This is a genomic window from Pseudomonas sp. GW456-12-1-14-TSB6, assembly GCF_059424205.1.
Map to the genome: position 1 here is coordinate 1 of NZ_JBWKZE010000001.1, position 57,671 is coordinate 57,671.

General features: G+C 60.1%; 43 protein-coding genes, 3 tRNA genes, 1 pseudogene and 1 riboswitch. Of the genes and pseudogenes, 28 read left to right on the forward strand and 19 right to left on the reverse strand.

The features are described from left to right. The first annotated feature begins 251 nt into the window (after positions 1 to 251). A riboswitch (cobalamin riboswitch) is annotated at positions 252 to 461 on the forward strand. Between the two features lie 99 nt (positions 462 to 560). The 6 genes from cobW (at position 561) to AC07Y2_RS00030 (ending at position 10,671) form a co-directional block, all read left to right on the forward strand. Continuing rightward, positions 561 to 1,634 (forward strand): cobalamin biosynthesis protein CobW, encoded by a 1,074-nt coding sequence (gene cobW, locus AC07Y2_RS00005; RefSeq protein ID WP_064597024.1) that lies wholly within the window; start codon positions 561 to 563, stop codon positions 1,632 to 1,634. 3 nt (positions 1,635 to 1,637) lie between these two features. Then, positions 1,638 to 5,405 (forward strand): cobaltochelatase subunit CobN, encoded by a 3,768-nt coding sequence (gene cobN, locus AC07Y2_RS00010; RefSeq protein ID WP_103385154.1) that lies wholly within the window; start codon positions 1,638 to 1,640, stop codon positions 5,403 to 5,405. Positions 5,406 to 5,413: 8 nt separating this feature from the next. After that, a complete protein-coding gene (locus tag AC07Y2_RS00015; protein WP_103385155.1) occupies positions 5,414 to 6,427 on the forward strand; it encodes a magnesium chelatase ATPase subunit I in 1,014 nt (337 codons plus the stop codon). Positions 6,428 to 6,528: 101 nt separating this feature from the next. After that, positions 6,529 to 7,092, forward strand: coding sequence for a vWA domain-containing protein (locus AC07Y2_RS00020; protein ID WP_080770625.1), 564 nt, complete (start codon positions 6,529 to 6,531; stop codon positions 7,090 to 7,092). A gap of 40 nt (positions 7,093 to 7,132) precedes the next feature. Then, positions 7,133 to 8,779 (forward strand): phospholipase D-like domain-containing protein, encoded by a 1,647-nt coding sequence (locus AC07Y2_RS00025; RefSeq protein ID WP_103385156.1) that lies wholly within the window; start codon positions 7,133 to 7,135, stop codon positions 8,777 to 8,779. Between the two features lie 335 nt (positions 8,780 to 9,114). Beyond that, entirely contained in the window at positions 9,115 to 10,671 is a 1,557-nt protein-coding gene (locus AC07Y2_RS00030; RefSeq protein WP_103385157.1) for a TerC family protein, read from the forward strand. A 5-nt stretch (positions 10,672 to 10,676) separates the two neighbouring features. On the opposite strand, the gene AC07Y2_RS00035 is transcribed toward AC07Y2_RS00030, so the two are convergent. The 6 genes from AC07Y2_RS00035 to AC07Y2_RS00060 form a co-directional block, all read right to left on the reverse strand. Continuing rightward, entirely contained in the window at positions 10,677 to 11,753 is a 1,077-nt protein-coding gene (locus tag AC07Y2_RS00035) for a GGDEF domain-containing protein (protein ID WP_103385158.1), read from the reverse strand. Beyond that, entirely contained in the window at positions 11,737 to 12,615 is an 879-nt protein-coding gene (locus AC07Y2_RS00040; protein ID WP_074690354.1) for a DUF4434 family protein, read from the reverse strand. The genes AC07Y2_RS00035 and AC07Y2_RS00040 overlap by 17 nt, the downstream gene beginning before the upstream one ends. Beyond that, positions 12,615 to 15,773, reverse strand: a complete 3,159-nt coding sequence (locus tag AC07Y2_RS00045; protein ID WP_103385159.1) for an NfrA family protein — start codon at positions 15,771 to 15,773, stop codon at positions 12,615 to 12,617. The genes AC07Y2_RS00040 and AC07Y2_RS00045 overlap by 1 nt, the downstream gene beginning before the upstream one ends. Continuing rightward, positions 15,770 to 17,944 (reverse strand): cyclic di-3',5'-guanylate-activated glycosyltransferase NfrB, encoded by a 2,175-nt coding sequence (gene nfrB, locus AC07Y2_RS00050; protein ID WP_103385160.1) that lies wholly within the window; start codon positions 17,942 to 17,944, stop codon positions 15,770 to 15,772. The genes AC07Y2_RS00045 and nfrB overlap by 4 nt, the downstream gene beginning before the upstream one ends. Further along, the gene (gene wecB, locus AC07Y2_RS00055) at positions 17,941 to 19,095 is read right to left on the reverse strand and encodes a non-hydrolyzing UDP-N-acetylglucosamine 2-epimerase (protein WP_039768803.1); all 1,155 of its coding nucleotides are present in this window, start codon (positions 19,093 to 19,095) and stop codon (positions 17,941 to 17,943) included. The genes nfrB and wecB overlap by 4 nt, the downstream gene beginning before the upstream one ends. A 175-nt stretch (positions 19,096 to 19,270) precedes the next feature. After that, positions 19,271 to 19,702: a thioredoxin family protein gene (locus AC07Y2_RS00060; RefSeq protein ID WP_074690362.1), complete on the reverse strand. Its 432-nt coding sequence runs from the start codon at positions 19,700 to 19,702 to the stop codon at positions 19,271 to 19,273. Between the two features lie 202 nt (positions 19,703 to 19,904). Here AC07Y2_RS00060 and AC07Y2_RS00065 point away from each other — a divergent pair, with 202 nt between their 5' ends. From AC07Y2_RS00065 to AC07Y2_RS00105, 9 genes are all read left to right on the forward strand, one after another. Further along, a complete protein-coding gene (locus AC07Y2_RS00065; protein ID WP_172829487.1) occupies positions 19,905 to 20,051 on the forward strand; it encodes a hypothetical protein in 147 nt (48 codons plus the stop codon). A 273-nt stretch (positions 20,052 to 20,324) separates the two neighbouring features. Next, complete coding sequence (locus AC07Y2_RS00070; protein WP_039768800.1) at positions 20,325 to 21,173, forward strand: transporter substrate-binding protein; 849 nt, start codon at positions 20,325 to 20,327, stop codon at positions 21,171 to 21,173. Between the two features lie 51 nt (positions 21,174 to 21,224). After that, on the forward strand, positions 21,225 to 21,887 hold the full coding sequence (locus tag AC07Y2_RS00075; RefSeq protein ID WP_103385161.1) for an amino acid ABC transporter permease: 663 nt from the start codon (positions 21,225 to 21,227) through the stop codon (positions 21,885 to 21,887). A gap of 9 nt (positions 21,888 to 21,896) precedes the next feature. After that, complete coding sequence (locus tag AC07Y2_RS00080; RefSeq protein ID WP_011334481.1) at positions 21,897 to 22,559, forward strand: amino acid ABC transporter permease; 663 nt, start codon at positions 21,897 to 21,899, stop codon at positions 22,557 to 22,559. Continuing rightward, positions 22,556 to 23,353: an amino acid ABC transporter ATP-binding protein gene (locus tag AC07Y2_RS00085; RefSeq protein ID WP_039768796.1), complete on the forward strand. Its 798-nt coding sequence runs from the start codon at positions 22,556 to 22,558 to the stop codon at positions 23,351 to 23,353. Before AC07Y2_RS00080 ends, AC07Y2_RS00085 begins: the two co-directional genes overlap by 4 nt. 31 nt (positions 23,354 to 23,384) lie before the next feature. Continuing rightward, positions 23,385 to 23,774 carry a RidA family protein gene (locus tag AC07Y2_RS00090; protein ID WP_039768794.1) on the forward strand — a complete coding sequence of 130 codons (390 nt, stop codon included), beginning with the start codon at positions 23,385 to 23,387 and terminating at the stop codon, positions 23,772 to 23,774. 156 nt (positions 23,775 to 23,930) lie between these two features. Next, positions 23,931 to 24,695: an IclR family transcriptional regulator gene (locus tag AC07Y2_RS00095; protein WP_039768792.1), complete on the forward strand. Its 765-nt coding sequence runs from the start codon at positions 23,931 to 23,933 to the stop codon at positions 24,693 to 24,695. 39 nt (positions 24,696 to 24,734) lie between these two features. Continuing rightward, the gene (locus AC07Y2_RS00100; RefSeq protein ID WP_103385162.1) at positions 24,735 to 25,955 is read left to right on the forward strand and encodes an amino acid deaminase; all 1,221 of its coding nucleotides are present in this window, start codon (positions 24,735 to 24,737) and stop codon (positions 25,953 to 25,955) included. After that, positions 25,955 to 26,890, forward strand: coding sequence for a sugar kinase (locus AC07Y2_RS00105; RefSeq protein WP_039768790.1), 936 nt, complete (start codon positions 25,955 to 25,957; stop codon positions 26,888 to 26,890). The genes AC07Y2_RS00100 and AC07Y2_RS00105 overlap by 1 nt, the downstream gene beginning before the upstream one ends. A 49-nt stretch (positions 26,891 to 26,939) precedes the next feature. Here AC07Y2_RS00105 and AC07Y2_RS00110 read toward each other — a convergent pair whose 3' ends face one another. After that, the gene (locus AC07Y2_RS00110) at positions 26,940 to 27,215 is read right to left on the reverse strand and encodes a peptidylprolyl isomerase (RefSeq protein WP_103385163.1); all 276 of its coding nucleotides are present in this window, start codon (positions 27,213 to 27,215) and stop codon (positions 26,940 to 26,942) included. A 50-nt stretch (positions 27,216 to 27,265) separates the two neighbouring features. Further along, complete coding sequence (locus AC07Y2_RS00115; protein ID WP_103385164.1) at positions 27,266 to 29,803, reverse strand: PAS domain-containing hybrid sensor histidine kinase/response regulator; 2,538 nt, start codon at positions 29,801 to 29,803, stop codon at positions 27,266 to 27,268. Positions 29,804 to 29,930: 127 nt separating this feature from the next. Between AC07Y2_RS00115 and AC07Y2_RS00120 the strand changes: the two genes are divergently transcribed. Further along, entirely contained in the window at positions 29,931 to 31,040 is a 1,110-nt protein-coding gene (locus tag AC07Y2_RS00120; RefSeq protein ID WP_039768786.1) for a PilT/PilU family type 4a pilus ATPase, read from the forward strand. A gap of 133 nt (positions 31,041 to 31,173) precedes the next feature. Further along, positions 31,174 to 34,941 carry a hypothetical protein gene (locus AC07Y2_RS00125; protein ID WP_052266558.1) on the forward strand — a complete coding sequence of 1,256 codons (3,768 nt, stop codon included), beginning with the start codon at positions 31,174 to 31,176 and terminating at the stop codon, positions 34,939 to 34,941. Positions 34,942 to 34,979: 38 nt separating this feature from the next. Here AC07Y2_RS00125 and AC07Y2_RS00130 read toward each other — a convergent pair whose 3' ends face one another. The 10 genes from AC07Y2_RS00130 to AC07Y2_RS00175 form a co-directional block, all read right to left on the reverse strand. Continuing rightward, the gene (locus AC07Y2_RS00130; protein ID WP_103385165.1) at positions 34,980 to 36,935 is read right to left on the reverse strand and encodes an acetoacetate--CoA ligase; all 1,956 of its coding nucleotides are present in this window, start codon (positions 36,933 to 36,935) and stop codon (positions 34,980 to 34,982) included. Between the two features lie 63 nt (positions 36,936 to 36,998). Further along, positions 36,999 to 37,772, reverse strand: coding sequence for a 3-hydroxybutyrate dehydrogenase (gene hbdH, locus AC07Y2_RS00135; RefSeq protein ID WP_007952053.1), 774 nt, complete (start codon positions 37,770 to 37,772; stop codon positions 36,999 to 37,001). Positions 37,773 to 37,779: 7 nt separating this feature from the next. Further along, the gene (locus AC07Y2_RS00140; protein ID WP_103385166.1) at positions 37,780 to 39,171 is read right to left on the reverse strand and encodes a GntP family permease; all 1,392 of its coding nucleotides are present in this window, start codon (positions 39,169 to 39,171) and stop codon (positions 37,780 to 37,782) included. A 274-nt stretch (positions 39,172 to 39,445) separates the two neighbouring features. Continuing rightward, the gene (locus AC07Y2_RS00145) at positions 39,446 to 40,861 is read right to left on the reverse strand and encodes a sigma-54 interaction domain-containing protein (RefSeq protein WP_103385167.1); all 1,416 of its coding nucleotides are present in this window, start codon (positions 40,859 to 40,861) and stop codon (positions 39,446 to 39,448) included. Between the two features lie 40 nt (positions 40,862 to 40,901). Continuing rightward, on the reverse strand, positions 40,902 to 42,476 hold the full coding sequence (locus tag AC07Y2_RS00150) for an ABC transporter ATP-binding protein (protein ID WP_007952057.1): 1,575 nt from the start codon (positions 42,474 to 42,476) through the stop codon (positions 40,902 to 40,904). A gap of 13 nt (positions 42,477 to 42,489) precedes the next feature. Beyond that, the gene (locus tag AC07Y2_RS00155) at positions 42,490 to 43,512 is read right to left on the reverse strand and encodes an ABC transporter permease (RefSeq protein WP_007952058.1); all 1,023 of its coding nucleotides are present in this window, start codon (positions 43,510 to 43,512) and stop codon (positions 42,490 to 42,492) included. Beyond that, complete coding sequence (locus AC07Y2_RS00160; RefSeq protein ID WP_007952064.1) at positions 43,512 to 44,573, reverse strand: microcin C ABC transporter permease YejB; 1,062 nt, start codon at positions 44,571 to 44,573, stop codon at positions 43,512 to 43,514. Before AC07Y2_RS00160 ends, AC07Y2_RS00155 begins: the two co-directional genes overlap by 1 nt. Continuing rightward, positions 44,573 to 46,441: an extracellular solute-binding protein gene (locus AC07Y2_RS00165; protein WP_103385168.1), complete on the reverse strand. Its 1,869-nt coding sequence runs from the start codon at positions 46,439 to 46,441 to the stop codon at positions 44,573 to 44,575. The genes AC07Y2_RS00160 and AC07Y2_RS00165 overlap by 1 nt, the downstream gene beginning before the upstream one ends. 134 nt (positions 46,442 to 46,575) lie before the next feature. Next, complete coding sequence (locus AC07Y2_RS00170; RefSeq protein ID WP_007952068.1) at positions 46,576 to 46,857, reverse strand: peptidylprolyl isomerase; 282 nt, start codon at positions 46,855 to 46,857, stop codon at positions 46,576 to 46,578. Between the two features lie 96 nt (positions 46,858 to 46,953). After that, positions 46,954 to 47,823 carry an esterase/lipase family protein gene (locus tag AC07Y2_RS00175; protein ID WP_039768776.1) on the reverse strand — a complete coding sequence of 290 codons (870 nt, stop codon included), beginning with the start codon at positions 47,821 to 47,823 and terminating at the stop codon, positions 46,954 to 46,956. A gap of 340 nt (positions 47,824 to 48,163) precedes the next feature. Between AC07Y2_RS00175 and AC07Y2_RS00180 the strand changes: the two genes are divergently transcribed. Then, complete coding sequence (locus AC07Y2_RS00180; RefSeq protein ID WP_256586939.1) at positions 48,164 to 49,276, forward strand: hypothetical protein; 1,113 nt, start codon at positions 48,164 to 48,166, stop codon at positions 49,274 to 49,276. A 61-nt stretch (positions 49,277 to 49,337) separates the two neighbouring features. Here the strand turns inward: AC07Y2_RS00180 and AC07Y2_RS00185 are convergent, their stop codons facing one another. Then, positions 49,338 to 50,414 (reverse strand): 3-deoxy-7-phosphoheptulonate synthase, encoded by a 1,077-nt coding sequence (locus AC07Y2_RS00185; RefSeq protein ID WP_039768775.1) that lies wholly within the window; start codon positions 50,412 to 50,414, stop codon positions 49,338 to 49,340. A gap of 615 nt (positions 50,415 to 51,029) precedes the next feature. On the opposite strand from AC07Y2_RS00185, the gene AC07Y2_RS00190 reads away from it, so the two are divergent. From AC07Y2_RS00190 to AC07Y2_RS00235, 10 genes and pseudogenes are all read left to right on the forward strand, one after another. Beyond that, positions 51,030 to 51,473, forward strand: a complete 444-nt coding sequence (locus AC07Y2_RS00190) for a GNAT family N-acetyltransferase (protein ID WP_103385169.1) — start codon at positions 51,030 to 51,032, stop codon at positions 51,471 to 51,473. A 127-nt stretch (positions 51,474 to 51,600) separates the two neighbouring features. After that, complete coding sequence (gene gacA / locus AC07Y2_RS00195) at positions 51,601 to 52,242, forward strand: response regulator transcription factor GacA (RefSeq protein WP_032829778.1); 642 nt, start codon at positions 51,601 to 51,603, stop codon at positions 52,240 to 52,242. A gap of 2 nt (positions 52,243 to 52,244) precedes the next feature. Further along, positions 52,245 to 54,068 (forward strand): excinuclease ABC subunit UvrC, encoded by a 1,824-nt coding sequence (gene uvrC, locus AC07Y2_RS00200; protein ID WP_039768773.1) that lies wholly within the window; start codon positions 52,245 to 52,247, stop codon positions 54,066 to 54,068. 32 nt (positions 54,069 to 54,100) lie between these two features. Then, complete coding sequence (gene pgsA, locus AC07Y2_RS00205) at positions 54,101 to 54,661, forward strand: CDP-diacylglycerol--glycerol-3-phosphate 3-phosphatidyltransferase (RefSeq protein WP_064596971.1); 561 nt, start codon at positions 54,101 to 54,103, stop codon at positions 54,659 to 54,661. Positions 54,662 to 54,721: 60 nt separating this feature from the next. Further along, positions 54,722 to 54,797, forward strand: a tRNA-Gly gene (locus AC07Y2_RS00210). Between the two features lie 46 nt (positions 54,798 to 54,843). Further along, positions 54,844 to 54,917, forward strand: a tRNA-Cys gene (locus tag AC07Y2_RS00215). Positions 54,918 to 55,112: 195 nt separating this feature from the next. Continuing rightward, positions 55,113 to 55,199, forward strand: a tRNA-Leu gene (locus tag AC07Y2_RS00220). An 82-nt stretch (positions 55,200 to 55,281) separates the two neighbouring features. Further along, positions 55,282 to 55,812: pseudogene (locus tag AC07Y2_RS00225) on the forward strand (hypothetical protein); the annotation flags it as partial. A gap of 21 nt (positions 55,813 to 55,833) precedes the next feature. Beyond that, positions 55,834 to 57,195, forward strand: a complete 1,362-nt coding sequence (locus AC07Y2_RS00230; RefSeq protein WP_256586940.1) for a hypothetical protein — start codon at positions 55,834 to 55,836, stop codon at positions 57,193 to 57,195. Positions 57,196 to 57,216: 21 nt separating this feature from the next. Beyond that, on the forward strand, positions 57,217 to 57,579 hold the full coding sequence (locus tag AC07Y2_RS00235) for a hypothetical protein (protein WP_103385170.1): 363 nt from the start codon (positions 57,217 to 57,219) through the stop codon (positions 57,577 to 57,579). The last annotated feature ends 92 nt before the right edge of the window (positions 57,580 to 57,671 follow it).

Genomic DNA, 57,671 nt, shown 5'->3' on the forward strand with positions numbered 1-57,671 from the left:
AGCCGCATGCATCGAGAGGAGGTGCAGCGAAGCAAACCGTAGGCGATGCCCCCGGATCAATCCCGGAGCGAAGGAACCCCGAGCCTCAGCGAGGGGCCGTACGTCAGGGTTAGAGACCTTTTGGTTACTTTTGGGGCGTTTGCCAAAAGTGACCCGCCGTAAGGGCGGAACCCTAAGAAGCCGTTACCGCAGCAACGGATATACACCCAAATCCGAAAAGCACCGCCCATTGACCCACAACCAACCCATGCGTAGCCTTGCGCTTTCGAGGTTCTTCGGCCCACGCCGAAGCTAAGAAGGGAACGCGGTCCAAGCCGCGGCTGCCCCCGCAACTGTGAACGGTGCTGTTCGCTGCCACGCCACTGCCAACTCCATCCAGAGCCAGCGGGAAGGCGCAGCGAATACCGGGCCAAGGCCCGAACACCGTCAGCCAGGAGACCTGCCTCGTCACAGATTCTCACTTTCAACCGGGCGGGGTGATCCGGTGGCGAACTCTCCAGGCACGCACTCGCGTTGCCGGTCTCGTCCCGTATGCCCGCCACCTTGCCAAAGGGCATCCGATGAAAACACTGGCCAAACTCCCCGTCACCATCGTCACTGGCTTCCTCGGCTCGGGCAAAACCACCTTGCTGCGGCACATGCTCGACAACGCCCAGGGCCGCCGCATCGCGGTGATCGTCAACGAGTTCGGCGAGCTGGGCATCGACGGTGAAATCCTCAAGCAATGCACCATCGGCTGCACCGAAGAAGAAGCCACCGGCCGCGTCTACGAACTGGCCAACGGTTGCCTGTGCTGCACGGTGCAGGAAGAGTTCTTCCCGGTGATGCGCGAACTGGTGGCCCGTCGCGGCGACCTCGACCACATCCTGATCGAAACCTCGGGCCTGGCCCTGCCAAAGCCGCTGGTGCAAGCCTTCCAGTGGCCGGAAATCCGCAGCGCCTGCACCGTTGACGCGGTGATCACCGTGGTCGACAGCCCGGCCGTGGCCGCTGGCACCTTCGCCGCGTTCCCGGATCAGGTCGACGCCCAGCGCAAACTCGATCCGAACCTGGACCACGAATCGCCGCTGCACGAGCTGTTCGCCGACCAACTGGCCAGCGCCGACCTGGTGATTCTCAACAAGGCCGACCAGACCAGCCCTGAAGACCTCGCGCGCGTCCGTCTGGAAGTCGCTGAAGAACTGCCGCCGGCCGTGAAAATCATCGAAGCCAGCAATGGTCGTCTGCCGCTGGACGTGCTGATCGGCCTCGGTGCCGGATCCGAAGAACACATCGACAGCCGGCACAGCCATCACGATCACCACCACGGTGAAGGCGATGACGATCATGATGACCACGATCACGACGCCTTCGATTCGATTTCCATCGAGCTGCCGCAAGCCGACGAAAGCCTGCTGCTCGACGCATTGACGCAACTGGTGGTTCAGCACGGCATCCTGCGAGTCAAAGGCTTCGCGGCGATCCCGAACAAGCCGATGCGCTTGCTGATCCAGGGCGTGGGCACTCGTTTCGACAAGCACTTCGACCGTCAGTGGGGCGCCGATGAGGCGCGCGTGACGCGTCTGGTGTTGATCGGTCAGGAACTGGATGCCGCTCAACTCGAAGCGCAACTGCGCGCCGCGCTCAGCGTTTAAGCCATGCACCTGCTCAGGACCCAGCCCGGCGGTTTCGTGTCGGATGACAACATTGCCGACCTTGGACAAACCCCCGCCGAGCTGGTGATCCTGTGCAGCGGCGATTCCAGCCTGGCGCTGCTCGCCGAGGCCGCGCAGCAACTGCCCGAGGATTACCCGAGCGTGCGGCTGGCCAACCCGATGCAGGTGCAGAACCATGCGTCGGTCGACCTGTACGTCGATGAGGTGCTGCGTCACGCCAAGGTCATTCTGATTTCGCTGCACGGCGGCATCGCTTATTGGCGTTATGGCGTCGAGCGGCTGGTCGAGTTGTCCGAACGTGGCGTGCAGTTGATTCTGGTGCCGGGCGATGACCGTCCCGACCCGGAACTCAGCGACTTGAGCACCGTGGGCGCCGAGGATCGCGACCGGCTCTGGCAGTTTCTGCGTCAGGGCGGCATGGACAATGCGCTGGACTTTTTCCGTTGCCTGGCCAATCGCTGGCTGGCGCGGGATTACGTGTGGGGCGAGCCGCAAACGCTGCCGCGCACGGCGATATATCATCCGAACAAAAACACCGCCGCACTGAGTGACTGGCAAGCCGATTGGCTGCCCGGTCAACCGGTGTCGGCGGTGTTGTTTTATCGCTCGCATTTGCAAGCGGCGAACACGGCGTTTATCGACGTGTTCTGCCAACGGCTTCAGGCGGCCGGACTCAATCCGCTGCCGATTGCCGTGGCCAGTTTGAAAGAGCCTGGCTGCCTGTCGGTGGTCGAGGACTGGCTGGATGAAGTCGAGGCCTCGGTGATTCTGAACACCACTGGTTTCGCCCAGTCCAGCCCGGAAGCGCCGCATCTGCGGCCGTTCCGTCGCAACATTCCGGTGATCCAGGCGATTTGCGCCCAAGACAACGAGCCTGGCTGGCGCGAGAGCGAGCAGGGCCTCGGCCCCCGGGATCTGGCGATGCACATCGCCTTGCCGGAACTGGACGGCCGGATTATCAGTCGGCCGATCAGCTTCAAGGATCTGGCCTGGCGCAGCGAGCGCAGTCAGTCCGACGTGGTGTGTTATCGGGCCCAACCCGAGCGCATGGATTTCGTCGCCGAACTGGCGCGACGCTGGGTCGATCTGGCGCGGGTGCCGAACGCTGAAAAGCGCATCGCGCTGATCCTCGCCAACTACCCGACCCGGGACGGACGCATCGGCAACGGCGTCGGCCTCGACACGCCGGCTGCCGCGCTGAATATCCTGCGGGCGCTACAGGCCGAAGGTTATCCGCTGCCCGCCGAACTGCCGGACAGCGGCACCGAACTGATCCGGCAATTGCTGGGTGGCGTCAGCAATGACCTCGACACCCTCGATCAGCGCCCATGCCAGCAAAGCCTGGCGATGAATGATTACCTGACGATGTTCAATGCGCTGCCAGAAGCCAATCGCGCGGCAGTGCTGGAGCGCTGGGGTTCGCCGCAAAACGATCCGATGTGCCGGGACGGGCGGATGATGATCGCTGGCTTGCGTTTCGGCCTGACTTTCGTCGGCATTCAACCGGCGCGGGGTTATCAGGTCGATCCGAGCGCGGTGTATCACGACCCGGATCTGGTGCCGCCGCATGCGTACCTCGCGTTCTATTTCTGGCTGCGCCAGACCTACGGCGCCCACGGCGTGATCCACGTCGGCAAGCACGGCAACCTCGAATGGCTGCCCGGCAAAGGCGTGGGTCTGTCGGAGAACTGCTGGCCGGACGCGCTGCTCGGGCCACTGCCGAACATCTATCCGTTTATCGTCAACGATCCGGGCGAGGGCGCCCAGGCCAAACGTCGCACTCAGGCGGTGATCATCGACCACCTGATGCCGCCGCTGACTCGCGCCGAAACCTATGGTCCGCTGCGTAATCTGGAGCTGTTGGCAGACGAGTATTACGAAGCTCAGTTGCTCGATCCGCGCCGCGCCCGGGAATTGCAGCGCGATATTCTGCAACTGGTGCGTGACACGCAGATCGACCGCGAGCTGCAACTCGACGAAGCCCTCGACAGCGATGCCGATGCGGCGATCTGGCTGCCGCGTCTGGATACTTATCTGTGTGATTTGAAGGAGTCGCAGATCCGCGATGGTCTGCACATCTTTGGAGAGTCGCCGAGTGGTCGGCTGCGCATCGACACGTTGCTGGCGTTGCTGCGGATTCCGCGTGGCGATGGCAAAGGCGCGCAATCGAGTTTGTTGCGGGCGTTGGCGAAAGCGTTTCAGTTGGGGTTCGATCCGCTGGATTGTGCACTGGCTGATTCCTGGACCGGCCCGCGCCCAATGGAATTGCAATCGCTGAGCGATGAAGTCTGGCGTACGGCGGGGGATACTCGCGAACGTCTGGAGCTGTTCGCCACCCAACTGATCTCCCAGTCACTGCCATCCCCCTGTGGGAGCGAGCCGCGCTGGGTTGAAGTCGGTGCAATCCTCGACAACCTCCGCGAAGTGATCGCCCCACGCCTCGACGCCTGCGGCCCGGCCGAAATGCGTGGCCTGCTTGATGCCCTGAGCGGCCGCTTCGTCCCGGCCGGCCCGAGCGGCGCGCCAAGTCGCGGTCGCCTCGATGTGCTGCCCACCGGGCGCAATTTTTACTCCGTGGACGTGCGCAACCTGCCGACCACCACCGCCTGGCGAATCGGCTTCCAGTCCGCGACCATGATTCTCGAGCGACACCTGCAGGATCACGGCGATCACCTGCGCCAGCTCGGCCTGTCGGTGTGGGGCACCGCGACCATGCGTACCGGCGGTGACGACATCGCCCAGGCCATGGCGCTGATGGGCGTGCGCCCGGTATGGGCCACCGGCAGTCAGCGCGTCGATGATTTCGAGATTCTGCCGCTGAGCCTGCTCGACCGGCCTCGGGTCGATGTCACGCTGCGGGTCTCCGGATTTTTCCGCGATGCGTTCGCCAACCTGATCCGCCTGTTCGACGCCGCCGTGCAAGCCGTGGCCGAACTGGACGAGCCGGACGACCTCAACCCGTTGGCCGCCAAGGTGCGTGCCGAACGTGAGGCGTTGCGTCAGTCCGGGCTGGACGAAGAGGCTGCCCGACGTCAGGCTGGCTGGCGGATCTTCGGTGCCAAGCCCGGTGCCTATGGCGCGGGCGTGCAGGGCGCCATCGATGGTCGCCTGTGGCAAACCCGCGAAGATCTGGCCGAGGTCTACCTGAACTGGGGCGCCTATGCTTACGGTGGTTCCGACGAAGGCACTGCCGCCCGCGAGCAATTCGTCCAGCGCCTGAGCCAGGTGCAGGCCGTGCTGCAAAACCAGGACAACCGCGAGCATGACCTGCTCGATTCCAACGACTATTACCAGTTCCAGGGCGGCATGCTCGCCGCCGTGGAAAGCCTGCGCGGCGAAGCGGCGGCCAGTTATCACGGCGATCACAGTCAGCCGGACCTGCCGAAGATCCGCACCTTGAAGGAAGAACTGAACCGAGTTATCCGCTCGAGGGCGGCGAATCCGAAATGGATCGACGGGGTCAAGCGCCACGGCTATAAAGGCGCGTTCGAACTGGCGGCGACGGTCGACAACCTGTTCGCCTTCGACGCCACCACGCAACTGATCGACGACCATCAGTACGCCTTGCTGGCCGATGCGTATCTGCTGGACCCGGCGACCCGCGAGTTCGTGCGCGAGCATAATCCCCACGCCCTGCGCGACATGACCGAACGCATGCTCGAAGCGCAGCAGCGCGGGATGTGGCAGGAACCGGGCGCCTACAAAGAAGCTCTGGAAAACCTGCTGCTGGACATAGAAGAAGAGAGCTGAGACTGAACATGACCGACATTTCGCATTTCCCGCTCTCCGCCGTGGTTGGCGCCGATGATCTGAAACTGGCGCTGTACCTGACGGCCATCGACCCGAAGATCGGCGGCGTGCTGATCGAAGGCCCGCGCGGCATGGCCAAGTCGACGCTCGCCCGGGGTCTGGCGGATCTGCTGGCCAGCGGTCAGTTCGTCACCTTGCCGTTGGGCGCCACCGAAGAGCGACTGGTCGGCACGCTGGATCTGGACGCGGCGTTGAACGACGGTCGCGCGCAGTTTTCTCCCGGCGTTCTGGCGAAGGCTGACGGCGGCGTGTTGTACGTCGATGAAGTGAATCTGCTGCCGGATCATCTGGTGGACTTGCTGCTCGATGTGGCTGCCAGCGGCACTAACCTGATCGAGCGCGATGGCATTTCCCATCGGCACTCGGCGAAGTTCGTATTGATCGGCACGATGAACCCGGAAGAGGGTGAATTGCGTCCGCAATTGCTGGATCGCTTTGGTTTGAACGTCGCCCTGAGCGGTCACACGGCGCCGGCCGAGCGTGGTCAGATCATTCGTCGTCGGCTGGATTTCGACAGCGATCCGCAGGCGTTCTGTGCGCAGTGGGAGGCTGAACAGCAAGCTCTGCGTCAGCGCTGCGAGAACGCCCGCAAGGTTTTACCGGGCATCCCGCTGGATGACGCGGCGCTGGCACAGATCACCGAGCGCTGCTTCGCGGCAGGCGTCGACGGTTTGCGCGCCGATCTGGTCTGGCTGCGTGCCGCGCGGGCGCATGCGGCGTGGCGCGGTGCGGACGCCATCGCCGAGCAGGATATCGATGCGGTGGCTGAGTTCGCATTGCGTCATCGTCGTCGCGAACAGTCTTCGACCAGCTCGCAGCCACCGGCGCAATCGCCGTCCGGCACTAACGCCGAGCCGAGCGAGGGGCAGGGCCAGTGGGGAGAAATGCCGGCGCCGGCACTGGCTACCGGCGCACGCCGCGAAGTCCCTACCTGGCCGCCACACCTACAAAAAAAGCGTTAGGCATTCGCCCCCGGTCCGACGCGGGGGCGAATGCCAGACCCCGCGCCGGACGCCTCGATAACGGCCGCCAGGGCAAGCGTCATGCCGCTCGCAGTGGCTCGGTGAACTGGCCCGGAACCTTGCTCAATGGCCGCCCGAAAACCCGGGCGGATCTGCTGTTTCAACTGCGTACCCGCACGCCCCATGAACTGTGGCTGGTGATCGTCGATGCCTCGGCCTCGACCCGTCGTCATCAGGCGCTGAGCGATGCCAAGGGCGTGCTCGCACAACTGTTCGATGACGCTTACCGGCAGCGCGCGCGCCTTGCGTTGCTGACCGCAAGCGGCGCCGCGCCGAAATGGCAGGTGCAAGGGCTGAAGGCCTCCAGCGGCTTGCGCGCGTGGCTCGATGGATTGGGTGCGGGAGGCGGCACGCCATTGTTGGCGGCGTTGACGGAAGCCGGGCATTGGCTGACGGTGCGGCGCAAGCGTTTCCCCGCTGAACAGCAACGGTTGCTGGTGATCACCGATGGCCGTTTGAAAGACTGGCCGCAACTGCCGGCGCTCGCATGTCCGGGCCTGTTGATCGATATCGAGCGCGGGCCGATCCGCCTGAAGCGCGCAAGGCAATTGGCGACCGCACTGGACGCGGATTACCGGCATATCGACGAGTTATTGTCGGTCTGAGGGCTATGCTGCAGTGAGGCCAAATCACAGGGAGTGAATCATGCGCGTGCTGGTCGCCAATCCGCAGGACGATTTTCGCGTCAAGGCCTACGCCGGCACCAACGGCGTGCTGCTCGCCATGGACCTCGCCGAACCCCGGCGCAAAGGCTTGCTGGGGTTTGCCATCGAGAAGCAGCAGGGCGACAAACCGTGGCTGTTCCTGTTCAACAGCCTGACCTTTCCCGGCAGGGCCCATACCTTCGCGCAGTTCCACGCCACGCCGAGCGACAAGGCGCCGTTGCAGAAATTTCGCTGGGCCGATTACGCGGTCAATCCAGGCATGACGATCCACTATCGCGTGCACCTGGCGTATGGCACGCCGGATGCGCCGCAACTCGGCGAAGCGCTGGAGCTGACGATCCGTTCTGATGACGGTCATCCTGCCAGTCAGGGCGTGATCTTCAACCGTGCCGTGGCAGCGAGCCAGGCGTTTCAGCGCAAATTCCCCGATCTCGACGCACAGATCAGTGCCAACAAAAACCTGCCCATCGAAGCCTGGCCCGATGCCGCGCGTCAGTGGCTGGAGAACGGTCTGCTCGGGCGCCTGCAAGGCTTTATCGAACGAGCGGTGGACGCTCAGTGGGCGCTGGACATCGCGATCTACGAATACCAGTTGCAAGCCATCGTCGACACGGTAAACGCGGCGTTCGATCGAGGTGTTCAGGTGCGCGTGCTGTATCACGCCCGGCCCGACGACGAAGACACCACGATCAATGAAGCGAGCCTTGCGAAACTGCCGGCGAGCAGCAAGCGCGGGCGGGTCACCCACAATATTTTCCATAACAAGTTCATCGTCCTCAGCCGCCTCGACAGAGGCGGCGAGCGTCAGCCGCAAGCGGTGCTGTGCGGCAGCACCAACTTCACCGCCAACGGCGTGTACCGCCAGGCCAACGTGGTGCATGTGCTGGACGATTCGGCGGTCGGCACGAGTTACTTGAAAACCTTCGAGCAGATCTGGGCCGAGCCGGCAGACGTCGGCGCCACCCGCGACTGGATTACCCAACACAACCCGATGAACCCGGCGCAACCCCTGTTCGCCGGGTTCTCCCCGCGTACCGGCGGCGCGGATCTGCGGGAGTTCGTCGATATCATCGAGGGGGCGAAAAAAGACCTGCTGTTCGTCACCGCCTTCGCCTTGCCCGACGCGATTCTCAACGCGTTGCTCGGCCAGCCCCACGACGACATCCTGCGTTACGGCCTGCAAAACACGGTCAGCCGCATCACCGGGTTTCACGCCGACCGAACCGCCGAATTCGCCGCCACCGCGTTGCTCAACACCGGGCTGGAAGGCTGGTTGCGGGAGAACATGAAGGGCCAGAAAGGCAACCTGCTGGTGCACACCAAAGCGGTAGTCACCGACTTCACCAGCGACAGCCCGACCCTCATCAGCGGCAGCCACAACCTCAGTACTTCCGCCAGCAACGGGAATGACGAGAACTACCTGATCATTCGCGGCGACACCGATCTGGCGGACCGTTATGGCCTGGAACTGCTGCGGTTCTACGAGCATTACCGTTTTCGCTATTTCGCGAAAAAACTGGCGTTGAAGCAGGTGCAGCCGTTGGCGGCGGATGATAGCTGGACCAACGACTACTACGTCGAGGACGACCTGCGTCAGTTGTCTCGCCTGCGGTTTTCCGGGCGTTAGCCCTTGCGCATCCGTTGGCTGCCGATGCTGACGAGAGCGGCGATAGGCAGGCGGCGTACAGATTTTGAAATGATTTCCAGCTGTAGGAAAAGTCATCAGAGCCTGTACGCTTCAAGGCCTTTTTTCATTCAGGATTTGCATGAACACCCTCTCGGAGCCTCCCAGTTCTTCTAAAAAAACAACGTTCCCCTCGCGCCATTGCGCGGTCTTGACGCACTCGCAACATCCGGTCTACCGACTACCGACTATCGTTGTTGGCGCAGCCTTCGAGCTTTCGCGCCGCACTTTGCCGTGTCCGGCAGCCTGAATTCACTGACGAGAGATAGAGACAGATTATGGAATGGTTAGCGGATCCCACGGCGTGGCTGGGCTTGTTGACACTGATCGTGCTGGAACTGGTACTGGGTATCGACAACCTGGTTTTCATCGCGATCCTGGCGGACAAACTGCCGCCGCATCAGCGCGACCGCGCACGCATCATCGGTTTGAGCCTGGCGCTGATCATGCGTCTTGGCCTGCTGGCGAGTATTTCCTGGCTGGTCACCCTCACGGCACCTTTGTTCGAGGTGTTCGGCAAGAGCTTCTCCGGCCGTGACCTGATCATGCTGTTCGGTGGTGTGTTCCTGTTGTTCAAGGCGACCATGGAATTGCACGAGCGGCTGGAAGGCCATATCGGCGAGCGTTCGACCAACACCGCTTATGCGCTGTTCTGGCCGATCGTGGCGCAGATCGTCGTGCTCGACGCGGTGTTCTCCCTGGACGCGGTGATTACTGCCGTGGGCATGGTCGATGAACTGGCGGTGATGATGATCGCGGTGGTCGTGTCCATTGGTGTGATGATCGTGGCCAGCAAGCCGCTGACCCGCTTCGTCAACGCCCACCCGACGGTGATCATGCTGTGTCTGGGCTTCCTGATGATGATCGGTTTTGCCCTGACCGCTGAAGGCCTGGGTTTCCACATACCGAAAGGTTATCTGTACGCGGCCATTGGTTTCTCGATCCTGATCGAGATCTTCAACCAGATCGCCCGCGCTCGTCGCAAGCGCTCGATGCAGGGCTTGCGCCCGATGCGTGAGCGCACGGCCCATGCGGTGATGCGTCTGTTGGGTGGTCGCAAACTGGCGGAGGAAGAGGTCGGCGAGGAGATTTCCGACTTGCTGGACAACGGTGAAGCGCCGAGCGCGGAGCTGTTCGACCGTCGCGAGCGGGTGATGATCAGCGGCGTGCTGCAACTGGCCGAGCGACCGATCCGCGCCTTGATGACGGTGCGCGCCGATGTCGATCACATTGATCTGGCGGACGACGCCGAGGCTATTCGTACGCGGTTGATGCATTCGTCCTACTCGCGCTTGCCGCTGATTCGCAATGGCGCAGTGGATGAGCCGCTGGGCTTCGTGCACAAGAAGGAACTGCTCAAGGAATATCTGGCCGGCAACGAGCCAAACCTTGAACACCTGGCACGCAAGACCATCAATCTGCTGGACAGCTATTCGATCCTCAATGCACTGGAACAAATGCGTGCAGCCTCGACCCACATTGCCTTTGTGGTGAACGAGTTCGGTGACTTTGTCGGTGTGTTGACCATGACCGACATTCTCGAATCGATTGCCGGCGAACTACCGGACGCCAGTGAGATCGCCGGCCCCGACGTGGTCGAGGAGCAGGGCGGGTTTATCGTCAATGGTGCGCTGAACCTGACCCGCATCCGCGAGCACACCGGTTTTCGCGCCGAGCCGACCGAGGATTATCAGACCTTGGCCGGACTGGTGATGAGCCTGCTGGATCGCCTGCCGATGAAGGGCGATCGACTGGAGCATGAAGGCTGGGGCATGACCGTGATGGCGGTCGAAGAACGTCGTGTGACACGGGTGTTACTTGTGCGTGAGGCCTGACGGGCTCATTGATGAAAAGTGTAGCGGTCCTTGCCGGTATGCTTTGACTCATACAGTGCTTCGTCAGCCTTGATCAGGGCTTGGTTCAGGGTGTCGCCATCTTCGACCCGGGCCAGACCGATGCTGATGGTCACCGGGTGCCGGGTCGGTTGCTCACGCACCACCCGGCACAATTTCCCGGCCAGCGCCTCGACATCCTCGCGGCGCACACCGGCCAGATAGATCGCAAACTCCTCGCCACCCAGTCGGGCATATTCGAAGCGTGACATCACGGTTTTGATGTCCGCCGCGATGCGCTTGAGCACTTCATCGCCGATGTCGTGGCCGTAGACGTCATTCACTTTCTTGAAGTTGTCGATGTCGATCATCGCCAGGTAATGGTCATGCTCACGCGGCACGGCTTGCAGGGTTTTTCCGGCGCGGGTCATGAACGAGCGACGGTTGGGAATTTCGGTGAGGGTGTCGTTGTAGGCCTGATCCAGCAACAGCTTGGACATGATGTAGTTGTAGAGCTTGGCCTCGCGCAGCTTCAGAAACGTATAGATCGTCAAAGCACAGAGAAAAACGCTGTAGGCGATGGTCATCACGCCTTTGAGTTCCAGCAGGTCGATGCCGGTGTTCATGAACGGATTGAGCACCAGCCAGGTGATGGCCTGGGCACCGAAGAACGACCAGCGGCTGAGCGGCAGTACCGAGGCGCTGTACAACGTAGTGGCTGCGGCGAGCACCAGCCAGATGCCATGAAAGGTCGGCGGCAGGCCGTCGATCACCATTCGGATGCCGAGTGTGATGATCACCACGAATGTCAGGTTCAGCCAGTCGAAGTGTCGAGCCTTGCGGGTGAACATCAACACCACAGCAAGAATCGCAAAGGCCGCGATGAACACCATCGAACGCCAGGTGAATCCCTGATTGCCGATGAAGCTGACGATCAGGTCGAAGGCGAGCCAGATGCCGATGCTCGCCAGGTAGATCAACAGGCAGAACGAATGCAGCCGCTCGAATTCATGCTGGATGAACTCGCTCCACAGTTCGGCGGGTGCGGTCTTCTTCAGGACTTCGTCTTCAATGGTTTTGTACATTGCTGCCCGGATGCTTGCGTTGGTTGTCGAGGATGACCGAGCCCCACGGTCGATAGCGCAGGGAAAACACCGCGTTCTGATGACAGCCGGTCGAGGTCGCATCCGGGCTGGCCGGTTCGGCACGGAAGGGCTCGCCCTCGCGGCTGACCTGCCGGAAGGCTTCGCGCACGATCCCCACGGAACAGGGCAGTGCACTGGCGTAACCGTTGCGCACCAGCGGTGACAAACGACCGGTGCCCGCGCCGTCCTGCCACCAGACCTGCGCACCCGCCGCCGTCAATTCGCCCAGCCATTGGCCGTTGACCGCCGGAGCCAGCTTGCCGGCACTGAAGGCGCTGACATGCAGCGGCGCATCCAGCTTCGTGGCGAAATCCTTCAACTGACGCTGAAGCGTGGCCCGTCGATCTGCCGCCAGAAAGTGCAGGTCATCCAGTTCCAGCGGCAGATACCAGCCGCTGACCGGCAGCTTCCAGTCCTGCCGCAGCTTCTGCTGCTGGGCGAGCGACTGGCCCAGTTGCGCCTGCCAGTAGGCGCCGAGGCCGGCGCTGTCCAGTTCATCGATGCGCTTGTAGTAAGCCGGGTCCATCGCCAGGCCGAGCACCAGTTGCAGACCTTGTCGTTGAGCGAGTTTCAAGCTGTTGGCGAGCCAGCCATTGGCGCCGCCGAAGTCCGAGTCGCCATAGGCTGTCCACTGCACGATCACGGTTCGCGTGCCTTGTTTCGCGGTGTCTTGCCAGACCTTCTGCCACTGCGCCTGCGTCAGGCCGGCATCGACATTCAGCGGCTGATAGAACAGCCGCTCATCGGCCTTCGCGACGGTGGCGCTCATCAGCAAACACAAACACAGCATCCATCGAGCCATCAGAAATTCCACTCCACGCCCAGCAGCACACCGTTGCCGCCTTCATACAGATTGCCGCCCAGCGACTGTTGATATTCGGTGCGAATCGTCAGTTTCGAACGGTAGGCGTTGTAGCGATCCTCGTCGTACCACCATTGCCAGCGCAGACCGACACCGGTGCGCAGGTCCTGGCGCCAGTCGTTGCTCGGGTCCTGGCTGGCAAATTCGAGGAAGCCGTAAGGCATGATCGTCTGGGCTCCGCTGAACGGCAGTTTCCATGCATGACCTTGCTGGAACCGCGACAGCCACTGGTGATCGCCGGCCTTGGTCCACCACGCGGCGTCGAGGTACAGGAAACGCTCGTCCCAGTCGTTTTCGTCGACACGCCAGTCGTTGCGGTACTGGCCCTGATCGAGGAATGAGGCGGTGGCGCGCAGCAGGTAATCAGTGGTGGTGTGGCCGTCCTTGCGGTGATCGTTGACCTGATCGAACAGCTTTTCCGGCACCAGCATCTGGCCGAGGCTCAGGCTGTGACTGTCGTCATCGTCGAACTGGCTCTGCTTGTAGATCTCGCCGTAGAAGTTGATGTTCTGTGTGCCCCACGGTTTGTAGCGCAGGCCGACACCGGCGGCGAGGGACTCGGCGTAACTGGAGCGACCTTGTCCGCCCAGCAAGACACGTCCGTACACCGACAGCGTGCTGCCGGCGCGGCTTGGTTCTTCGCCCAGGGCGTGGTCCCATATTGCCAGTTGCACATTCTGCGAATCCGAGCGACGGCGTGAACCTTTGCTGTCGTCCGGTCGCACGAAGTCGTTGGTGGAGATCCCGGCCGGCGACCAGGTGCTGGCAATCGTCCGGCTGTCACGCCGGGACAAGGTTTCATGGGCGCGGCGCTGGCGATAACGGCGGGCCTCCATGCTGCCGTCTTCGTCATCCGCCGCCACCGGGTTCTGCTCCAGATCGATCACCCGGCGCAGTTCCTTGCGTGCGGAGGCGCTGTCTTCCACTTCGTCGTAGCGCCAGGCCAGGGTTTCGCCGAGGCGGTAATCCTCGGGGAAATCCCGGGTCGCCTGTTGCAGATACGGAATCGCCGTGGCGCGCTCTTCGCGGGTTTCGGCACCGGCCAGACGCATGCCGTAGTCGGCGCGATAACGCGGGTTGTTCGGCTCGTGGCGTACCGCTTCGGCCAGCCATGCAGTGCTTTGCGGCAAGTCCCCGGCCTTTTGCGCTGTGACCGATGCGGCGTAGAAGTGGCCGGCATCCGGAGCCTGTTGCAGGGCCTGCCGCTGACGTTGCAGTGCCTGGGCGTGATCACCCCGTGCGTCGGCGATGGCTGCGCCGAGGGCCCACTCATTGGCGCCGCGAGTGGTGCTTTGTTGCCAGTAGGTTTCTGCGGTCTGGCTGTCGCCGACATTCAGTGCGCTGCGACTGGCTGTCAGACGCGCGTTGTCGCTGAGTTCGGCGGTCGGGAAGCTGCGCCAGATGGCCAGCGCACCGGCAGAATCACCGGCCGCTTCCAGGGCATAGGCCAGCGGCAGACGACTGCCGCGATCACCGAGTTTTTCAGCCTGCTGGTAATAGACGACGGCCTCACCCGGGCGATCAGGCATGGCGCAGCGACCGAGCGCGCGGTAATCGCCAGCCGCTTGCGGGTGGATGCCGATGGCATGCTGCACGGCGTCGCACTGGCCGGTCTCCGCGAGTTGCGCGAGCAGTTGGCCGCGCGTGGCACCGTCCACCCGGTTGAGCAGGAGCGCCATGCGCCGCTGTTGCTCGGGTGTTGTGGAGGGCGCTGCGGCATACAAACCGGCCAGACGCTGCAACGCCGTCGCCGGCAAACGCCCGCCATGACGATCGAACGCGGATTCCAGCAACTGTTGGGCATGCGCGCGATCACCCGCATTCACTGCCAGATAGGTGGCCTGATTCAGCGAGGACAGATTGTCGGTTTGCCGGTAATGCAGTTCCCACAGGGTTTGCGCTTCGATCATTCGCCCCATGCGCTGTGTCAGTTCGGCTCGGCGCTTGACGATATCGGGCGTCTGTTGCTGACCGGCCAGCCACGCGTTGACCTCGGCGCTGCGACCTTGCTCCTGCCAGATGTCGAGCACCTGCGTTTGCCGACGGCTGTCCCAAGGCTCCGGCAGACGGGTGCTTTGCAACAGATCCGTGGCTTGCAGGCGCTGGGCGAGTACCAGCCAGGTTTGTGGGTCGTCCGTTGGCGTGCAATTGCGCAGTTGCTTGAGCGCCGCTTCCGGATCCTGCCGCGACAGCCATTCGGCGGTTTCCAGGCAAGGACGTTGCAGATCGTTGCTCAGACGCTGCACGGTGGGCACGTCTTCGGTCTTGCGTGCCAGTTCCCACAGACGCTGTCGTTGCGCCGGATCGGCGAGGTCGCTGGCCGGCAGCGACTGCATCCAGCGCTGGGCCTGTTGCTCGTGACCCATGGCGATGGCGCGATCGACCATCGCCAGGCGAATGTTGCGCGCGGCTTCGGGACTCGGCGCCTGTTGCAGCAGTTGCTGCAGCGGCTTTTCATCGAGGCGTTGCACGTAGGCATTGGCCAGACGTTGCCAGCCTTCGGCGTCCAGTTGTTTGCGTGCGGCCAGCGGTGCCAGTTGGTCGATGGTGCCGCTCCAGTCGCGCAGTTGCTCCGACCAGTTGGCGCGGGCCAGACGCAGGATATTGTCATCGCCCTTGGGCGCCAGTTGCGCCAGCCAGTCGTGGGCCTTGGCCGCGCCGCCGAACTTGGCCAGGCTCAGGCTGTAGGCCTGCCAAAGGCGCACGCGGTCATTCAGGTTGCTGGTGGCCATCCAGCTTTCCACTTGCGTGCTGGTCGGAGGATCCTGTTCGATCCAGGTCAGGCGCAGGTCGAGCAGCGCTTCGCTGTTGTCCGGCAAGGCTTGCAGCGCTTCCTTGTAACGACGCTGCTTGGCCAGGGACTCCACCAGCAGTGCCCGGGCCTCGTCATTTTTCGGGACCTTTTCCAGCAAGTGGCGCATCAGGCGTTCGACTTCTTTCCAGTTACCCTTTTTCGCCTCGCGATAGCTGCGGTCCATGTAGGGATAGCTGCGGAACTGTTCAAAGTCGCTCAGCGGTGCCGCTTGCAGCGGATACGTGGTGCTCAGGCCCAGCAGCAGGCTGCCCATCAGCAAGGTTTGACGATGCACAGGCTTCATGCGACCTCCCGGACAATGCGGTAGGCAGCTTGCTGTTCGCTGGTCTGATCAGCCAGCGCCTGTTCCAGTACTTCCTGGGTAATCATGCCCCGAGAAATCAGGTGTTCACCGAGTGACATCTTCTCGGCATCGAAGTCGATCAGCGCCTGATTGAACAGGGTGGGCGGCACCATGCCGCGCACCTGCAACAGATTGCCGAGCAGCACTTGATGGCGACTGACCCGTTCCAGCAGGGCCTCATCGTCCTGATGGCGCTCAAGCACTTCGAGCATATGACGCACTTCCTCATTCTGGCGGGGGCTGGCGTACCAGTAGCGAATCCCCAATGTGACGCGGCCCTGTGGTGCGAGACGGCTGCGCACCGGGCGTTTCAATTGACGGCTGATGGCGCCCAGCGAGACCTGGCTGACCGGGCCTTCGGAGGCCAGAATCAGGGTGTCGCCTTCTTCGGCCACCGGCAAAATGCCGTAGTGGGAAGCGACCCGGCGCGGTACGGCATTGATCAGGCGTTTGTCGAGCTTGAACGGATTGAGTGGCGCCCATTCCAGATCAAGCTGTTCGGCCAGGGTTTGCACGAGTTGGGTGCTGTTGATGTATTCACGCAAAAGCAGTTCGCGCCCGAGGCGCCGGCGTACCGGGCTGGTGATCGCCGCTTCCAGTTGCTCTTCGGTAAGCAGGCCTTTTTCCACCAGCCGATGGCCAAGTGGAGTGCGCTGGGCCTTGGTCAGCGCCGGGAATTCGTGAGTGGTTTTGTCCCAGGCCACTCGTCGAGAATCGCCCATTTCCATCACCTGACGCAGGGCGCGCAGGTTGGCGAAGAAATTGACGAAGTTGCTCCACATCATGCGCGGCGCTGACAGCAGACCTTCAACCAATCCGTAGTAACGAGTGACAAACCAGCCGCGCTGGAACAGGCGGTTGAGCAGCATCAGGCCGTTGAGCCACAGCAGCACCGAGAGCAGCGAACTGTCGGCGAGAATCGATGGATAACGCCACGAGTCCGGGGAAATGATCGTGACCGCCCACATCGCCAGCAGTACCAGGAACAGCAGGTTCACCAAAAAGCTCAGCAGGTAGGCGATCAGCCCGCGACGGTCGCGCCACAGGAAATAATTGAGCAGACCCTTGCGGCTCCAGCCGAGGTTCTGGGTGCCCTGGAAAACGATGCCGACAATCCACCGCGATTTCTGCCGGATCGCATGTTGAAGGTCGCGAGGAAAGTGCTCGCGCACGCAGATCACCTGGGAGAATTCGCGGTTCATCCCGAACACCCAGGGTTGCTCCAGCGCCAGTTTCGGATCGCTGACCGAATAACGGGCGAAGATGCATTTCATGCCTTTCTGCTTGAGGCGGAAACCGATGTCGTAGTCTTCGGTGAGACTTTGCACATCGAAGGCAATGCCATCGCCGTCTTCCAGCAGGGCGCTGATGGCCTTGCGGCTGAAGCAGGTGCCGACGCCGGCGCTGGGCACTTGACCGGTGAGGGCTTCGCGAACAATGACGTCTTTGCCGTGGTTTTCCGCGAACTCATCGACGTAGTGCCCGGCGGTGAAGCCTTTCCACTCCGGCGCGTAGGGGTAGACCGGAATCTGGATCAGGTCCTTGTTCGGCAACAGGTAGTTGTAGAGGCGCAATTCCATCGGCGAAATCACGTCTTCGGCGTCGTGCAGGATGAACCCGGCGAACTCGATTTTCGCCTCGCTCTCGAAGCGCAGGATTGCGTCGATGATGTTGTTCAGACAGTCGGCCTTGCTGGTCGGGCCGGGGCGGGCGCACACCACTTTGTGCACGTTGGGGTAGTGCTGGCACACCGCGTCGACATCGGTCTGGGTGTCGGCATCGTTGGGGTAGGTGCCGACGAAAATCTGATAGTTCTCGTAGTCGATGGTCGAGGCGGCCAGACGCGCCATTTCGCCGACCACGCCGACTTCGTTCCACGCTGGCACCATGATTGCCAGCGGCTTCTCGGGAATCGAATACAGGCGCTCCTCGTCGGCGCGCTTGAATTTTTCGTAGATCCGCCAGCGCCGGATGAACTTGCGGCTCCAGTACACGAGGTCGATGAACAGGTCATCGAGGCCGAGGATGAACATCAGCAGGGCGAGGGCAATCGCCACATATTTGAGACCGAACAGCACATACGCGAAGAAATCGACCCAACCCAGACTCATACCCCTTTACCCACCGCCGAGTGTGCGCTCAGCCAGGCGTGGAGGCGGGTGGCGATCAGTTCGCTGGCGTGACCGTCGCCATACGGGAAGTGAACGCGGCTCATGCGGGTGTAGGTGTCCGGGTCGTCCAGCAGTAGCCGGGCTTCCTTGATGATGCGCGCCTTGTCGGTGCCCACCAGCAACATCGTGCCGCTCTCGAGCACGGAAGGCCGTTCAGTGACATCGCGCAGTACCAGCAGCGGTTTGCCGATTGCCGGGGCTTCCTCCTGGACGCCGCCGGAGTCGGTCAGGATGAAGTGCGCGCGGCCCATCAGCCAAACGAAGTTCGGATAGTCCTGCGGTGGCACCAGATAGATGTTCGGTTTGTCGGCCAGCATGCCGTACACCACCTCCTGCACCAGCGGATTGAGGTGCACCGGATAGACAAATTGCACGTCCGGGTATTGCCCGGCCAGTTCGGCCAGGGCCTGGCAGATATTGCGGAAACCGTCGCCGAGATTTTCCCGTCGATGGCTGGTCACCAGAATCATCCGGCGCTGGTCATCAATTGCCGCCAGAGGCGAATCGGCGGGCGGATGCCAATCGATGTCCTGCTGGTGCTTGCGCATCCACAGCAAGGCGTCGATCACGGTGTTACCGGTGATTTCAATGTTGTCTTCGGGTACGCCTTCGCGTAGCAGATTGGCAGCGGATTTGGAGGTCGGCGGGAAATGCAGGTCGGTTATCACGCCGGTCAGGCGCCGATTCGCTTCCTCGGGCCAGGGCGCGCGCAGATTGCCGGTACGCAGACCGGCTTCGACGTGACCGATGGGCAGCTGACGATTGAAGGCGGCGAGGGCGGCGATGAAGCTGGTAGTGGTGTCGCCGTGGACCAGCACGATGTCCGGTTTGACCCGCTCGTAGGCCTGATCGAGCTGGGCGAGCAGATGTTGCGACAGACCGTTCAGGGTCTGGCCTTGGGTCATGACTTGCAGGTCTTCGTCGACCGTCAGTTCGAACGCGTCCAGCACCTGAGTGAGCATCTCGCGATGTTGACCGGTGGAGCAGATGTTGAGTGTGATGTCGGGCCCCTGACGCAGAATCCGGGCCAGCGGAGCCATTTTGATGGCCTCCGGGCGGGTGCCGAAAACCATCATGACTTTAAAGGACATTGACCCCTCCTGGGACGTAGCAAGGCTGCGACCCGAGGGCCGGCAGCACTCTTCTCTTTCTGAGAAATAAAGAAAAGCAGCCGGATGGGAGCTTGTCCAATCCGGTCTCGAGGCTAGTTGTTACAGATCAATAGCAGCGAAGGTGCAACTGCCTGATGGCGCTTGGATGGCACTTTCAGGAAAGGTTCCACCGTTTTGCGCGGTGGACGGTGCAGAGGGTGCGGAGGGTGTGATGCAGCCAGTTCAGGTCATGGCTCGGTTTGCGTGGTGCAGCGCAGTGCCTGGTTTTGCCGAGGTGTTGGGTGAAGTTGTGACGCAGGGATTCCTCTGTACCGATGCCTTTCAGTATTTTGACCAGAACCCCTTCCTTGTAGAACAGCACCGTCGGTGTGCCCTTGACATCCGGATGCCGACACGACTGTGCGGTATCGAGCATGAAGATATCCATCCAGGGCCGAAAGGGCTTGGCGATCTCGAGAAAAACGGGGCCGGAAGACACGCAGGCACCGCAGTGCTCGTTGAAGAAATACAGGACAACAAGGCGCCTGGCTTTCAAGACTTTCCGGTACGTCGGGGGCAACGCTGAATATCGAGTCGGTGTCGTCATCGGAGCCTCCTGAACAATGAATCTGGAAGGCCTTTGACGTTAAAGCAGGGCAAAACGGCGGTCTACTGTCAGAAATTACAGGTAGGTCCTGCAAAGGATGATTTCGTCCTACTTTGATGCAAGAGCATTCCCTCAGAAGACTCAGATCCGCGGAGGCAAGGCAGCTGGTATCGTTTTCAGGCATTTATCATAGGAGCCCCTGATGGGCAGCGATGCAGGTTTGAAAGCAGTTTCCGTAGTACGAATCGATGAGGCACTTATGAATCGCCTTGAGGATCTGGAGCTGATAGCTCTCTGCAAGGAGCGGGAAAATGATCCGACCATAAAAGTTTCGATAGACGACCTTTGAGCTAGGTTCTCGGAGATAAACGCTGCCCCTGAATCGATCACCCGTGCACCGACTGGGAACCTGTTACCCGCATTGTTGTAGCCAACGGTAGCGCACGCTCCGCGCTCTCGCTGTTTCTCTATTTTTCCGTTTTACGTATCTCTTTGATTCCTGTGAATTTTCAAACGGGTGCAGATTCCCCGCGAATCCTGTGGCACACTTTCTGCTGTCTATTCCGTAGTAACAAACCGTGTTCCGGTATAGCGGAATAAACAATCCTCTGGAGTGCTTGCCATGCATCGCCGACCTTCCTTGTTCAAAGCGTGTGTTTTTGTTCTCGCGGCTTCTTCTGCTGTCATGGGTATGGCCGAAGCGGCCGACAGCAAGCTCGACAGCGTCCTGGCCCGTGGAAAACTGATTGTGGGCACCGGCAGTACCAACGCGCCGTGGCACTTCCAGGGCGCGGACGGCAAGTTGCAGGGCTTTGATATCGACATCGCGCGGATGGTGGCAAAAGGGCTGTTCAATGACCCGAGCAAGGTCGAGTTCGTGGTGCAGTCGTCCGATGCGCGGATTCCCAACCTGCTGACCGACAAGGTCGACATGAGCTGTCAGTTCATCACTGTCACCGCCAGCCGTGCGCAGCAAGTGGCATTCACTCTGCCGTACTACCGCGAAGGCGTCGGCCTGCTGCTGCCGAACAACAGCAAGTACAAGGAAATCGAAGACCTGCAGGCCGGGGGCGATGGCGTGACCGTAGCCGTATTGCAGAACGTGTATGCCGAGGAATTGGTGCATCAGGCGCTGCCCAAGGCCAAGGTCGATCAGTACGACAGCGTCGATCTGATGTACCAGGCCGTGAACTCCGGTCGCGCCGATGCCGCTGCCACCGACCAGTCTTCGGTCAAATACCTGATGGTGCAGAACCCTGGCCGCTACCGCAGCCCGACGTACGCCTGGAGCCCGCAGACCTACGCCTGCGCCGTCAAACGTGGCGATCAGGACTGGCTGAACTTCGTCAACACCGCGCTGCATGAAGCCATGACCGGCGTCGAGTTCCCGACTTATGCCGCCTCGTTCAAGCAATGGTTCGGCGTCGATCTGCCATCGCCCGCCATCGGTTTCCCTGTCGAATTCAAATGATCCCGTGAGAGTGGGGCGCTCTGACGCGCCCCGCTCAAGGTACTGCCGACCATGAACTATCAGTTGAACTTTGCTGCCGTGTGGCGCGATTTCGACACCTTGCTGGCGGGGCTCGGTCTGGGCCTCGAACTGGCGCTGGTGTCGATCGCCATCGGCTGCGTGATCGGCCTGCTGATGGCGTTTGCCTTGCTGTCCAGGCATCGCGCCTTGCGGGTGCTGGCATCGGTGTATGTGACGGTGATCCGTAACACGCCGATTCTGGTGTTGATTCTGTTGATCTACTTTGCGTTGCCGAGCCTGGGGATTCGGCTGGACAAGATCCCGTCGTTCATCATCACGCTGTCGCTGTATGCCGGGGCGTACTTGACCGAAGTGTTCCGCGGCGGTTTGTTGAGCATCCCCAAAGGCCAGCGCGAAGCCGGGCTGGCCATCGGTCTGGGCGAGTGGCAGGTGAAAGCCTACGTCACCGTGCCGGTGATGTTGCGCAACGTGCTGCCGGCGCTGTCGAACAACTTCATTTCGCTGTTCAAGGACACCTCGCTGGCCGCCGCGATCGCGGTGCCGGAGCTGACCTATTACGCGCGCAAGATCAACGTCGAGAGCTACCGGGTGATCGAAACCTGGCTGGTAACCACGGTGTTGTATGTCGCGGCCTGTTACCTCATTGCCATGCTGCTGCGTTACCTCGAGCAGCGTCTGGCGATCCGCCGATAGGAGGCTGCGATGTACCAATCCCCCAGTTGGTTGCATGAGTTGTGGATTGCCCGCGAAGCCTTGTGGCAAGGCTTTCTGACCAGCGTGCAGGTGTCGGCGCTGGCGATTCTGTTCGGCACGGTCATCGGTGTGTTTGCCGGGCTGGTGCTGACTTACGGCAAGTTCTGGATGCGCGCGCCGTTCCGCTTTTATGTCGATCTGATTCGCGGCACGCCGGTGTTCGTGCTGGTGTTGGCCTGCTTCTACATGGCACCGGCGCTCGGTTGGCAGATCAGTGCCTTTCAGGCCGGCGCCCTCGGGCTGACGCTGTTTTGCGGCTCCCACGTAGCCGAGATCGTGCGCGGTGCGTTGCAGGCGTTGCCACGCGGGCAGATGGAAGCCGGCAAGGCCATCGGCCTGACGTTCTATCAATCCCTTGGTTATGTGCTGTTACCTCAGGCACTGCGGCAGATCCTGCCGACCTGGGTCAACTCGTCCACGGAAATCGTCAAGGCTTCGACTTTGCTGTCGGTGATCGGCGTGGCCGAGCTGTTGCTCAGCACCCAGCAGATCATTGCCCGGACGTTCATGACCCTGGAGTTTTATCTGTTCGCCGGTTTTCTGTTCTTCGTCATCAACTACGGCATCGAATTACTCGGCCGGCACATTGAAAAGCGGGTGGCCCTGCCATGACTCAAGCTCAAGTTTCCAACCTCCAGAACGCTCAGCCGCTGCTGGACATCCGTGGCCTGCACAAACAGTACGGCGCGGTCGAAGTGCTCAAGGGCGTCGACCTGAGCATGCAGCGCGGCAACGTGGTGACGCTGATCGGCTCCAGTGGCTCGGGCAAGACCACGCTGTTGCGCTGCGTGAACATGCTGGAGGAATTCCAGGGCGGGCAGATCCTGCTCGACGGCGAATCCATCGGCTATGACGAACTCAACGGCAAACGCGTGCGCCACCCGGAAAAAGTCATTGCCCGTCATCGGGCGATGACCGGCATGGCGTTCCAGCAATTCAATCTGTTCCCGCATCTCACCGCGTTGCAGAACGTCACGCTCGGCCTGCTGAAAGTAAAAAAGATGCACAAGGACGAAGCCGTGGCCCTGGCCGAAAAATGGCTGGAGCGGGTCGGTCTGCTGGAACGGCGCAATCATTTTCCCGGCCAGTTGTCCGGCGGTCAGCAGCAGCGCGTGGCGATTGCCCGGGCGATTGCGATGAACCCGAGCCTGATGCTGTTCGACGAAGTCACCTCGGCCCTCGATCCGGAGCTGGTCGGCGAAGTGCTGAACGTGATCAAAGGCCTGGCCGAGGACGGTATGACCATGTTGCTGGTGACCCACGAAATGCGTTTTGCCTTCGAGGTATCGGACAAGATCGTTTTCATGAATCAGGGGCGCATCGAAGAGCAGGGGCCTCCCAAGGAACTGTTCGAGCGTCCTCAATCGCCGCGGCTGGCGGAATTTCTCAAAAGCACGCGGTTCTGACTTTTCACTTTTTCAATCAGGAGAAACACCCATGAGCATTACTCGTTACGGCACCGGCAGCACCGCCGCTGGCGGCCAGCCGCGTCCATTCGCCCGCGCCGTTGAAGCCGATGGCTGGCTGCATGTTTCCGGGCAGGTGCCGGCGGTGGATGGCGAGATCATTGTGGGCGGCATCGTCGAGCAGACGCACCAGACCATGAAAAACCTGATCGCGATTCTCGAAGAGGCCGGTTATGGCCTGGAAGACGTGGTACGTGCCGGCGTGTGGCTGGACGATCCGCGGGATTTCACCAGTTTCAACAAGGTCTTCGGCGAGTACTTCAAGCCCGAACACGCACCGGCCCGGGCCTGTGTGCAGGCGAGCATGATGGTCGACTGCAAGGTCGAGATCGACTGCATTGCGTACAAGAAAAAGGCCTGATCAGCACGCGGATCGTTCCCACGCTCTGCGTGGGAATGCCTCAAGGAACGCTCCGCGTTCCAAAGGACGCAGAGCGTCCCTGGCTGCATTCCCACGCGGAGCATGGGAACGATCTTTCGCGATAAACTCCCGGCACTTTGAATGGGAACCACTGAAATGACCGAAGACACCATCAAGCGCCGGGCACGCGGTCTGGACCGGGCGTTCGATATCCTCGATTTCCTCAAGGAAATCGGCCAGCCACTGCGCCCCAACGACATCGCCAACGGCATCGGCAGCCCGAAATCCACGGTCTACGAACTGGTGGCGTCATTGCTCGAGCGGCGGATCCTGGAGCCGGTGGGCAAGGATGGTCACGTCTATCTCGGTCGTCAGCTGTACTTCCTCGGGCAGGCGCATTTGCGGCATTTCGACCTCAGTCGCGAGGCCGATCACGCGTTGCAGGAGATCGTCAGCCAGACCCGGGAAACCGCGCAGATGTGCCTGCTTAACGGGCGCAAATACACGGTGGCACTGATGAAGGAGGGCGAGCGGCATTTCCGCATTTCTTCCGATATCGGCGAAAACGCGCCGATCCCGTGGACCGCCTCGGGACGCCTGCTGCTGGCGCACTTGAGTGACCAGCAGATCAGCGACTTGATCGACCCCGACGACTTCATCCTGCCGGATGGCGAACGCCTGCCGATGGAGACGTTTCTGGCGGAAATCCGTCAGGCCGGCATCGACGGTTTCTTCTCCTTCGACAGTGTCGCCGACACCTTCACCCACTGCTTCGCCGCCCCGGTCAAAGACCCGAATGGCGTGGCCATCTGCACCCTGTGCATCGTCGCGCCGCGCGCCGATGCCAAGAACAATTACAACGACTATCGCCGGGTCTTGATCGAGAGCGCCAACAGCCTCGCCCGGCGAATCAACGAATAACCGCGCCTGCCTGCGGGCGCGACTGTGAGGAGTTCGACCATGACGACTGCCAACAACACTGCTGCCGTGGAAAAGGGCGACGCCGCCCTCGGCGCGCAACTGGTGCGTGACATCAGCCTGCCGGCGCTGGTGCTGCACCGCGAAGCGCTGGAGCACAACATCCGCTGGATGCAGAAATTCGTCAGCGACAGCGGCGCCGAACTCGCGCCCCACGGCAAGACCAGCATGACCCCGGCGTTGTTTCGTCGTCAGCTCGACGCCGGCGCGTGGGGCATCACCCTGGCCAGCGCCACCCAGACCCGCGCCGCATACGCCCACGGCGTGCGCCGGGTGCTGATGGCCAACCAATTGGTCGGTACGCCGAACATGGCGTTGATTGCCGATCTGTTGGCGGCCGATTCGGGCTTCGATTTCTATTGCATGGTCGACCACCGGGACAACGTCGCCGATCTGGGCGCTTACTTCGCGTCGCGTGGCGTGCGGCTGAACGTGATGATCGAGTACGGCGTGGTCGGTGGCCGTTGCGGTTGCCGCAGCGAGCAGGAAGTCATCGAACTGGCCAAGGCCATTGCTGCACAACCGGCGCTGGCCCTGACCGGCATCGAAGGTTACGAAGGCGTGATCCATGGCGATCACGCCGTCAGCGGCATCCGTGAATTCGCGGCTTCGCTGGTGCGCCTGGCGGTGCAGTTGCAGGACAGCGGTGCATTCGCCATCGCCAAGCCGATCATCACCGCGTCGGGTTCGGCCTGGTACGACCTGATCGCCGAATCGTTCGAGGCGCAGAACGCTGGCGGGCGTTTCCTCAGCGTGTTGCGTCCCGGCAGTTACGTGGCCCACGACCATGGCATTTATAAAGAGGCGCAGTGCTGCGTGCTGGATCGTCGCAGTGACCTGCACGAAGGGCTGCGTCCGGCGCTGGAAGTCTGGGCCCACGTGCAGTCGATGCCCGAGCCTGGCTTTGCCGTGATTGCCCTGGGCAAGCGTGACGTGGCGTTCGATGCCGGGATGCCGGTGCCCTTGCTGCGTTACAAGGCCGGTGTGCTGCCAGCGGTGGGCGACGATGTCGGCGCCTGCAAGGTGACGGCAGTGATGGACCAGCACGCGTTCATGACCGTGGCGCCCGGCGTGGAATTGCGCGTCGGCGACATCATTTCCTTTGGCACTTCGCACCCGTGCCTGACCTTCGACAAGTGGCGCGTAGGGCTGCTGGTGGACGAGCAGCTGTCGGTGATCGAAACCATGGAAACCTGTTTCTGATGAACACGCTCAGTCCGTTGGGTCCGAACACCCCGCGCATCGCCCTGATCGGCGAATGCATGATCGAACTCCAGCAACGTGCCGATGGCAGCCTGCAACAGAGCTTTGGCGGGGACACGCTGAACACGGCGGTGTATCTGTCCCGCGCCATGGGCGACAAGGCGCAGGTCGATTACGTCACGGCGCTGGGTGACGACAGCTTCAGTGATGCGATGTGCCGCAGTTGGGCCGATGAAAACATTGGCTTGGATCTGGTTCAGCGTTTGCCCGGTCGCCTGCCGGGCCTGTATTGCATCCAGACCGACGCTGCCGGGGAGCGCCGCTTCCTTTACTGGCGCAACGAAGCCGCCGTTCGCGACTGCTTCACCACGCCGGCGGCTGCGCCGATTCTGGCGGCGCTGCCGGATTATGACGTGTTGTATTTCAGCGGTATCACGCTGGCGGTACTCGGCGCACAGGGTCGGGAAAAGCTGATTCAAACCTTGATCGAAGCCCGTCAGCGTGATGCGCGAATCGTCTTCGACAACAACTATCGGCCGCGTTTGTGGGCATCGGTGGAGGAGGCGCGGACGGCGTATCGCAGCGTGTTGCCCCATGTCGATCTGGCATTGCTGACGGTGGACGACGAGCAGGCGCTGTTCCATTTCGAGGACTGTGACGCGGTGTTTGACGCGTACGCGCAGATTGGCACGCCGGAAGTGGTGCTCAAGCGCGGCGCTGAAGCCTGTCTGATCCGTTGCGACGGGGAAGCGTTTGAAGTCCCGGCGCAGAAGGTCGAAAAGGTGGTGGACACTACGGCGGCGGGGGATTCGTTCAGTGCGGCGTATCTGGCGAGTCGCTTGTCGGGCGCAAGTCCTGCGCAGGCGGCGGAGGCGGGACATCGTTTGGCCAGTCAGGTCATTCAAGTGCCTGGGGCGCTGATCCCCAGGGATTGATGCCGATTCCTGAAGGCGCTGCCGAAAGCCGCGCCTTCAGGGCACTGGATCAATCGCGGTAAAACACCTGCACCAGGTGATACCCGAATTTGCTCTTGATCGGCCCGTGCACCGTGCGCAGCGGCCTTTTGAAGATCACCGCATCGATCGCACCGACCATCTGCCCCGGCCGCACTTCACCCAGATCACCACCGCGCTTGCCGGACGGGCAGGTAGAAAACTTCTTCGCCAGCACATCGAACGCTTCACCATTGGCGATGCGTTGTTTGAGTTTTTCAGCCTCTTCGGCGGTCTTCACCAGAATATGGCGGGCTTGGGCTTTCATCGTGCAATACCTGTAGCGGGGTGACGGCGGGGCGCGGATTATGCCTCAAGTCACGGATTTTGGCTGATCATCGTGCGGATCTTGCCGGCCAGCTGTTCGATGGAAAACGGCTTGGCGACCATGTCCATGCCATCTTCCAGAAAGCCCTGGCGTTCGGCGGCTTTCTGCGCGTAACCGGTCATGAACAATACTTTGAGCCCCGGACGATGCTGGCGGGCGATCTCAGCCATTTGCCGGCCGTTCATGCCCGGCAGGCCGACGTCGGTCACCAGCAGGTCAATCCGCATGTCCGACTCCAGCAGCGGCAGGGCACTCTTGGCGTCTTCGGCCTCATGGGCGCGATAACCCAGCTCCTTGAGCAGATCCATGACCAGCATGCGCACCGCCGGATCGTCCTCGACCACCACCACGTTTTCGCCGGTCGCGGGGGTGGGTGTCTCGCTGACCGTTTCCGCCAATGGCTGCTCAGGTTCCGGCGCGTGGAGGCGCGGCAAGTACAGCCGCACGCAGGTACCCTGGCCAGGCAGGCTGTCGAGGCTGACGTGTCCACCCGATTGCTGGGCAAAGCCATAAATCATCGATAACCCGAGCCCGGTGCCTTGCCCGATGGGTTTGGTCGTAAAGAACGGATCGAACGCCTTGGAGCGCACCGAAGGCGTCATGCCGGTGCCGTTGTCGCTCACCGCGAGCATCAAGTAGTCCCCGGCCTTGACCGGTTCGAGGGTGGTGATGTCGTTGCCGTCGAGGTTGACGTTGGCGGTTTCGATCAACAGCTCGCCGCCGTCGGGCATGGCGTCGCGGGCGTTGATCACCAGGTTGAGCAGGGCGTTTTCCAGTTGGCTGACATCCGTACTGACGGACCAGACATTGTCGGCGAGGCGCAACTTGAGCTCGATCGGATCACCCTTGGTGCGGCGGATCAGGTCTTCCAGCGAGTGGATCAGTTCATTGACGTCGATGGTCTTGCGATCCAGCGACTGACGTCGGGAGAACGCCAGCAGGCGGTGAGTCAGCGCGGCTGCGCGGTTGGCCGAGGACACCGCCGCGTCGGTGAAACGGCCGATCTCATCGGCGCGGCCATTGGCGATGTAGCGCTGCATCAGGTCGAGGCTGCCGATGATGCCGGTCAGCATGTTGTTGAAGTCGTGGGCGATGCCGCCGGTGAGCTGGCCGACCGCTTCCATTTTCTGTGCGTGACGCAGGGCGTCTTCGGCGCGTTCGCGTTCGAACATCTCGTTCTGCAAACGCTGGTTGGCCTGGGCCAGTTGCTCGGTGCGCGCGCTCACACGTTCCTCAAGGGTTTCGTTGAGGTTGCGCAGGGCTTCTTCGGTCTTTTTGCGTTCGGTCTCGTCGATCACGAAGATGTAGAAACCGTTCACCGCACCGTCCGCACCGTGGCGCGGCAGGTAATTCATCAAGGCATGCCGCTGGCTGCCGTCGCGGTGTGGCGTGTACAGGCTGAACGAGCAGGGCCGACCGGCGAGGGCTTCAGCGATGTACGGTGCCCGCAGGAAATAAGCCTCTTCGCCGATCACTTCGCGGATCGTGCGACCGTACAGCTCCTGTGGCGTGAGCCCGTACCAGTCGAGGTACGCGGCGTTGTTCAGGCGAAAGCATTCTTCGTGGTCGACATAGCTGATCAGGATCGGCATGGCGTTGATGATCAGTTGCAGCTCGGTCTGGCTTTGCCGCAGTGCCTGTTCGGTGTGCTTGCGCTCGGTCAGGTCCAGGGCGGCGCCGAGAAAACGCATCGGCCGGCCATGATGATCCTTGTAGCAGCGCCCTCGCGCGAACACCCAGCGCAGTTCCCCATTGGCTTGCAGCAGGCGATATTCCTCGGCGTATTCGGTGCCGTGGGTAATGCAATGCTTGATACTGCGGGCGATCATTGCGCGGTCTTCGGGGTGCACGCCGTGCAGGTACTCGCTGATCGGCAACTGACCGGCCAGGGCCGGATCGACACCGTGCAACTGGGCGAAATGCGCATCGGCGATGAAGCGGTCTTCGCCGATGTCCCAATCCCAGGTGCCGACCGCATCGGTGGCCGCCAGCGCCAGTTGCAGGCGCTCTTCGCTTTGACGCTGGGCCTTGAGGCTGTCTTCGGAACGTTGCTGCAGTTCCAGGGCGATGCGTCGGCGTTCGTTGGTTTCGATGGCGGTGACCAGAATGCCAGCCACTTGCGCGCTTTCATCGCGGATCGGGCTGTAGGTCAAATCCAGCCAGAAGTCGGAATCCTTGCCGTCCCGTTGCAAGGTGAAGCGACGTTCGCTGTAGGTTCGCACCTGGCCTTGTAGGACTGCGCTGTAAATCGGGTCGGTAAAGTCTCGAAGTTCCGGCCATATCTGGTGTGCCGGCTGTCCGAAAGCGTGCGGATGCTTGCTGCCGGCCAGCAGCGCAAAGCCGTTGTTGTAGATCTGGGTCAGTTGCGGACCCCACAACAGCAGCATCGGCATCGGCGAGTGAATCACGATGTCCACCGCGGTGCGCAAGCTCTGTGGCCAGGTGCCGGAGGCGCCCAGCGGGCTGCGGCTCCAGTCGGTTCGGGCAATCAATGCCTGGGCGTCGTTGGTGTTCGGTACAGCGTTCATCACATCAATCCTGAGCATCGGTCGGTGAGGCGGCGTCTACTATCCTAGTGCGGTAGACGCTGTAAGGCCCGTCGCGTCACGACGCACGGTCTTAAGTTCATTGAAAGCTTCGCAGGTGCTTTTGGCCATGGAAATCGACGCATTGCTCAAACAACTGGCGAGCCGCCACGGTTCGGATCTGTTCCTGTCCACGGGCGCGCCGCCCAGTGCACGGTTCGACGGGGTACTGACGCCCTTGAGCGATCAGCCCTTCAAACCCGGCGAAGTAGCGACTGTCGCTGCCTCCCTGATGGACGCCGAGCAGCGCCGGGAGTTCGACCGGGACTTGGAAATGAACCTGGCGATTTCCCGCACTGGCATCGGCCGGTTCCGGGTCAATATCTTCAAGCAGCGCAACGACGTGTCGATCGTGATCCGCAACGTCAAGCTCGATATACCGCGATTCGAAGACCTCAACCTGCCACCGGTGTTACTGGACACGGTGATGCTCAAGCAGGGGCTGATCCTGTTCGTCGGCGCTACTGACTCCGGCAAATCCACCTCGCTGGCAGCCCTGATCGACCATCGCAATCGTCATAGCAGCGGGCATATCGTCACTATCGAAGATCCGATTGAATATATCCATCGACATCAACGTTCGATCATCAACCAGCGTGAGGTCGGTGTCGACACCCGCAGCTTTCATGCTGCGCTCAAGAACACCCTGCGCCAGGCGCCGGATGTGGTGCTGATCGGCGAGATCCGCGACCGCGACACCATGGAGCATGCACTGGCGTTCGCGGAAACGGGTCATCTGGTGCTGTCCACATTGCACGCCAACAACGCCAATCAGGCGCTGGACCGGATCATCAATATGTTTGCCGAAGAGCGTAAGCCGCAGCTGTTGCAGGCGCTGGGCAATAATTTGAAAGCCTGCATCTCGCAACGGTTGGTGCGTACAGTGGCGGGGCAGCGAAGAGCAGCGGTCGAAGTGCTGCTCGGCACGTCTACCGTCGCCGATCTGATACAGGGCGGCGAGTTGGACAAACTCAAACCCATCATGGAAAAGTCCACGGAACTTGGCATGCAAACATTTGACGCAGCGTTGTTTGCGTTGGTGTCGGAAGGCGTGATCAATGAACGGGAAGCCTTGAAGAACGCTGACTCGATTAATAATTTGAAGTTGCGAATTAAACTTTCAGATGGTGCGGATGATGCTCAAGGCTCAGTGTCCGGGAAGTGGGATTTGATGGAATAGTTTTTTGCGTGCGCAAGTTTGTGAAGGGGGTTGGTAACGGAATTTAATGGTTTTAAACTAGACGTTGTTTTTTCGTTTAAGTACAACTTCGTCCGGCTGAGCGAATAAGCTCTTAACTTGATGAGGTTGTAAATTGGATACCGTTAAAAAGAACAAGTTCTTCCGGCCATCGGCCGTTACGCTTGCCGCGTGGAACAAAACATCCAAGGCTGATGCCGATGAACGTCGCGTTGTCCTGGAACAGTTGGAAATTGCGCTGGACAAGTATTCCGATGATCAAATCATCGACTGGTTTGCGCATGAAGTTGAATTGCAGGATGGTTCGTCGCTGTTCCAGATTTACAATCCCGGCATGCTCATGCTTAACAAGCTAGAGGAGTTAGGTGCGGTATTTGGGGCACTTATTCGGGAGGACGCTCGCGATCATGACGGTCTGTTACGCGTTACGGCCGACGGCAAGATGGAAGTCTACGTCGGAAAAAGAGGTTGGGTGGATCTGGTTGCAGCAGGGCACTTTGAATTCACTGAGGAAGTACGTTCAGAAATAAAGCTGATTTCAGATGTGGCTCGGGCGGCAGGCGGTTATATATGGACCGATCTCGCTATTACGCTTGACCAGTGGTTTGAGTTTCATGAAATCGACGTGCCGAAAAACAAGGCGCAGGTCAGCAACCTCATTGCGTTGTTCAAGTTTGATCCTCAAGTAGACGAACCCGCAGACTACTGGGAACATTTTCAAACTGAAGGCCAGACACTGGTAACGTTGTCAGATGAACAGTTTTCGGCCATTCGCCGGGCCAAAGCCAAAGTCATGACGAAAAGCAAGTTACTGACCGCTTTTTATAACGTCACCGGACGCGCCAAGGTCTCCCATGAAAACGCTGCTCAGCGCATTGTCGAGTACGTCAGTTATCCCGTCTCCCAGATTGCTGCCAGGAAGTATCTGCAAGAACTTGGCTGGGTGGGCGAGAACGAACAACTGCCTGTCTCCGATGCCGTTCTCCGGCAGTTCTTGACTACCGCCATATTGCTTGATCTGGATCCCTCGATAGGCCACAGCCATCAGCGCAGGAACATTGGCGGATTTGTTCTGTATTCACCGGACGATATGGATCGTCATCCATCGGTAATACGTGAGCTACTCGCCGATTTTCTTTCGGCCAAGGGATGGGTAGATCGACAGGTGGCTCCCCTGGCTGCGCACTTGCTCCTGGCGCGCACGGCTCCGGAGTTTCTGGTCAGTGATACACCGTCCTCTGTCACCCTGGGATCGATTGCATGGCTCAACCTCAGTCGTGCCGTTGCACTGGTGGAGGCGGTGAAAACGGGTGCGTCGCGAGTATTGAGCTATTCGCAGATCATGGCTTACGCCGATCTCGAACCGGTCAGCGCAGCACAAAAACATTTACGGGATCTGGCTGTGATCGACCCCATCGTCGATTGGGCACTGCTTAACCAGGTAGTGACAGGCACTGAACTTGAACAAGCTGAGGAAGCCACCACTCGACGTGCGATCGATGCGTTCGAACAATACTCGGAGCAACTCGCCCAGATAGCCCGTGCATTCTCGACCCCATTACCCTCCAGAGCAGCCATTGCCCGCGCGGCATTGAAAGTCGCGGCACCGGGCTGTGACACCCTGGACGAAAATGCCCTCTCCGAGCTGGGAGGGCAGCAAGTCATGTCCATGGTCGACCTGCATCAATCGGGCGATCTGGTCACTGGCAAGTGGGACAGGCGCACTGTGCGTCTGGTGACAAACGGGATCCCCAAACCGGCCATCAATTACAACCCCTCGGGTATCAGCCTGTACACGCGCTACCCACAATTATTGAAGCTCACTTCCTGTGACGAGGAGATGGATCGTCAGTTAGCGGTGTATCGGACGGAACTCAACAGCGCCATGTTGTCCACCGTGAAACTGGCGTTGGCGCAGATGCCCGAACCGGATCTGAATGTATTCATGAATGCACAGATAAACTTTCTGACGGTGCGCGGATCAGCGATCTATACCGTTAAACGTCGTGGGCCTGGCCCTTTGGAGATAGAGCAAGATAGAGAAACCCAGCAAACCAGAGACGCTGCGACCGGACGTTTTGGCTTGGTGATGTTCGCTTCTCACGACAACGCCTTCATTTGCTATGAGCTGTTCACCTCGCGTGGAGAATTCCGCAAAAACGACGCGCTGGGTAATTGGATCATTCGCGAGCGAAAACTCGAACAGCGTTCGCGAATGAGTTGGCCGGCAGATCTGACGACTCAAGTGACGCTGACTGACCCGCAAGAACTGCCACTCAATTTGAAATGCTATACCCATGCGGCGGCACCGGACCCTGCGACCACTACCAGCCAGGCAATCCTCGATAACTTTGGTAAGTTGCCCAAGCCCCATACCTCTGCAAATCCCAGGCAGGGTTTATACCAGCGCTTCAACGATCCGAACGTTGCGCGCATTGCCAGGTTCATCGTCGATCACCGTCCGTTCCTGCATGCCCATGAACTCAGAGAGTTGGTGCGCATACCGACGCCACTTGAGCTTTCCCGACAGGAGGGTGAGCGACTGCTCACTTATTTCATCGACCTGGTGGTGCCGTTCAAAAAATGTATTGAGGACATTGCATCCGGCGAACATGACAAGGTAGTAGACGGGATCTACGGTTGTTTGATGGATGGCATTGGCCTGGTGGGAACGGTGGCGGGAGCCGCTTCGAAAGTGGTGAGCATTTCAGCCAAGGCCATTTCCAACACGTCAAAAGCGGCGCGTTTCACCAGGTTGGCCTTTACCTCGGCGATTTCCCTTTTCAATCCGTTCGACGGTGTGCCTTCGGGCCTGCAGAGCGGTGGGAAGCTCGTTCATAAAGGCCTGCTGCGGTTCAATAAAAATACGCATGAGATTATCACGAGAGCGAACAGGCAGCTTCACACGATCAGCGGTCGCCGACATTCCTTTGATCTGATCGAAAGCGCCGGTACGCAAGTGGGAGTTGGCAGCTGGCGGCCATGTGGTGTCGCGAGCGACAGCGTTTCGGTACTGGCTGCGCGCAGAGATGGCAAATGGTATGCCTTGAATCGTCGCGGCGACCTTTGGGGCAAGCCGCTGGACGGTTTTTCGTATCGAGCGCCTGTGCAGTTGCCTTATTCCCCTAAAACCCTGCCAGAGAGCTACACGCGCAAGTTCGTCGAGCAGAGTCTGCCGCGCGCTCGAGCGAAAATAGATAACGCCATCAATGTAATCCAGCAACATGACTTCAAAAAAGATTGCAGCCTGGTCATGAAGACATTATTTGGTGACACCTCAGCGGTAGCCACCGAGCGCCTGGTGAACTATCTGCGCTTGATCCGCTTCGACTTTGCCGGTTTTTCGATGAGTAACATTGTGCTCGATGGGTTTAAGGAAGACGCCACGCTCGCCGCATTGGACGTGGACAATTACAAACGCTGGAAAAGTTCTGGGTCCAGTAGCGGATCAAATATTGCATTTGTTGAAATCCATACCAAAAATCTCAACAGTCACTTCACAGGTCTGGGCTTCAACCATGATGTGGTGGCCGATGACCTGATTCATGAACTGTTCCATGCAAGCGCTCAAACCGATGATGTCGGCTATGTCACTGATGCAGAGTTCGAAAGTAACGAGGGGCAGCGACTCGATATAACGCCGTTGCTGAATATCGCCATGGGTTGTCTGCCTGTATCGGAGGAAGGCACGGAATGCCATCCTCCGTCCAAGGCATTTGCAAACGCCGACTCTCTGGCTGTGGCGACGTCGCTGCTGAGTCAGGTTTGCACCAACAAGATCACGTTTGACGACAATATGGCGATTATTGGCGGCGCGGTCGACACCAGTGGCGGCAAGCCAATTGTCGAACCGGTGATCATCACGTTGAACAAGCCAGTGTAAGCATGCTGGCTGTCGGTTGATTCAAAACCGCCGCCCGGTCAGGTCGTCAACTCCGGCCGATCCCGAAACTGCTCCAGCGCTTCGGGATTGGCCAGGGCATCGGTGTTTTTCACGGGCTTACCGTGCACGACATTGCGAACCGCCAGCTCAACCACTTTCCCGCTGATGGTGCGCGGAATATCGCTGACCGCAACGATCTTCGCCGGCACATGGCGCGGTGTGGTGTTGGCGCGGATCACCTGGCGGATCTGCTGTTGCAGCGCCTCATCCAGCGCTACGCCGTCCTTGAGGCGCACGAACAGCACCACGCGCACGTCGTCCTGCCACTGTTGGCCGATGGCGACGCTGTCCAGCACTTGCGGGACTTTCTCCACCTGCCGGTAGATTTCAGCCGTACCGATGCGCACGCCGCCGGGGTTGAGCACAGCGTCGGAGCGGCCGTGAATCAGCATCCCACCGTGGGGAAGTTGTTCGGCGTAGTCACCCTGGGCCCAGACGCCGGGGAACTGGCTGAAATAGGATTTGCGCAGCTTTTCGCCGTCGGGATCGTTCCAGAGTCCGATAGGCATCGCCGGGAATGGTCGAGTGCATACCAACTCACCTTTTTCGCCGATCACCGGTTGCCCGGCGTCATTCCACACTTCCACCGCCATGGCCAGGCTCTTGCCCATGATCTCGCCCCGGCGAACCGCCGACATCGGGTTACCGTTGACGAAGCAGGACACGATGTCCGTACCACCGGACATCGAGGACAGGCACACGTCCGGTTTGAAGTCGCGATAAACGAAGTCATAACTCTGCGGCGACAGCGCGGAGCCGGTGCAAAGCAGGGTTTTCAGGTGGCTCAGGTCGTAGCTTTCGCGCGGCTTGATGCCGCTGCTTTCCAGAGTCGCGAGGAATTTCGGGCTGGTGCCGAACACGCTGACCTGCTCGTCGTCCAGCAACTCCAGCAACCGCTCGTTGTCCGGATGAAACGGTGAACCGTCATACAGCACCACCGCGCTGCCGACCGCCAGTGCCGAGACCAGCCAGTTCCACATCATCCAGCCGCAGGTGGTGTAGTAGAACAACCGGTCGCCGGGGCCCAGGTCGACATGCAGCCCGTGCTCCTTGACGTGTTGCAGCAGCACGCCGCCGGTGCTGTGCACGATGCACTTCGGCACGCCGGTGGTGCCGCTGGAATACAGCACGTACAGCGGATGATCGAAGGGCACCGGGACGAACAGCGGCTCATCGCCCGGCTCATAGAAGTCGTCCCATAGCGAGACGTTGGCGGGCGTCCGGTAATCCGTGGCATGGGCGTGGGGGCGCGCGTAAGGGACGATGATCAGCTGTTGCAAGGACGGCAGCTGTTCGAGGATTTCGTTGATCTTGACGGTCTGGTCGATCTCTTTGCCGGCGTAACGGTAACCGGCGCAGGTGATGAGTACTTTCGGTTCGATCTGGCCAAAGCGGTCGATTACGCCGTGGGTGCCGAAATCCGGCGACGAGCATGACCAGATTGCCCCGAGACTGGTGGTCGCGAGCATCGCCACCAGGGTTTGCCAGGTGTTGGGCATGCACGCGGCAACCCGGTCGCCAACGACGACGCCAGAGGCTTGCAGGCTGGCCTGGAACCCGGCGACTTGCAGGGCCAGTTCGGCCCAGGTCAGCAGTTCACGCTGGCCGTTTTCCCCGATAGCGATCACGGCTATGGCATCGTCGCGGCGACTCAGCAGATGCTCGGCGAAATTCAACGTGGCGCCGGGAAACCATTCGGCCCCCGGCATTTTCATGCCTCCACGCAGAACAGCGTCGGGCTGGGTGTGAAAACTGATGTCGAAGAAATCCACGATCGCCTGCCAGAACGCTTCGCGCTGGTCGATCGACCATTGATGCAGGGCCGGGTAGTCGTCGAGCTTCAGATGGTGGCGCTGATTGATGAAGCGCCGAAAGCCGTCCATGCGGGATCGGGCAATGCGTTTGGCATCGGGCTGCCAGAGAATGTCGGACATGGTTTGCCTCTTATTGTTGGTCAGAAAGCTCCCACTGCAATGTGGGAGCGATCAGTTGCAAGCTTACTGCGCCAGCCATCCGCCATCGATATTCCACGCCGCGCCACGCACCTGGCTGCCGGCCTCGCTGCACAGAAACAGCACCAGCTCACCCAAGTGCGCCGGAGTGACGAACTCCAGCGACGGCTGTTTCTCGGCCAGCAGATCGTGCTGCGCCTGCTGCGGGTCGACACCTTTGGCCGCGCGATCGTCGATCTGCTTTTGCACCAACGGCGTCAGCACCCAGCCAGGGCAAATGGCGTTGCAGGTGACATTGCTGGCGGCGGTTTCCAGACCGACCACCTTGGTCAGGCCGATCACGCCATGCTTGGCCGCTACATACGCGGCCTTGCCGGTGGACCCGACCAGACCGTGCACCGAGGCGATGTTGACGATCCGTCCCCACCCCTTGGCTCGCATGCCCGGCAGACTGAGGCGGGTGCTGTGAAACACCGACGACAGGTTGATGGCGATGATCGAATCCCAGCGCTCCACCGGAAACTCTTCCACCGCCGCGACGTGCTGGATACCGGCGTTATTGACCAGAATGTCCACGCCGCCGAACTCGCGCTCGGCGTAGGCGATCATGTCGGCGATCTGCGCAGGGTCGCTGACGTCTGCCGGGTGATGGCCGACCTTGCCGCCGAACTGTTCGACTTCGGCGATCACCTTCGACGCGTCGCCAAAGCCGTTGAGGATCAGGTTGGCGCCAGCCTTGGCCAGCGTCAGGGCGATGCCCAGTCCGATGCCGCTGGTGGAACCGGTAACCAGTGCGGTCTTGCCAGAAAGAGTCGTCATCAATACCTCACACAATGCCAGTGGCGTAGAAAGTGCCGATCACCACGAAAACCGCCAGGGTCTTGATCAGCGTAATACAGAAAATGTCCTTGTAGGCCTCACGGTGAGTCAGGCCGGTGACGGCGAGCAGGGTGATCACCGCGCCGTTGTGCGGCAGGGTGTCCATGCCGCCGCTGGCCATCGCGGCCACCCGGTGCAGCACTTCCAGCGGAATGTTGGCGGCGTGGGCGGCGCTGATGAATTGTTCGGACATCGCTGCCAGCGCGATACTCATGCCGCCCGAAGCAGAGCCGGTGATACCGGCCAGCAGCGTCACAGTGATCGCTTCGTTGACCAGCGGATTGGGGATGCTCTTGAGCCAGTCGGCCAGCACCAGGAAACCCGGCAACGAGGCGATAACTGCGCCGAATCCGTATTCGGATGCAGTGTTCATCGCCGCCAGCAATGCGCCGCTGACGGCGCTTTTGCTGCCTTCGGCAAGCTTGCTGCGAATCGCCTGAAAACCGAAAGCCAACACCATCAGGATGCCCACCAGCAAAGCCGCTTGCACCGCCCAGATCGCCGTGAGTTTGGCGACTTCGGTGGTGACGGGCGCCGCCATGCCCGGCAGCGCGAGGCTGTGGGTCTTGCCGTACCACTGCGGAATCCACTGGGTGAACAACAGGTTCATGATGCCCACCGCCAGCAGCGGCGACAGGGCGATCCATGGGTTCGGCAGCTTAAGGTCTTCGGCGGTTTCCGGTTCGTTGCGCAGTTCGGTGCCGTAGCCTTCACCGGCACGCTGGGCCTTGTTGCGCTGGCGTTGCAGAAACAGCATGCCGGCGCAGAACACGAAAATCGTACCGATCACACCCAGCCACGGCGCCGCCCAGGCGGTGGTATTGAAGAAAGTGCTGGGAATGATGTTCTGGATCTGCGGCGTACCGGGCAGGGCGTCCATCGTGAAGGAGAACGCGCCGAGAGCGATGGTTGCCGGGATCAGGCGCTTGGGGATGTTGCTCTGGCGGAACATTTCCGCCGCGAACGGGTAGACCGCGAACACCACGACGAACAGTGAAACGCCGCCGTAGGTGAGCAGGGCGCAGACCAGCACGATCACCAGCATCGCCTGGCGGGTACCGAGCAAGCGAATCGCTGCCGCGACAATCGAGCGGGAGAAACCCGAGAGTTCGATCAGCTTGCCGAACACGGCGCCGAGCAGGAATACGGGAAAGTAGAGTTTGATGAAGCCGACCATCTTCTCCATGAACACGCCGGTGAAGGCGGGGGCGACGGCGGACGGGTCGGTAAGCAGGACGGCGCCGAGGGCGGCGATCGGAGCAAAAAGGATAACGCTGTAGCCACGGTAGGCCGCGAGCATCAGCAGCGCGAGAGCTGCCAAGGCGATGATCACACTCATGGTGTGCTCCTTCGATTGTTATTTTTGTGGGTGGAACGGGTGCAGGTAGAGGTGTAAGCGAGAACTGTGCCAGATGCTTAAGTTGTTGAAATTAAAGGAATTGGTTTGACTTTTGGCGGCGGCTTTCGAAGTTTTGTCTCTGTTTTGAGACTTCTATGACTGAGAGGACGCTTTCGCGGGCAAGCCCGCTCCCACAGTTGAACGCATTACCCTGTGGGAGCGGGCTTGCCCGCGATGCTTTTGATGTTGTCTTGATTTGGAGAGTTGTGTCTCCTTATTGAGACTCTTCGATCCCCAGCGCAATCATTTTCTTGTACAGCGTCGAACGGCCCAGTCCCAGCCGCCTAGCCGCCTCGATCACCTTGCCTCCGCATTGCACGAGGGTGGATTGAATCAACTGCCGGTCAAAACGCTCCCGGGCTTGACTGAAGGTCTCGTTGATTGCCGGTTCAGGCAGGGGTGCCAGCGTTCGTTCAACCGGTGTAAACGTTCCAATTGCAGAGCGAATGTCATCCGCCGTCAGCATCAAGTCATCACTGAGCAGCGCCGCCCGCTCCAGCACGTTGCGCAGCTCGCGGATATTCCCCGGCCAGGCATGCTGACCCAACAGCTCCAGCGCTTCACGGTTCAACTCGTGCTGACTGCGCAACTCCTCAAGAATCGCCTCACTGAGCGCCGGTAGATCGTCCAGCCGTTCTCGCAGCGGCGGTACCTGAATCGGCAATACGTTGAGGCGGTAATACAAGTCGGCGCGGAACTCGCCGCGCTTGATTGCCGCTTCCAGATCCGTCGAGGTCGCGGCAATCACCCGCACATCGCTCTGGATCACTTCGTTGGAGCCGACGGGTTCGAACTCCTTTTCCTGCAACACCCGCAGCAATTTGCTTTGCAAGGGCAGCGGCATGTCGCCGATTTCGTCGAGAAACAGTGTCCCGCCCTGAGCGATCTGCAGCTTGCCGGTGCGGCCCTTGCGGTCGGCTCCGGTGAAAGCACCCGGCGCAGTGCCGAAGAACTCGGCTTCGAGCAGCGCTTCGGGAATTGCCGCGCTGTTGATGCTGACGAAGGCCTTGTGCGCCCGTGGCGAAGCACCGTGGATGGCCTGTGCCAGCAACTCCTTGCCGCTGCCAGTCTCGCCCAGTAACAGAACCGGTGACTCGGCACTGGCGCTGCGACGGGCACGGCGTTTGACTTCCAGACTGGCAGCGCTGGTGCCGATAAAGTGGGCGAAGTTGTATTTGGTCTGCCGGGCGCGCAGCAGCGAACGGGTGGAGGCCAGTTCTTCCTGCATGCTCAGGTAGCGCTTGAGCATCGGCGACAGCGTGCGCAGTTCGTCGAACAGGGCAAAACCGATGGCGCCGATCACCGCGCCGGCGTCGTCATGGATCGGCAGGCGCATGACCACCAGCGGTTCTTTCGGGGTGTCCTGCATGTCCAGCAGAATCGGCCGCCCGGTGCGTACCACTTCGCGCAGCAGGCTGCCGGGGATCACGCTTTCGCAAGGCTTGCCGATGGCGCCGGCGGCGGAGTCGAGCCCGAAGCGCCGGGCGTAGCGCTCGTTCATCCAGACGATGTTCGCATCGCGATCGACAATCACCGTGCCTTCACTGGATTGCTCGATGATCTCGAACAACGAACGGATCGCCAGCGTGCGGACCCGTTGGTAATCCTTGAGGCTTTCGGTGGTGTTCATGGCGGCGTCCATTGGCGGAAGTCAGGTGGCGCGATTATGCCTATCCCGGATGCGCCGCCGCCAACAGCTCTTTGGTATAGGGATGCTGCGGTGAGTCGAACACGTCATGGCTGGCGCCGCTTTCGACCACCTTGCCGTCCTTGATCACGATCATGTCGTGGGCCAGCGCCCGCACCACGGCCAGGTCATGACTGATGAACAAATAGGTCAGGCCGTGTTTTTCCTGAAGCTGGCGGAGCAGGGCGACCACCTGTTTCTGCACGGTGCGATCCAGCGCCGAAGTCGGCTCGTCGAGCAGGATCAGCGCCGGTTTGAGCACCAGCGCCCGGGCGATGGCAATTCGCTGACGCTGGCCACCGGAGAACTCATGGGGATAGCGATGGCGGCTTTCAGGGTCGAGCCCGACCTCCTTGAGCACGCGGATCACCTGATCGTCGCACTCGTCGGCAGTGGACTGGCAATGCACCTCCAGCCCTTCGCTGATGATCTGCGCCACCGACATGCGCGGGCTGAGGCTGCCGAACGGATCCTGGAACACCACCTGCATCTGCCGGCGCCACGGCCGCATCTGTTTCTGGTCGAGGCCGTCGAGTGCCGTGCCCTGGAAGCGAATGCTGCCCTTGGAGTCGAGCAGCCGCAGGATCGCCTGACCGAGGGTCGACTTGCCCGAACCGGACTCGCCGACGATGCCCAGGGTCTTGCCGCGCTGGATGTTCAGGCTGATACCGTCCACTGCGCGCAGGTATTGCTTGCGCTGGAACAGCCCGCCGCCGACCGTAAAGTCGACTCGCAAATCATCAACTTCCAGCACGTTCTCGCGTTCGTCCCGGGGCAGCGCTTCACCTTCCGGTTCGGCGTTGAGCAACACGCAGCTGTAAGGGTGTTTCGGTTCGGTGAACAGCGTTTCGCACGGCGCCTGCTCGACGATCTCACCGGCCTTCATCACGCATACCCGTTGGGCGATGCTGCGCACCAGATTGAGGTCGTGGCTGATCAGCAGCAGCGACATGCCCAGACGCCGTTGCAGGGACTTGAGCAGCAACAGGATCTTGCGCTGCACGGTCACATCGAGGGCTGTGGTTGGCTCGTCGGCGATCAGCAGTTCGGGCTCGCAGGCCAGGGCCATCGCGATCATCACCCGCTGGCGTTGACCACCGGACAGCTGATGCGGATAAGCCTTCAGCCGTTCTTTCGGTTTCTGGATGCCCACCAGTTCGAGCAGTTCGAGGATCCGCGCCTGAGCCTCCTTGCCGCCGAGGCCACGGTGCAGCAACAAGGTTTCGCCGATCTGCTTTTCAATCGTGTGCAACGGATTGAGCGAGGTCATCGGCTCCTGGAAAATCATGGCGATGCGGTTGCCCCGCAGGTCGCGCAGGGTCTTTGGGTCGGCGCCGACCAGTTCCTGCCCACGATAACGGATGCTGCCGGTAGTCCGGGCATCGCATTCAGGGAGCAATTGCAGGATCGAATGAGCCGTCACAGACTTGCCCGAGCCCGACTCGCCGACCAGTGCCAGGCACTCGCCGGGGCGGATGTCCAGGCACAGGTTGCGCACCACGGTCTGGCCATGGAAGGCGACGCTGAGATCACGGATTTCGATCAGGTTGTCAGTCATATCAAGGATCCGTTCATGAGCGCGGGTCAAAGGCATCGCGCAATGCTTCGCCGATGAATACCAACAGGGAAAGAATCAGCGCCAGGGTGAAAAACGCGGTCAACCCGAGCCAAGGCGCTTGCAGGTTCTGTTTGCCCTGACCGATCAACTCGCCCAGCGATGCGCTGCCGGCGGGCATGCCGAAGCCGAGGAAATCCAGCGCAGTCAGGGTCGAAATCGCCCCGGTCAGAATGAAGGGCAGATAGCTCAGGGTTGCGTTCATCGCGTTGGGCAGGATGTGCCGGACAATCACCTTGCGATCGCTCAAGCCCAAAGCTCGGGCAGCCTTGACGTACTCCAGGTTGCGCCCGCGCAGAAACTCGGCGCGGACCACGTCCACCAGCGCCAGCCAGGAAAACAGCGCCATGATCCCCAGCAGCCACCAGAAGTTCGGCTCGACGAATCCCGAAAGGATGATCAGCAGGTAAAGCACCGGCAAGCCCGACCAGACCTCCAGCAAACGCTGACCGAGCAGATCGACCCAGCCCCCGTAATAGCCCTGCAGGGCGCCGGCCGCGATGCCGATCAGGGCGCTGACAAACGTCAGCATCAGGGCGAACAGGATCGACACCCGTGCACCGAAGATCACCCGGGCCAGGACGTCGCGCGCCTGATCGTCGGTGCCCAGCCAGTTGACCGAAGTCGGCGGGCTCGGTGCCGGTTTGTTGAGGTCGTAGTTCGGGGTGTCGTCACTGAACGGAATTGGTGGAAACAGCAGCCAGCCACCGTCCTTGCGGATCAGTTTCTGCACGTAATCGCTGCGGTAATCGGCCTGGAACGGCAGTTGTCCACCGAACTCCTGCTCGGTGTGGCGTTTGAACACCGGGAAATACCATTGGCCCTGATAACTGACGACCAATGGCTTGTCGTTGGCGATCAGTTCGCCGCCAAGGCTGAGCAGGAACAGGCCGATGAACAGCCACAGCGACCACCAGCCCCGGCGATTTTTCTTGAAGCGTTCGAAGCGGCGACGGCCCAGCGGCGAGAGCTTGAACATCAGGCATTCCTCGCGGCGAAGTCGATGCGCGGGTCGACCAGCGTGTAGCACAGGTCGCCGATCAGTTTTATCAGGAGGCCGAACAGGGTGAAGATGAACAGCGAGCCGAACACCACCGGATAATCACGGGACACCGCCGCTTCGTAACTCATGCGCCCCAAGCCGTCGAGGGAGAAGATCACTTCGATCAGCAACGAACCGGCGAAGAACACGCTGATGAACGCCTGGGGAATCCCCGACACCACCAGTAGCATCGCGTTGCGAAACACATGTCCATAGAGCACCCGGTTTTCGCTCAGGCCTTTGGCGCGCGCGGTCACCACGTATTGCCGGGTGATCTCATTGAGGAACGAGTTCTTGGTGAGAATGGTCAGGGTGGCGAAACCGCCGATCACCAGTGCCGTGACCGGCAACACCAGGTGCCAGAAGTAGTCGGTGATCTTGCCCAGCGTCGACAGGGATTCGAAGTTGTCGGACACCAGCCCGCGCACCGGGAACCAGTTCAGCGAGGTGCCGCCGGCGAACACCACAATCAGGAACATCGCGAACAGGAACGCCGGCATGGCGTAACCGATGATGATCGCCGTGCTGCTCCAGATATCGAAATGGCTGCCGTGGTGCACGGCTTTGCGGATGCCCAGCGGGATCGACACCAGATAAGTGATCAGCGTCGCCCACAGGCCGAGGGAAATGGTCACCGGCATTTTCTGCAGGATCAGGTCGGTGACCGTGGCGCCACGGAAGAAGCTCTTGCCGAAATCCAGCTGCGCGTAGTTCTTGAGCATCAGCCACAGGCGTTCATGGGCCGGTTTGTCGAAGCCGTACTGTTTTTCGATGTCCTTGATCAACTGCGGATCGAGGCCGCGGCTGGCGCGGGACGTGCCGCTCATGGTCTCGCTCGCCCCGCCGCCGACGCTGGCGCCGCCAATGCCTTGCAAGTGGGCGATGGCTTGTTCAACCGGACCACCTGGCGCGGCCTGGATGATCACGAAGTTGACCAGCAGAATGATCACCAACGTCGGAATGATCAGCAGCAGGCGCCGCAGTATGTAAGCCCACATCAGTGCGGCCCTCCGGGTCTGCCACGGCTGATTTTCTCGGCCGTCATCTGCTGGTTGGTCAGCGGCGTGCTGCTGATTTCCCACCAGCTCTCGATCGCTTCGTCATTGCTCGCCTGCACGGTGGGAATGCCGAAACGGTTCCACCACACAGTCGATGTGCCCGGCGGGTAGTAGTTGGGAATCCAGTAGTAGTTCCATTGCAGAACCCGATCCAGTGCATGGGCATAACGCAACATGTCGGCCTGGGTCGAGGCGCGGATCAGGCCGTTGATCAAGGTGTCGACCGCCGGGTTCTTCAGCACCATGTAATTGTTGGCACCGGGGTCGTTGGCCGATGCCGAACCGAAGTAGTTCAACAGTTCTCCGCCGGGAGAAGTGGTGACCGGGTAGCCGGTGACGATCATGTCGTAGTCGCGGCTCATCAGACGGTTGACGTATTGCGAGGAGTCGATGCGACGGATGTCGAGGTTGATGCCGATCTGTTTAAGTGTGCGCTTGTAGGGCAGCAGCAGACGGTCCATGCCGTTCTGGCTGACCAGGAACGTAAAACTCAACGGCTCGCCCCGGTCGTTGACCAACTGGTCGCCATCGGGTTTCCAGCCGGCCTGTTCCAGTAGCTCCAGTGCTTGCAGTTGTTTGTCGCGGATAATGCCGCTGCCATCGGTTTTCGGCGCTTCGAAAACCTGGGTAAACACTTCGTCGGGAATCTGTCCGCGCAAGGGTTCCAGAATCTTCAGCTCGGCGGCATCCGGCAGCTGGCGCGCGGCCAGGTCGGTGTTGGAGAAGTAACTCTGCTGGCGAATGTACATGTTGCGCATCATCTGCCGGTTGCTCCATTCGAAATCCCAGAGCATGGCCAAGGCCTGTCGAACGCGGCGATCCTGGAACATCGGCTTTTGCAGGTTGAACACGAAACCCTGGGCCGACTGCGGTGCCTCGGTGGCCAGATGAGCCTTTTGCAGGCGACCGTCGCTCAGGGCCGGACTGTCGTAACCAATGGAGTAGCCGGTGGCGGAGAATTCACGGTTGTAGTCATAGGCGCCGCCGCGCAGGACCTGACGGGCGACGTCGGTGTCGCCGAAATACTCGATGCTGAAGTGATCGAAGTTGTACAGGCCACGGCTGACCGGCAGGTCCTTGCCCCACCAGTCGGGATTGCGTTCAAAGGTGATGCTGCGCCCGGAGTCGACTTTGCCGACTCGATACGGGCCGCTGCCCAGCGGCGCTTCATAGCCGCCACCGCCTGCGAAATCACGGGTCTTCCACCAATGTTCGGGAAATACCGGCAGGGTCGCGATGTCCAGCGGCAGGGTGCGGTTTTCATTGCTCTTGAAATCGAAGCGCACGGTCAGCGGCGCTTCGACTTCGACGCCTTTGACGTCGGCGAACTGGGTGCGATAACGCAGGCTGCCCTGGGTCATCAGCAAATCATAGGTGTAGCGCACGTCTTCGGCGGTGATCGGCTTGCCATCGGCGAAGCGGGCTTTTGGATTGATAAAGAAGCGCAGGGACAGGCCGTCATCCGAGCGTTCCATTTTCTGCGCCACGAGGCCGTATACGGTGTAGGGCTCGTCGAGCGAGCGCTGGGCCAGCGGGGAATACAGCAGGCCGTCTATCTGGCTGACGCCGATGCCTTTGTCGATATACGGCAGGACATGATCGAAGTGGCCGATCTCGATGGCCGAGCGGCGCATCGTCCCGCCTTTGGGCGCCTGGGCGTTGGTGTAATCGAAGTGACTGAAACCGGGCGGGTACTTTGCCGGTTCGCCATAGACGGTCATCGCATGCTGCGGTGCGGCGTCCACACCAGTGATCCCAAGCAGCAGGATCAGGGCAGTGAACATCAATGTCGGGAAAGCCAGTCGCATTGTCAGCCTTAAAGCCGGGTAATCGATAAGCGCAATTTGTACGCGAGCGGCGCGCCGTTCGCCAGCGGTGCGGTGTAACCAAAACAAAACGGCCCGCCATCAGGCGGGCCGTTGCACAGCAGGTCGGGCTGAAATCAGTCCTGACGGCTGGTGACTTCCAGCAGGTGATAGCCAAACTGGGTCTTCACCGGGCCTTGCACGACGTTGATCGGTGCGCTGAATACCACGGTGTCGAATTCCTTGACCATCTGGCCAGGACCGAACGAACCCAGGTCGCCGCCCTGACGGCTGGACGGGCAGGTGGAGTTGGCCTTGGCCACTTCGGCGAAATCAGCGCCACCTTCGATCTGGGCCTTGAGTTCGTTGCACTTGGCTTCGCTGGAAACCAGGATGTGGCGGGCAGTGGCTTTAGCCATGGGGAATTTCTCCAATCAGATCGATAAAGGGTGGAGCCTACCGGATTCAGTGGTCGATTTCTCGGCAAAGTTCCGTTCGCTGGTCTGATGAGACATCTATAGATCAGCGGCTTGAAGGCGCAAGGCGTGCTCGACATAGAGACGTATCGAGTCGTTAGCCATGGCGTGTTGCCCGCTTGCCCGCCGCAGAGTATGCAGGTGATCGAGGGAGTAGTCGGAGCGGATCACGGTGCCCAGGTGAGAGCTGAAGCGACCGACAAGTCCGTCGTTCTGGGCGAGTTCTGTAATGAAGTATTCCGAGAGGGCGCAGCAGATGTCCTGGACAGGGTCGAGCGACGGCTCTTCGGGTTCGGGTACGACGCCGCTCCATGAAAAATAGCGAACGCCATTCACCCATTCTGCACCGTGACCGCCCCAGACCTCGGGCAGACCCTGCGGGTATTTGTCGTTGAAGTTGCCGACCCCCTCGGTCGTCAAGGCACCCAGCGCAGCCAGTGCGCTGTGCGGCAATGCCTTTTGCCCGCTGAGCAGTGACAGAAAATCGGCAAACCGGGTCGCTACATTCTGTGCCACGACCTCCGGAAGTCTTCCAGGTATCAACGCCTTGCGCAGGAAGTCCGCCAGTTCCGAGCCATGGTTTGGTCCGCTGACTGACGTAACAGACGCAACGTTGTGTGGGGCTAGCGCTGCAGCATAGCGTGCCGTGAGTGCGCCTTGACTGTGGCCGATCAGGTTGACTTTGGCCGCGCCTGTGCCCCTTAACACGGCGTTGATTTGCGAGAGCAGTTGCTCCCCGCGTATTTCATTGTCATGGATGACCGACAGATGGGGCACAAACACCTGCGCGCCGGCAGCCTTGAGCGCCTGTTTTACGTCGTGGAACAGTTCGAACGGGCCAATGCGCTCGAATCCGAACAGGCCATGCACCAAAAGAATGGGATGATTGGTTGTCGCATTTAGTAGCATTTTTCGTCCTTGATCGCAGATGATCGTCGATGTTTTCTGCTTGCCACTCTAAAACAGTCGTGAGGCTGGGGATGCCTGAAGAATCGCCGTCATGCGTTGGAAACTGGATCAATGCGTGTATGAATTTTCACTGCTGCATGAACTCCGCTTCGGAACATTCAGACAGCTCCCGCCTCATCGAAAGTACTTTTCCCTTTTTTGCCTACTTCCTTTAGTGCGTTTGGCCATGGCTCGAACAGTAAGGAGCTGACATCCGATCGGTGGTGAAGCGGTTTAAATGGAGGCTCTTCGACGCAGAGCTCAGGCAATGTGTCATTTCCAGGGAATGGAGAGACAACTGATGAATGATTTACAAGCAGCGGTCTTGCAAGAAAAGGAGACAGGGATGGAGGGTGGCAGCGTTCAGTCGTTCGGACCCTGTCGGGAGGGCGCAGGGGCTTTGCCGTTGCCGGCGCCCACACTGGATTCGATTGTCGGCGCTGTCGTTGATCCGTCATTGAGCAAGGTTGTCGTGCGGATTGCGCCCTGGCCTGGAATGGCATGCGGTGACAGGGTCGTGTTGAGCTGGCATGGTTTCGATATAGAAGGCCTGCCGTATCGGCACGACATTGCGAGATCCGTCAGTGAAAGTCAGTTGGGCAAGGATGTCGTTCTGATCGTGCGGGACGTTCACATCGCAGCATTGGACGGGGGCACGCTGGAGGTGTTCTGGACATTGAACAGCGTCACGAGATCGGCGCCTGGTTCTTCAATGCGTACGCTGCTGGACGTCGGAGACGTCCGCTACAGTCTGTTACCGGTCCTCGTGGAGGATGCCGTCGGGGGCAGTCTCGATCCGGCTCGCGTACCCGACGGAACGACTGCCATCCTTCAACCCTATGCCGGAATGAGTGCAGGCGACCGGGTAGAGTTGATCTGGCAGGGGCCTTCGCCGGAGGCATCATTTCGAGACATTCTTATCGTTGAGTTCTTTGCTGTCGGTCAGCCCTTGGTGTTCGGAGTCGCGCCCGAATTCATCGCTCCGCATTTGGGGGGCGAGGTGTTGGTTCACTACCGTGTAGAGCAGAAAAGCGGAGCCATTCGCGAGTCAGGCGCTACGCGGATCAGCATTGGCCCACTGGCACGAGATGAGCTACCGGCACCCCGAGTGCTTGAAGCGGAAGACGGCGTGCTTGATATGCATGACGCCACCGATGGCATCAGCGTGATGATAAGTGATGCGCAGGTGGAGGAGGGTGAGCTGGTTTATCTCAAGTGTGACGGAGAGTCGTTCTTCCATCGGGACGACCGGGAAATCATCGGGGGGATGGCCATGCAGCCGTTGGTTTTCATCGTGCCTTACCGGTTCTGGCGAGAGCATGTGAACACTATTGTGCGACTGTCCTACTCGGTCGAACGGCTGGATGATGTGAGTCAGGAGTCTGCGGTGACTCTGGTCCGCGTACAGGCTTGATCCAGCGTTGCGAACGTAGCCCGCCCTCCGCTTGAAATTCGGCGGAGGGCGGTGCTCATCATCAGACCGAAGTCTGTTTGCGCATACGGTGGGCGGCATCCAGCAGCAATTGTCTCGTGGCATCGAACCCGAGGCAGCCATCGGTTACCGAAACCCCGTAGCGAAGCGACTCGCTCAAGGGTTGGCATCCTTCGAACAGGTGCGATTCAAGCATCATGCCGATCAGCGAGCGGTCGCCCTGCAAACGCTGCTCCAGTACATGATTGAACACTTCAGGCTGACGAAGCGGGTCCTTGCCGCTGTTCGCGTGGCTACAGTCGACCATTATCCGGCTCGGGATTTTCAGTCGGCTCAATTCGCTGTTGATCCTGGAAACGCTTTCACGGTCGTAGTTCGGCCCCTGATGTCCACCCCGCAACACCAGATGCGTATCCGGGTTGCCCAAAGTCGGGATGATTGCCGGATGGCCCTGGCTGTCCACGCCGAAATGGCGGTGGGGATGAGCTGCCGAACGCATTGCATCGACGGCAATGGCGACACCACCATCGGTTCCATTCTTGAAGCCGACCGGCATGCCAAGCCCGCTGGCCATTTCACGATGGATCTGAGATTCAGTGGTGCGGGCGCCGATGGCGACCCAGCTCAGCAAGTCGTCGAAGTATCCGGCGGCCATGGGTTGCAGCAGTTCAGTGGCAACCGGCAGTCCGAGGCGGATCATTTCCAGCATCAGTTCGCGCGATAGCGTCAGGCCCGCAGCCATGTCGTCGCTGCCGTCGAGATGAGGGTCGTATGCCAGACCTTTCCAGCCGACGGTTGTGCGAGGCTTTTCAACGTAGGCGCGCATGACAAGCTGCATGTCCTGACGGACTTCGCTGGCCAGTTGTGCGAGTTTTCCGGCGTATTCAAGTGCGGATTCGGGGTCGTGTATCGAGCAAGGACCAACGATCACCAAAAGGCGTTGATCTTCACCATTGAGAATCGCTCGGACCGCCTGGCGGTGGGCAACGACTTGATTGTTCAGGGCATTGCTGAGCGGCAATTGCTGCTTGAGTTGCAGCGAACTTGGCAGACGCAGGGTCAGCGCTTCGTTGGCAGAGTTCAACGTGGACAGTGGCAGAGCAGAAACGGACGAGTTCATATTCGGTATTCCTGGGCGGACGGCGGGGTCTTCCCGCTCAATCGGCCCTACTGGGGTGTTCGACAATTGGCCGGATTGGCTACGTGTGTTGGCTTGCCACCTGTGGGTGACCGATCGGAGGCGGCAGGCTGTCCCGAGCGGAGGCTGGTAAATCGCCAGGCGGTAAAACTGTCGTAACGGTAATAAGTGGCGTAGTTCATTGGTTGAATCCTCAAAGTGTCTGGTGTGTTGCTGAAAAAAGTTCGGGCCTGAAAAAACAAAACCCCCGGTCGGGAGGCCGACCGGGGGTTGAGAAATCTCTGGTAGGCGACCCGTTCAAATGGGCGCCGGTTGGGTATCAGGCGCGCCAGTGGCTAAACCAATACCCAAAATAAAAGCTTGCTGGAGCCGAGGCACCGTTCACCCGGGCAGCCGCAACCGAGCGCGAGGCGCTGCTGGTATGGAGCTGTGAAAGGGCGTTGAACATGAGCTGTCTCCGATGAATGCGCCGAGCTTACTAGAGGCTGCTGCGCATCAGCAATCAGAAAATGCTATCGGAGTAGCAAGAAGGACTTTATGGGTTGAGCGCTCGCCTGGGTGTGCCACACTCTGCTTTTGACGCGTATCGAGGCGGGAATGAGTTTTGAATTGCGCCAGGCAACGGCCGCCGACCTGTCGTTTGTGCGAGAGCTGACTTGCCGAAACATGCTCCGCTACTACATTCACTATGACTTGCTGTGGCAGGACGAGGCGTTCGATGTCGCCTGGGCCGGGCGCGACAACTGGTTGATCCTTCAGGAAGGCGAATTGGCGGGTTATTTCAGTCTGAGTCGTGATGCTCGGGCCGTGTACATCCGCGAATTGCAGATCGTCGAAAATGCTCAAGGCCAGGGCGCGGGATCCTGGGCGATCGATCAGGTTGTTGCGATGGCGCGGCTGGAGCGTCGCCCGGCGTTGCGCCTGACGGTGTTCAAAAACAATCCGGCGCAAAACCTGTATCGAAAAAAAGGAATGTTGGTGCAGGGTGAGGATGAGTGTTTCCTGCGAATGCAGCTCGATTTCAGTACACCTGTGCTCTGAAACCCACAGCCGGCAAGCCCCCGATGAAGAATTGAAACTTTTAATATGTCGCTTGCCGCTAGGTCTGCCCCGCACTTTTTGCTAAGGTGTCCGGCATCCCAATAAGACCATATCGCGAGGTGTCTGCTTGATTAGGGTGCTAGTGGTCGATGACCATGATCTCGTTCGTACAGGCATTACACGTATGCTGGCCGACATCGATGGCCTGCAGGTGGTGGGCCAGGCCGAGTCCGGGGAAGAATCCCTCATCAAGGCTCGTGAGTTGAAGCCCGACGTGGTGCTGATGGACGTCAAGATGCCGGGCATCGGCGGCCTCGAAGCTACGCGCAAACTGTTGCGAAGTCATCCCGACATCAAAGTGGTTGCAGTCACCGTGTGTGAGGAAGATCCGTTTCCTACACGTTTGTTGCAGGCCGGTGCGGCGGGGTATCTGACCAAGGGCGCCGGGTTGCCGGAAATGGTTCAGGCCATTCGCCTGGTGTTCGCCGGCCAGCGCTATATCAGCCCGCAGATTGCCCAGCAACTGGCAATCAAATCCTTTCAGCCGACCAATGATTCACCGTTCGATGCGTTGTCGGAACGGGAAATCCAGATTGCGCTGATGATTGTCGGCTGCCAGAAGGTTCAGATCATTTCCGACAAACTGTGTTTGTCGCCGAAAACCGTGAATACCTATCGCTACCGCATTTTCGAAAAGCTCTCGATCAGCAGCGATGTCGAACTGACGCTGTTGGCGGTTCGTCACGGCATGGTTGATGCCAGCCTCTGACCATGACTGAAACATTCGATTCGGGCGCTTTTTTATCGACCGTCAGCGGGCGCCCCGGCGTTTATCGCATGTTCGACAGCGACGCGCGTCTGTTGTACGTAGGCAAAGCCAAGAACCTGAAGAAACGCCTGGCGAGTTACTTTCGCAAGACGGGCCTGGCGCCGAAAACGGCGGCACTGGTCGGGCGTATCGCCCAGGTCGAAACCACCATCACGTCCAACGAGACAGAGGCGTTGCTGCTTGAGCAGACTCTGATCAAGGAGTGGAGGCCGCCTTACAACATCCTGCTGCGCGACGATAAATCCTATCCTTACGTCTTTTTGTCTGACGGGCAATTCCCGCGCCTGAGCATTCATCGCGGGGCCAAGAAGGCCAAGGGCAAGTATTTCGGTCCCTATCCGAGTGCCGGGGCGATTCGCGAAAGCCTCAGCCTTCTGCAGAAGACGTTCTTCGTGCGTCAGTGCGAGGACAGCTATTACAAGAACCGGACCCGGCCGTGCCTGCAATATCAGATCAAGCGTTGCAAGGCGCCTTGTGTCGGGCTGGTCGAGCCTGAGGTTTACGCCGAGGATGTGCGTCACTCGGTGATGTTCCTCGAAGGACGCAGCCATGCGTTGACCAATGAACTGTCTACGGCGATGGAAGAGGCTGCAATCAACCTCGAGTTCGAACGCGCCGCCGAACTGCGTGACCAGATTGCCTTGCTGCGTCGGGTACAGGATCAGCAGAGCATGGAAGGCGGAACGGGTGATATCGATGTGATCGCCGCGTTCGTCAATCCGGGCGGTGCTTGTGTTCACCTGATCAGCGTGCGGGGAGGGCGAGTGCTTGGCAGCAAGAATTTCTTCCCCCAGGTCGGGATCGAAGAGGACGTAGCCGAAGTCATGGCTGCGTTTCTGGGGCAATACTTCATCAGCAGCCCGGAGCGCGACTTGCCGAGCGAGTTGATCGTCAATGTCGTTCACGAAGACTTTCCTGCGTTGATCGAGGCTATTCACACGCTACGCGGACGTGAGTTGACCATCAGTCATCGGGTGCGGGGAACACGGGCTCGCTGGCAGCAGTTGGCCGTGACCAATGCCGAGCAGGCGCTTGGCGCAAGGTTGGCCAACCGTCAACACGTTGCCGCACGCTTCGAAGCATTGGCTGAAGTGCTGAACCTCGATGAGCCGCCACAACGGCTGGAGTGCTATGACATCAGCCACTCCAGCGGTGAAGCCACGGTTGCTTCCTGCGTGGTGTTCGGGCCGGAAGGAGCGATCAAGTCGGATTATCGCCGCTACAACATCGAAGGTGTGACCGCTGGCGACGATTACGCCGCCATGCATCAGGCCCTGACCCGACGCTTCAGCAAACTTAAGGAAGGCGAGGGCAAGTTACCGGACATCCTGTTGGTGGACGGTGGCAAGGGGCAGCTGTCGATGGCACGTGATGTGCTCAACGAGCTGGCTGTCCCCGATCTGATTCTGCTGGGAGTCGCGAAGGGTGCCACGCGCAAGGCGGGCTTCGAGACTTTGTATCTGAATGATGCGGCGCATGAGTTCACCTTGCGGGGTGATTCGCCAGCACTGCACCTGATCCAGCAAATTCGTGACGAGGCCCACCGCTTTGCGATCACCGGCCACCGTGCACGGCGCGGCAAGACCCGCCGCACGTCAACGCTGGAAGGCGTTGCTGGCGTAGGGCCGACCCGGCGGCGGGACTTGTTGAAACATTTTGGTGGATTGCAGGAGCTGTCTCGTGCAAGCATCGAAGAGATCGCCAAAGCACCGGGGATCAGCAAAAAGCTAGCAGAGTCGATTTATGCAAACCTGCATAGTGAGTAGAATGCCCATTCACCTCGTAGCCAGTTGTGCCGATGAATATCCCTAATCTGATTACCGTTCTCCGCGTCCTGCTCATCCCGATCTTCATTCTGCTGTTCTATCTGCCTTACCAATGGAGCTATCTGGCCTCAAGTTCGGTATTCGCCTTTGCGGCGGCGACGGACTGGCTGGACGGCTATCTCGCGCGACGCCTGGAGCAAAGCACGCCTTTTGGTGCGTTTCTCGATCCGGTAGCCGACAAGCTCATGGTCGCCGTCGCACTGGTCTTGCTGGTGCAAGAGCATGGCAACCTTTGGCTCACACTGCCGGCAGCTGTCATTATCGGTCGCGAGATCGTGGTCTCGGCGTTGCGTGAATGGATGGCCGAACTCGGTGCCCGGGCTCATGTGGCCGTATCGAATCTGGGTAAATGGAAAACTGCTGCGCAGATGCTGGCACTGGTGATTCTCCTGGCCAACCCCAAGGCTTTCAGTTTCTGGGTTCTCATGGGTTATGCGTTGCTGATGATTTCTGCAGGTCTGACCCTGTGGTCGATGGTTCAATACCTTCGCGCAGCCTGGCCACATCTGAAGACTGATGTAGAAAAGAAATAAAACTTTTTTGAATCAAAGGGTTGACGGGGCATCTGGAATCTATAGAATGCGCCACACCAAGCGGGAATAGCTCAGTTGGTAGAGCACGACCTTGCCAAGGTCGGGGTCGCGAGTTCGAGTCTCGTTTCCCGCTCCAATTTGTACAACGTTTGTTGTTGCGCTACTGACAGCAAATGTTTTGAGGCCGAGTAGCAAAATGGTTATGCAGCGGATTGCAAATCCGCCTACGCCGGTTCGATTCCGACCTCGGCCTCCACTATAAGCAAGCTCCGTAGATCCATGATTTACGGAGCTTTTTTATTTGCATTGCACGGAAAGATTTAGTCTTTGAAACGGCAACTGCAAACTTGCTTCACCGGGAAGTGATGTATATATTTCCCCCTCTGCCGGCGACGTGCAGTTCCTGTCAGGACTGTGAATCGTCATCAGAGTGAAGCTACACCGCGCTGCCGCCCGAATGGCGAAACTGGTAGACGCATGGGACTTAAAATCCCCCGCTCGTAAGGGCGTGCCGGTTCGATTCCGGCTTCGGGCACCATGAATATCAAGGGCTTGCATGACATACCTCATGCAAGCCCTTTTTCGTGCTCAGACAAACGCCTGCCCGCTAAATCCTCTAATCCCAGGAGCCGCCGCTGGTGTTTGTCCGCCCGGACAACAGCGCTGCGATTGCAGGCTTGAGCAATATGCGGTTGATTGGATCAGCCGGTAACTGGGTTGGGTTCTATGTCAGGACTTACAGCAGCGCCACTGCTCAGCCGAACGGCCGCTATTTCGTTGCCGCGTTTGCCGCACAAGCTGTCGCCCAATACGGCATGCGGCTATGGGACGGCACCGGCAAAATGCTCTTCGACTCGGGTACGCCTAACGCCACGTTCACACGAGCATTCCAGAACTGGACATACGTGAAGTCGGATCAGACCGATCAAGGCCTGTACCGCAACTATTATTCGGTGCCGTTCAGCTCCCCCCAAAACGAATTCATGCTGATCAATAACTTCGGAATGACGATGGTTTCGGGCGGAACTATCCCCAGACAGCTGTATTGCACTTGGGATTTCTCCACCGGCACGCTCTACGCCGTGACGGTGGCGGCTAATAATCCATTCGCGTTTTTCCTGCCGGCGCTTTTCGCAAAGCAAACCGTTTAACCTCTTTTTAGGACTTTCTCCATGCCCTGGTACAAAACCGGGACGGTTTCTGTCGTCCAAAATTCCAATGCGGTGATCGGCACGAGCACTGCGTTCATTGCCAACGCTCGAGTGGGTGATGCCTTCCGTGGGCCCGACGGTGGCTGGTACGAAGTGACCAACATCGCCAGTGACACCGCGCTGTCTATCTCGCCGAATTATCAGGGCGCTAACAATCCTGCAGGAACCTACGCTCTGGCACCCATGCAGGGATACGTCAAAGATTCGGCCGATGCTCTTCGCGCGCTGGTGAATCAGTTCGGCGGGGTGCTGGCAGTCCTTGGAAATGACCCAACGCAGGCAGGCGTGCGCCAGGCGCTAAATCTCTCAACAACTGATGGGCTGCCTGAGGGGGCGACCAACAAATATCTGACCAATTCGCGCGTTCTGGGTGTGCCGTTGACCGGGATTGACCTGATAATGCCAGGCGCAGTCATTGCCACTGACACGATCATCAAGGCTCTCGGCAAGCTTCAGGCGAGCAAAGCGGATTTGGTTGGAACGAACAAAGCAGTCGCGATCGAGCAGGGTGGAACCGGAGCGAAAACGGCAAAGGACGCCCGTGCGGCGCTTGGCGCTACTGGACCAAAGAACCTGTTATTGAATCCACGCTTTCGGGTCAATCAGCGCGGATATGTCTCCGGTGCAGCGGCTACGGCGGGGCAGTACACGCTGGATCGCTGGAAAATGACTGTGGCGGGGCAGCCTCTCGCGTTTGCAGCGTCGGGCGCTGGCGTTCGCGCGACTTTTCCCGCTGGCGGATGCGACCAGGTCATCCTGGGTGAAAACGTGCGCGGCGGGATTTACACGCTTTCTTGGGTCGGCACCGCCGTCGGGAAGGTGAATGGCGTAACCATTGCCAATGGTGGTCAGACCGCAACCCTTCCGGCAGGTAGCAACATCACCATCAACCTGTCCGGCGGATGGGCTGAGGATGTGATGTTCCAGTTGGGCAGCGTTGCGACAGCTCCAGATGATCAGGGCTATGCGGCTGAGCTGTTCGACTGCATGTATTACGGTTATGCCCTGACCAGTTCGGTCAGTGGCAATCCTGTGTGTTCGGTGGCCTTCACGTACAACACCGTTATCGCCATCGGGGTGCTGCGATTCCCCCGGGCGATGAGAGTGAATCCTACGGCGAAATTTATAGCAGGTTCTCCCGCTTCATTTTCTGTGACGGCTGCCGGGGGAGGTTCTTACTCACTTGATAACCTACAGGTCCCAACTATCGGCAAGGAGACCTGCACGCTCGGGGCTGTGATCAGTACAGCCTTCACCCAAGGATTCGTAACATTCTTGTTCATGTCGGCGTTCCCGATCCTTTTCTTCGACGCCGAGGTTTGAAATGTACAATATTCGGACGATGTGATTCTTCGGCTTGTCGATGGGGCTTACATTGCCAAAGACCCCGAAAACCGAGACTACGCGAAATATTTGGCTTGGATGGACTCTGGCGGGACAACCCTTCCAGAGCTCACCGAAGAAGAGCTAGCCCAGCAGAAGGCTCTGCTGGATGCCTCGGTCGAGAGCGCCTGGCGTACGACCGAGCTTCAGGTCATTGCTCGACAGATGGAGGCATTAGAAGAGGCCGCAGCCGGCGTGCCAACTCCTGATCTGCTGCCCGGCACGAAGCAGCAGTGGCTGAAGTTTCGAGGTCAGCTCAGTAACTGGAAAGATGGCAACGAACACTTTCCTGAGCAGAATCAGCGCCCAGTGCGCCCCGCGTAACAGTCAGCAACACAACCACCCGCGATCAAGCGGGTATTTCTTTGCATGGAGAAAAATGATGACACTACTTTATACAAGGCAGGCGGGTAGCC

Bases quoted from the DNA above. Each gene is read 5' to 3' on its own strand.
- cobW (WP_064597024.1), top strand. From the start codon at position 561: ATGAAAACACTGGCCAAACTCCCCGTCACCATCGTCACTGGCTTCCTC.
- cobN (WP_103385154.1), top strand. From the start codon at position 1,638: ATGCACCTGCTCAGGACCCAGCCCGGCGGTTTCGTGTCGGATGACAAC.
- AC07Y2_RS00015 (WP_103385155.1), top strand. From the start codon at position 5,414: ATGACCGACATTTCGCATTTCCCGCTCTCCGCCGTGGTTGGCGCCGAT.
- AC07Y2_RS00025 (WP_103385156.1), top strand. From the start codon at position 7,133: ATGCGCGTGCTGGTCGCCAATCCGCAGGACGATTTTCGCGTCAAGGCC.
- AC07Y2_RS00030 (WP_103385157.1), top strand. From the start codon at position 9,115: ATGGAATGGTTAGCGGATCCCACGGCGTGGCTGGGCTTGTTGACACTG.
- AC07Y2_RS00035 (WP_103385158.1), bottom strand. From the start codon at position 11,753: ATGTACAAAACCATTGAAGACGAAGTCCTGAAGAAGACCGCACCCGCC.
- AC07Y2_RS00040 (WP_074690354.1), bottom strand. From the start codon at position 12,615: ATGGCTCGATGGATGCTGTGTTTGTGTTTGCTGATGAGCGCCACCGTC.
- AC07Y2_RS00045 (WP_103385159.1), bottom strand. From the start codon at position 15,773: ATGAAGCCTGTGCATCGTCAAACCTTGCTGATGGGCAGCCTGCTGCTG.
- nfrB (WP_103385160.1), bottom strand. From the start codon at position 17,944: ATGAGTCTGGGTTGGGTCGATTTCTTCGCGTATGTGCTGTTCGGTCTC.
- wecB (WP_039768803.1), bottom strand. From the start codon at position 19,095: ATGTCCTTTAAAGTCATGATGGTTTTCGGCACCCGCCCGGAGGCCATC.
- AC07Y2_RS00060 (WP_074690362.1), bottom strand. From the start codon at position 19,702: ATGACGACACCGACTCGATATTCAGCGTTGCCCCCGACGTACCGGAAA.
- AC07Y2_RS00065 (WP_172829487.1), top strand. From the start codon at position 19,905: ATGGGCAGCGATGCAGGTTTGAAAGCAGTTTCCGTAGTACGAATCGAT.
- AC07Y2_RS00070 (WP_039768800.1), top strand. From the start codon at position 20,325: ATGCATCGCCGACCTTCCTTGTTCAAAGCGTGTGTTTTTGTTCTCGCG.
- AC07Y2_RS00075 (WP_103385161.1), top strand. From the start codon at position 21,225: ATGAACTATCAGTTGAACTTTGCTGCCGTGTGGCGCGATTTCGACACC.
- AC07Y2_RS00080 (WP_011334481.1), top strand. From the start codon at position 21,897: ATGTACCAATCCCCCAGTTGGTTGCATGAGTTGTGGATTGCCCGCGAA.
- AC07Y2_RS00085 (WP_039768796.1), top strand. From the start codon at position 22,556: ATGACTCAAGCTCAAGTTTCCAACCTCCAGAACGCTCAGCCGCTGCTG.
- AC07Y2_RS00090 (WP_039768794.1), top strand. From the start codon at position 23,385: ATGAGCATTACTCGTTACGGCACCGGCAGCACCGCCGCTGGCGGCCAG.
- AC07Y2_RS00095 (WP_039768792.1), top strand. From the start codon at position 23,931: ATGACCGAAGACACCATCAAGCGCCGGGCACGCGGTCTGGACCGGGCG.
- AC07Y2_RS00100 (WP_103385162.1), top strand. From the start codon at position 24,735: ATGACGACTGCCAACAACACTGCTGCCGTGGAAAAGGGCGACGCCGCC.
- AC07Y2_RS00105 (WP_039768790.1), top strand. From the start codon at position 25,955: ATGAACACGCTCAGTCCGTTGGGTCCGAACACCCCGCGCATCGCCCTG.
- AC07Y2_RS00110 (WP_103385163.1), bottom strand. From the start codon at position 27,215: ATGAAAGCCCAAGCCCGCCATATTCTGGTGAAGACCGCCGAAGAGGCT.
- AC07Y2_RS00115 (WP_103385164.1), bottom strand. From the start codon at position 29,803: ATGAACGCTGTACCGAACACCAACGACGCCCAGGCATTGATTGCCCGA.
- AC07Y2_RS00120 (WP_039768786.1), top strand. From the start codon at position 29,931: ATGGAAATCGACGCATTGCTCAAACAACTGGCGAGCCGCCACGGTTCG.
- AC07Y2_RS00130 (WP_103385165.1), bottom strand. From the start codon at position 36,935: ATGTCCGACATTCTCTGGCAGCCCGATGCCAAACGCATTGCCCGATCC.
- hbdH (WP_007952053.1), bottom strand. From the start codon at position 37,772: ATGACGACTCTTTCTGGCAAGACCGCACTGGTTACCGGTTCCACCAGC.
- AC07Y2_RS00140 (WP_103385166.1), bottom strand. From the start codon at position 39,171: ATGAGTGTGATCATCGCCTTGGCAGCTCTCGCGCTGCTGATGCTCGCG.
- AC07Y2_RS00145 (WP_103385167.1), bottom strand. From the start codon at position 40,861: ATGAACACCACCGAAAGCCTCAAGGATTACCAACGGGTCCGCACGCTG.
- AC07Y2_RS00150 (WP_007952057.1), bottom strand. From the start codon at position 42,476: ATGACTGACAACCTGATCGAAATCCGTGATCTCAGCGTCGCCTTCCAT.
- AC07Y2_RS00155 (WP_007952058.1), bottom strand. From the start codon at position 43,512: ATGTTCAAGCTCTCGCCGCTGGGCCGTCGCCGCTTCGAACGCTTCAAG.
- AC07Y2_RS00160 (WP_007952064.1), bottom strand. From the start codon at position 44,573: ATGTGGGCTTACATACTGCGGCGCCTGCTGCTGATCATTCCGACGTTG.
- AC07Y2_RS00165 (WP_103385168.1), bottom strand. From the start codon at position 46,441: ATGCGACTGGCTTTCCCGACATTGATGTTCACTGCCCTGATCCTGCTG.
- AC07Y2_RS00170 (WP_007952068.1), bottom strand. From the start codon at position 46,857: ATGGCTAAAGCCACTGCCCGCCACATCCTGGTTTCCAGCGAAGCCAAG.
- AC07Y2_RS00175 (WP_039768776.1), bottom strand. From the start codon at position 47,823: ATGCTACTAAATGCGACAACCAATCATCCCATTCTTTTGGTGCATGGC.
- AC07Y2_RS00180 (WP_256586939.1), top strand. From the start codon at position 48,164: ATGAATGATTTACAAGCAGCGGTCTTGCAAGAAAAGGAGACAGGGATG.
- AC07Y2_RS00185 (WP_039768775.1), bottom strand. From the start codon at position 50,414: ATGAACTCGTCCGTTTCTGCTCTGCCACTGTCCACGTTGAACTCTGCC.
- AC07Y2_RS00190 (WP_103385169.1), top strand. From the start codon at position 51,030: ATGAGTTTTGAATTGCGCCAGGCAACGGCCGCCGACCTGTCGTTTGTG.
- uvrC (WP_039768773.1), top strand. From the start codon at position 52,245: ATGACTGAAACATTCGATTCGGGCGCTTTTTTATCGACCGTCAGCGGG.
- pgsA (WP_064596971.1), top strand. From the start codon at position 54,101: ATGAATATCCCTAATCTGATTACCGTTCTCCGCGTCCTGCTCATCCCG.
- AC07Y2_RS00230 (WP_256586940.1), top strand. From the start codon at position 55,834: ATGCCCTGGTACAAAACCGGGACGGTTTCTGTCGTCCAAAATTCCAAT.